General features: G+C 64.0%; 51 protein-coding genes and 1 pseudogene (2 of these 52 running past the window's edge). 25 read left to right on the top strand and 27 right to left on the bottom strand.

The window, feature by feature from the left end:
- The 3 genes in view from F8S13_21450 to F8S13_21440 are tightly spaced (at most 34 nt apart) and all read right to left on the bottom strand, a layout consistent with a single transcriptional unit that may run on beyond the window.
- A protein-coding gene (locus F8S13_21450) for an RHS repeat-associated core domain-containing protein (GenBank protein KAB8141084.1) crosses the window boundary here: on the bottom strand, nt 1-272 show its 5' portion. 919 nt of this gene lie to the left of the window's left edge; 272 of the gene's 1,191 nt are visible here — the first part of the coding sequence; the start codon lies at nt 270-272; its stop codon lies beyond the left edge, outside the window.
- A 34-nt stretch (nt 273-306) separates the two neighbouring features.
- Complete coding sequence (locus F8S13_21445; GenBank protein KAB8141083.1) at nt 307-651, bottom strand: hypothetical protein; 345 nt, start codon at nt 649-651, stop codon at nt 307-309.
- 12 nt (nt 652-663) lie between these two features.
- Complete coding sequence (locus F8S13_21440; GenBank protein ID KAB8141082.1) at nt 664-1,938, bottom strand: hypothetical protein; 1,275 nt, start codon at nt 1,936-1,938, stop codon at nt 664-666.
- On the opposite strand from F8S13_21440, the gene F8S13_21435 reads away from it, so the two are divergent.
- Nucleotides 1,938-2,093, top strand: coding sequence for a hypothetical protein (locus tag F8S13_21435; protein ID KAB8141096.1), 156 nt, complete (start codon nt 1,938-1,940; stop codon nt 2,091-2,093). The two genes, F8S13_21440 and F8S13_21435, sit on opposite strands and share 1 nt — an antisense overlap.
- Nucleotides 2,094-2,176: 83 nt before the next feature.
- On the opposite strand, the gene F8S13_21430 is transcribed toward F8S13_21435, so the two are convergent.
- From F8S13_21430 to F8S13_21415, 4 genes are all read right to left on the bottom strand, one after another.
- On the bottom strand, nt 2,177-2,725 hold the full coding sequence (locus F8S13_21430) for a hypothetical protein (protein KAB8141081.1): 549 nt from the start codon (nt 2,723-2,725) through the stop codon (nt 2,177-2,179).
- A gap of 30 nt (nt 2,726-2,755) precedes the next feature.
- A complete protein-coding gene (locus F8S13_21425; protein ID KAB8141080.1) occupies nt 2,756-5,113 on the bottom strand; it encodes a hypothetical protein in 2,358 nt (785 codons plus the stop codon).
- A 246-nt stretch (nt 5,114-5,359) separates the two neighbouring features.
- Nucleotides 5,360-5,590, bottom strand: a complete 231-nt coding sequence (locus tag F8S13_21420) for a hypothetical protein (GenBank protein KAB8141079.1) — start codon at nt 5,588-5,590, stop codon at nt 5,360-5,362.
- Nucleotides 5,591-6,112: 522 nt separating this feature from the next.
- Entirely contained in the window at nt 6,113-6,514 is a 402-nt protein-coding gene (locus tag F8S13_21415; protein KAB8141078.1) for a hypothetical protein, read from the bottom strand.
- Between the two features lie 335 nt (nt 6,515-6,849).
- Here F8S13_21415 and F8S13_21410 point away from each other — a divergent pair, with 335 nt between their 5' ends.
- Nucleotides 6,850-7,581 carry a class I SAM-dependent methyltransferase gene (locus tag F8S13_21410; GenBank protein ID KAB8141077.1) on the top strand — a complete coding sequence of 244 codons (732 nt, stop codon included), beginning with the start codon at nt 6,850-6,852 and terminating at the stop codon, nt 7,579-7,581.
- A gap of 59 nt (nt 7,582-7,640) precedes the next feature.
- Here the strand turns inward: F8S13_21410 and F8S13_21405 are convergent, their stop codons facing one another.
- Entirely contained in the window at nt 7,641-8,693 is a 1,053-nt protein-coding gene (locus F8S13_21405) for a hypothetical protein (protein ID KAB8141076.1), read from the bottom strand.
- Nucleotides 8,694-9,182: 489 nt separating this feature from the next.
- Here F8S13_21405 and F8S13_21400 point away from each other — a divergent pair, with 489 nt between their 5' ends.
- Entirely contained in the window at nt 9,183-11,831 is a 2,649-nt protein-coding gene (locus F8S13_21400; protein KAB8141095.1) for a discoidin domain-containing protein, read from the top strand.
- Between the two features lie 1,064 nt (nt 11,832-12,895).
- On the top strand, nt 12,896-13,921 hold the full coding sequence (locus tag F8S13_21395) for a LacI family transcriptional regulator (GenBank protein KAB8141075.1): 1,026 nt from the start codon (nt 12,896-12,898) through the stop codon (nt 13,919-13,921).
- Nucleotides 13,922-14,149: 228 nt separating this feature from the next.
- On the opposite strand, the gene F8S13_21390 is transcribed toward F8S13_21395, so the two are convergent.
- Both F8S13_21390 and F8S13_21385 read right to left on the bottom strand, forming a co-directional pair.
- Entirely contained in the window at nt 14,150-15,328 is a 1,179-nt protein-coding gene (locus F8S13_21390; protein KAB8141074.1) for a S8 family peptidase, read from the bottom strand.
- A 539-nt stretch (nt 15,329-15,867) separates the two neighbouring features.
- Nucleotides 15,868-16,788 carry an alpha/beta hydrolase gene (locus F8S13_21385; protein KAB8141073.1) on the bottom strand — a complete coding sequence of 307 codons (921 nt, stop codon included), beginning with the start codon at nt 16,786-16,788 and terminating at the stop codon, nt 15,868-15,870.
- A gap of 352 nt (nt 16,789-17,140) precedes the next feature.
- Between F8S13_21385 and F8S13_21380 the strand changes: the two genes are divergently transcribed.
- Nucleotides 17,141-18,184, top strand: coding sequence for a D-2-hydroxyacid dehydrogenase (locus tag F8S13_21380; protein KAB8141072.1), 1,044 nt, complete (start codon nt 17,141-17,143; stop codon nt 18,182-18,184).
- 127 nt (nt 18,185-18,311) lie between these two features.
- Here the strand turns inward: F8S13_21380 and F8S13_21375 are convergent, their stop codons facing one another.
- The gene (locus tag F8S13_21375; GenBank protein ID KAB8141071.1) at nt 18,312-18,983 is read right to left on the bottom strand and encodes a hypothetical protein; all 672 of its coding nucleotides are present in this window, start codon (nt 18,981-18,983) and stop codon (nt 18,312-18,314) included.
- A gap of 223 nt (nt 18,984-19,206) precedes the next feature.
- Between F8S13_21375 and F8S13_21370 the strand changes: the two are divergent.
- A pseudogene (locus F8S13_21370) lies at nt 19,207-19,443 on the top strand (hypothetical protein).
- Between the two features lie 287 nt (nt 19,444-19,730).
- On the opposite strand, the gene F8S13_21365 reads toward F8S13_21370, so the two are convergent.
- From F8S13_21365 to F8S13_21350, 4 genes are all read right to left on the bottom strand, one after another.
- Entirely contained in the window at nt 19,731-21,251 is a 1,521-nt protein-coding gene (locus F8S13_21365; GenBank protein KAB8141070.1) for a hypothetical protein, read from the bottom strand.
- A 129-nt stretch (nt 21,252-21,380) separates the two neighbouring features.
- Nucleotides 21,381-23,990, bottom strand: coding sequence for an XRE family transcriptional regulator (locus F8S13_21360; GenBank protein KAB8141069.1), 2,610 nt, complete (start codon nt 23,988-23,990; stop codon nt 21,381-21,383).
- A gap of 93 nt (nt 23,991-24,083) precedes the next feature.
- Complete coding sequence (locus tag F8S13_21355) at nt 24,084-24,284, bottom strand: hypothetical protein (protein KAB8141068.1); 201 nt, start codon at nt 24,282-24,284, stop codon at nt 24,084-24,086.
- Between the two features lie 379 nt (nt 24,285-24,663).
- Complete coding sequence (locus F8S13_21350; protein ID KAB8141067.1) at nt 24,664-25,179, bottom strand: hypothetical protein; 516 nt, start codon at nt 25,177-25,179, stop codon at nt 24,664-24,666.
- Nucleotides 25,180-25,330: 151 nt separating this feature from the next.
- Here F8S13_21350 and F8S13_21345 point away from each other — a divergent pair, with 151 nt between their 5' ends.
- A complete protein-coding gene (locus F8S13_21345; protein KAB8141066.1) occupies nt 25,331-25,723 on the top strand; it encodes a RidA family protein in 393 nt (130 codons plus the stop codon).
- Here the strand turns inward: F8S13_21345 and F8S13_21340 are convergent.
- The 6 genes from F8S13_21340 to F8S13_21315 all read right to left on the bottom strand — a co-directional run bounded on the left by F8S13_21340 (nt 25,720) and on the right by F8S13_21315 (nt 35,271).
- Nucleotides 25,720-26,667, bottom strand: a complete 948-nt coding sequence (locus F8S13_21340) for an ABC transporter ATP-binding protein (GenBank protein KAB8141065.1) — start codon at nt 26,665-26,667, stop codon at nt 25,720-25,722. The two genes, F8S13_21345 and F8S13_21340, sit on opposite strands and share 4 nt — an antisense overlap.
- The gene (locus tag F8S13_21335) at nt 26,664-27,638 is read right to left on the bottom strand and encodes an ABC transporter ATP-binding protein (protein KAB8141064.1); all 975 of its coding nucleotides are present in this window, start codon (nt 27,636-27,638) and stop codon (nt 26,664-26,666) included. Before F8S13_21335 ends, F8S13_21340 begins: the two co-directional genes overlap by 4 nt.
- A 27-nt stretch (nt 27,639-27,665) precedes the next feature.
- A complete protein-coding gene (locus tag F8S13_21330; GenBank protein ID KAB8141063.1) occupies nt 27,666-28,817 on the bottom strand; it encodes an ABC transporter permease in 1,152 nt (383 codons plus the stop codon).
- A 13-nt stretch (nt 28,818-28,830) separates the two neighbouring features.
- Nucleotides 28,831-29,982 carry an ABC transporter permease gene (locus F8S13_21325; GenBank protein KAB8141062.1) on the bottom strand — a complete coding sequence of 384 codons (1,152 nt, stop codon included), beginning with the start codon at nt 29,980-29,982 and terminating at the stop codon, nt 28,831-28,833.
- Between the two features lie 516 nt (nt 29,983-30,498).
- Nucleotides 30,499-32,103, bottom strand: coding sequence for an HlyD family efflux transporter periplasmic adaptor subunit (locus F8S13_21320; protein KAB8141061.1), 1,605 nt, complete (start codon nt 32,101-32,103; stop codon nt 30,499-30,501).
- A gap of 180 nt (nt 32,104-32,283) precedes the next feature.
- Nucleotides 32,284-35,271, bottom strand: coding sequence for a hypothetical protein (locus F8S13_21315; protein ID KAB8141060.1), 2,988 nt, complete (start codon nt 35,269-35,271; stop codon nt 32,284-32,286).
- A gap of 223 nt (nt 35,272-35,494) precedes the next feature.
- Here F8S13_21315 and F8S13_21310 point away from each other — a divergent pair, with 223 nt between their 5' ends.
- The 8 genes from F8S13_21310 (at nt 35,495) to F8S13_21275 (ending at nt 43,240) form a co-directional block, all read left to right on the top strand.
- On the top strand, nt 35,495-36,139 hold the full coding sequence (locus tag F8S13_21310; protein KAB8141059.1) for a hypothetical protein: 645 nt from the start codon (nt 35,495-35,497) through the stop codon (nt 36,137-36,139).
- A 546-nt stretch (nt 36,140-36,685) separates the two neighbouring features.
- Nucleotides 36,686-37,594 (top strand): ribokinase, encoded by a 909-nt coding sequence (rbsK, locus tag F8S13_21305; GenBank protein ID KAB8141058.1) that lies wholly within the window; start codon nt 36,686-36,688, stop codon nt 37,592-37,594.
- A gap of 418 nt (nt 37,595-38,012) precedes the next feature.
- The gene (locus F8S13_21300; GenBank protein KAB8141094.1) at nt 38,013-38,972 is read left to right on the top strand and encodes an ABC transporter substrate-binding protein; all 960 of its coding nucleotides are present in this window, start codon (nt 38,013-38,015) and stop codon (nt 38,970-38,972) included.
- A gap of 324 nt (nt 38,973-39,296) precedes the next feature.
- A complete protein-coding gene (locus F8S13_21295) occupies nt 39,297-40,277 on the top strand; it encodes a methionine ABC transporter ATP-binding protein (protein ID KAB8141057.1) in 981 nt (326 codons plus the stop codon).
- Entirely contained in the window at nt 40,274-40,927 is a 654-nt protein-coding gene (locus tag F8S13_21290) for an ABC transporter permease (GenBank protein KAB8141056.1), read from the top strand. The genes F8S13_21295 and F8S13_21290 overlap by 4 nt, the downstream gene beginning before the upstream one ends.
- A gap of 55 nt (nt 40,928-40,982) precedes the next feature.
- Entirely contained in the window at nt 40,983-41,693 is a 711-nt protein-coding gene (locus tag F8S13_21285; protein KAB8141055.1) for a hypothetical protein, read from the top strand.
- Nucleotides 41,694-41,708: 15 nt separating this feature from the next.
- The gene (locus F8S13_21280) at nt 41,709-42,632 is read left to right on the top strand and encodes a carbohydrate kinase family protein (GenBank protein ID KAB8141054.1); all 924 of its coding nucleotides are present in this window, start codon (nt 41,709-41,711) and stop codon (nt 42,630-42,632) included.
- A gap of 221 nt (nt 42,633-42,853) precedes the next feature.
- Nucleotides 42,854-43,240 (top strand): response regulator, encoded by a 387-nt coding sequence (locus F8S13_21275; protein KAB8141053.1) that lies wholly within the window; start codon nt 42,854-42,856, stop codon nt 43,238-43,240.
- A gap of 53 nt (nt 43,241-43,293) precedes the next feature.
- On the opposite strand, the gene tuf is transcribed toward F8S13_21275, so the two are convergent.
- A complete protein-coding gene (gene tuf, locus F8S13_21270; protein KAB8141052.1) occupies nt 43,294-44,499 on the bottom strand; it encodes an elongation factor Tu in 1,206 nt (401 codons plus the stop codon).
- A gap of 77 nt (nt 44,500-44,576) precedes the next feature.
- Nucleotides 44,577-46,097: a DUF2087 domain-containing protein gene (locus F8S13_21265; protein KAB8141051.1), complete on the bottom strand. Its 1,521-nt coding sequence runs from the start codon at nt 46,095-46,097 to the stop codon at nt 44,577-44,579.
- 328 nt (nt 46,098-46,425) lie between these two features.
- Here F8S13_21265 and F8S13_21260 point away from each other — a divergent pair, with 328 nt between their 5' ends.
- The 5 genes from F8S13_21260 to F8S13_21240 all read left to right on the top strand — a co-directional run bounded on the left by F8S13_21260 (nt 46,426) and on the right by F8S13_21240 (nt 51,732).
- A complete protein-coding gene (locus tag F8S13_21260; protein KAB8141050.1) occupies nt 46,426-48,363 on the top strand; it encodes an ATPase in 1,938 nt (645 codons plus the stop codon).
- A 407-nt stretch (nt 48,364-48,770) separates the two neighbouring features.
- Entirely contained in the window at nt 48,771-49,295 is a 525-nt protein-coding gene (locus F8S13_21255) for a hypothetical protein (GenBank protein ID KAB8141049.1), read from the top strand.
- 167 nt (nt 49,296-49,462) lie between these two features.
- Nucleotides 49,463-49,906 carry a GNAT family N-acetyltransferase gene (locus tag F8S13_21250; protein KAB8141048.1) on the top strand — a complete coding sequence of 148 codons (444 nt, stop codon included), beginning with the start codon at nt 49,463-49,465 and terminating at the stop codon, nt 49,904-49,906.
- 455 nt (nt 49,907-50,361) lie between these two features.
- A complete protein-coding gene (locus tag F8S13_21245; GenBank protein ID KAB8141047.1) occupies nt 50,362-51,186 on the top strand; it encodes an NADPH-dependent oxidoreductase in 825 nt (274 codons plus the stop codon).
- Between the two features lie 54 nt (nt 51,187-51,240).
- Complete coding sequence (locus F8S13_21240) at nt 51,241-51,732, top strand: GNAT family N-acetyltransferase (protein KAB8141046.1); 492 nt, start codon at nt 51,241-51,243, stop codon at nt 51,730-51,732.
- 38 nt (nt 51,733-51,770) lie between these two features.
- Here F8S13_21240 and F8S13_21235 read toward each other — a convergent pair whose 3' ends face one another.
- Both F8S13_21235 and F8S13_21230 read right to left on the bottom strand, forming a co-directional pair.
- Entirely contained in the window at nt 51,771-52,526 is a 756-nt protein-coding gene (locus F8S13_21235; GenBank protein ID KAB8141045.1) for a hypothetical protein, read from the bottom strand.
- A gap of 54 nt (nt 52,527-52,580) precedes the next feature.
- Nucleotides 52,581-52,901 carry a multidrug efflux SMR transporter gene (locus F8S13_21230; GenBank protein ID KAB8141044.1) on the bottom strand — a complete coding sequence of 107 codons (321 nt, stop codon included), beginning with the start codon at nt 52,899-52,901 and terminating at the stop codon, nt 52,581-52,583.
- Nucleotides 52,902-53,167: 266 nt separating this feature from the next.
- Between F8S13_21230 and F8S13_21225 the strand changes: the two genes are divergently transcribed.
- A complete protein-coding gene (locus F8S13_21225; protein KAB8141043.1) occupies nt 53,168-53,755 on the top strand; it encodes a GNAT family N-acetyltransferase in 588 nt (195 codons plus the stop codon).
- Nucleotides 53,756-53,763: 8 nt separating this feature from the next.
- Here F8S13_21225 and F8S13_21220 read toward each other — a convergent pair whose 3' ends face one another.
- Nucleotides 53,764-54,759 (bottom strand): hypothetical protein, encoded by a 996-nt coding sequence (locus F8S13_21220; GenBank protein KAB8141042.1) that lies wholly within the window; start codon nt 54,757-54,759, stop codon nt 53,764-53,766.
- 121 nt (nt 54,760-54,880) lie between these two features.
- Here F8S13_21220 and F8S13_21215 point away from each other — a divergent pair, with 121 nt between their 5' ends.
- Genes F8S13_21215 through F8S13_21205 form a run of 3 tightly spaced genes read left to right on the top strand, consistent with a single transcriptional unit; the run spans nt 54,881 to nt 57,068 of the window.
- Nucleotides 54,881-55,603, top strand: a complete 723-nt coding sequence (locus F8S13_21215) for a hypothetical protein (protein KAB8141041.1) — start codon at nt 54,881-54,883, stop codon at nt 55,601-55,603.
- Between the two features lie 18 nt (nt 55,604-55,621).
- The gene (locus tag F8S13_21210) at nt 55,622-55,894 is read left to right on the top strand and encodes a DUF2934 domain-containing protein (protein ID KAB8141040.1); all 273 of its coding nucleotides are present in this window, start codon (nt 55,622-55,624) and stop codon (nt 55,892-55,894) included.
- Complete coding sequence (locus F8S13_21205; GenBank protein ID KAB8141039.1) at nt 55,776-57,068, top strand: hypothetical protein; 1,293 nt, start codon at nt 55,776-55,778, stop codon at nt 57,066-57,068. Before F8S13_21210 ends, F8S13_21205 begins: the two co-directional genes overlap by 119 nt.
- Here F8S13_21205 and F8S13_21200 read toward each other — a convergent pair.
- The gene (locus tag F8S13_21200) at nt 57,065-57,571 is read right to left on the bottom strand and encodes an HIT family protein (GenBank protein ID KAB8141038.1); all 507 of its coding nucleotides are present in this window, start codon (nt 57,569-57,571) and stop codon (nt 57,065-57,067) included. The two genes, F8S13_21205 and F8S13_21200, sit on opposite strands and share 4 nt — an antisense overlap.
- Before the next feature lie 18 nt (nt 57,572-57,589).
- On the opposite strand from F8S13_21200, the gene F8S13_21195 reads away from it, so the two are divergent.
- Nucleotides 57,590-57,671, top strand: partial view of an endonuclease/exonuclease/phosphatase family protein gene (locus F8S13_21195; protein KAB8141037.1) — the beginning only. It continues 839 nt past the right edge of the window; only the first 82 of its 921 coding nucleotides appear in the window; its start codon is at nt 57,590-57,592; its stop codon lies off the right edge, out of view.

Genomic DNA, 57,671 nt, shown 5'->3' with positions numbered 1-57,671 from the left:
TCCGTCAGGTTTATGGGGCTATTACCAACATAGCTGTATGGATTGAGTGTTTGAGATCGGCTTGGATCTCCTCCCCAACTATCCCTGCTTATGAAGCTGCCGCTGGCGGTATTGTACCACCGCGCGCGCAGGTGCACGCTGCTGCCCTGCTGGAGCTCGCCCGTGAAGCCGAAGCGGGCGACCACGCCGCGCTCCACCGCGCCCCACGGGTCGTAGTCAATGCTGCTCAGCGCCGCGCCGGTGTCGCTCGTGGTCAGGCGCACGCTGCCCAGCGCGTCGGTCGCGTACCGAACCTCTTTGGATTACCTACAAACTTTGGGAGTCATGGCATGGATGCTGAGACGGATCTGTGTATACTATAGCGCCGTCTTGATAGAACACAATGTAAGTATGAACAAGCTCTTGACGCAAAATCAACCAAAGTTGATACCCTTCATTTTCGAATGCTTCATAGGTTTCCTTGTTTGGCCAAGCTGAAGAAGCTGGATCATCCCGATTGAGACTAGCATCAAATGTATCTGACCAGTATATTAACCGTTCGACTGTTTCTGATGTAAGCGGGAGCGTGTGCGGGTCAATATCGCCATCACCATTCATCCACCAGAGTGGCCAACATCCATAGTCTGGCATCAACCGAATGGTTTGCTTCATGTACTTTATTCCTTATGGCATAGATCTTGGATTGGCTCCAATAATGTAACCATTTAATGCGAATTGAACAGCAATCCTTAAAGGATTCCCTTTATACATTACTTCGTAAATTACTCGCTCAGTACCCTTGCCTTGATAGCCCACTTCACGGCCTTTGGTAAGAGCATCCATTATCACATCAGGAATATCTTCTGCCGCAACGCCTTTCCGTACAAAATCCATTTCGTGTTCTTCAAGAATGTGTGCAAAACCGGATGATCTGCGCCCCAATGCTGCTGCTTCTGCCTTTGTTTTACCAACTTCTAAGAAGACAACTTTACCCTTAGGCGTTCGTCCAATACGTATGATATCATTTGCTGTAAACTGAATATTGGCTGCTTCAAGTTCAGCAATGAGTGATGTTCGAGCGGATATACCTGCTGCTGTGTTGGTTACTACTGCCGCCCCCCCTGCCCTTGCGGCTAAAAGCGCCCGCACTCCTGCACCAACGCCAAGGACCATCGATGCCTCATCGCCCAGCCCACGCGCCCCTTTGCCCAGGCGATACATGTCATTGCACATGAACCCTTCGCGAAAATCAGTCCAGGGTTGGGTAATCCACCCGCCCACCGCACCCGGCCACGCCGAGACGTTGCTGATCTTGCTCCATGTGGCCTGGTCGTTCTTCCAAGCAGCGGCGCGGGCATCTTCATCGATGGCAAGCCGCCCCAACGTGCCAATGGCCTGCACCGCATTGATCGGTGCACTGAGCGCAGGATTGCTATTGAGCATATAGCCCAGAACATCGTAGTTCCCATCCTCATCGCGCTGGACACCAGCGGCACCGGCGGCATAGGTCAGCCCATCCCCATAGTTCCACTGCCCATTTTTTGCGGCATCATTCCCAATGTACTGGCAACTTGGATCAGGGTTCCACGGCCCCAGGAGCCAGGAGATACACCGCCCGCTCGGGTCGGTGAACCCGGTCGGCTGGTTATAGGCGTACATGTACGGCGCAAGGCTGGCGGGGCTGGCCGGGTCGCCCGCGTAGGGGTCAACGCTGGCGAAGCTGCCGCTGGACGCATTGTACCACCTGGCGCGCAGGTGCACGCTGCTGCCCTGCTGGAGCTCGCCCGTGAAGCCGAAGCGGGCGACCGTGCCGCGCTCCACCGCGCCCCACGGGTCGTAATCGATGCTGCTCAGCGCCGCGCCGGTGTCGCCCATCGTCAGGCGCACGCTGCCCAGCGCGTCGGTCGCGTACCACGTGCGGGCGGGATTGGGATGGAGCAGGCCGCTCGCCGCACTCACTGCGCCACAGCTTCGTCACGCTGGCCATCCGGGGCGGGGCCAGCGTCACCCAGGCCCAGGCGGCGGCGCGGTACAAGGACCCGCGCACCACGATGCGCTACGCGCACAATTTGCAGAACTTGGATGATAACGCCGTGGATGATGTGAAGTTTTGAGGGGAGGCAAGGGAGCGCGGTGGGGCAGTGCGCCGCCGCGCTGGTGGCATGCAGCCAAGAAATGGCGGCGGTGCAGTTTGCGCTCAATCATGCCATAGTTCCTCAAATATTAATCCCTTTAAGTTGTTTTTTGAAATACAATCAAGAAGTTCTTCTTCATCCCCTTTTTCTAGGTCAACCACTAATACTTCGGCTCCACGGGTCTCTGGAATTTTGAAGATGCGAGATTTAGCAAATAACTTTGGGTTAAACACATATTTTCTAGGATATAACCGTAGCCCGTTACTCATTGTTGACCACTCTGTTTCTTCTGCGTCTAAACAACTTATACACTGTGTAACATTTAGCAATGTATATACTTCACCTTTGTAAGGAAGGGGAAGGAGTTCTCCTGCTTCACTTAAGAAGGAAGATAAGACTTTGGTAGCTTGAGGATTTAAAATAAGAGAGTCTCCATGAAAACCAAGAAAGTTTCCGGGAATAAGTTTATCTTTGTATATATATACTGAAGGTGGTGACCATGAGTCTTTTCTAGATGTACCATCAGTCAAAAGAGCTATCTCATCTTCGTCTTTCTCTCCGAGAAAGTATTGATAGTGATTTACATCGGTATATATTCTCGATACTTTCATAATATATCCTTTATTTGTACATATAATTGTTTAGTGTGGAAATACACCCCTAGATATTTCATAGGCAATATCTATTAGAACTTGTTGAACAGCTCCTGTTGATATAGGATTTAAGTTAGGCGCAACGATTAGCAGTCTTGATTCAACAGCTTTATAATAGATACCTGTGTGTATTGGAGCATGCCATACATTGCCAACTGTATAGAACCCCCTTTTTTCAGATCGTGGAAGATATACACCATTATATGCACTATTAATATCAATATTAGCCCGCTGTAATATGATTCGTGATATAGCAGCTGGTTTGTCTTTCCAAGCAACAATATGATGTGCTGCTGTGCCTGGCGGGCGAAGTATTCCTGCTGCTTGCATGTTTTTATCAAGAATATCTGACATCTTTGCTTCAAGGACTGTAGGCCCATGCACCTGTGGGCCTGGGTCCATCGGCGGGGTGCGGAACGAGGACCAATCGAATGGCCCATTGAGGCTGAAGCCCTCCTGATCCGGGCAGGATAGCCCAGGCAGCGGGAAGCCCGAGACGATATCCTCCATTGACGGATTGCGCTGCGTTGGGCCAGTGGGCGGCTCATACTGGATAGGTAGCTGGGGATTCCCAGTATGGGGAAGTCCGGTCGGCACTTGTTGTGAGAACTGATTGTTGTCTGTCCACACATACCCCTGGCCACCTCGGAACAAAAAGTTTGCGCCTCTGGCAACTTGTGCACGCCGTGCAGGAGCCTCCGGTGCAATAGTGTATAAATACGCCATATCGACCGCAGCAACGCCAACGGCGGCAGCAGCCACAAGTGGTGCGGCAGCAGTGGCAGCGGCGGCTCCTACCCCAATCACTGCGGGTCCCGCAAGTGGGTTTGAGTTCACCGTCGTTGCGATGGTGCTGCCAAACTGACAGACAACCTCCATTGACGGGTCCCAGCATGTGCGCCCGCTCGGGTCGGTAAACCCGGTCGGCTGGTTGTAGGCGTACATGTACGGCGCGAGGCTGGCGGGGCTGGCCGGGTCGCCCGCGTAGGGGTCGACGCTGGTAAAGCTGCCGCTGGCGGTATTGTACCACCTGGCGCGCAGATGCACGCTGCTGCCCTGCTGGAGCTCGCCCGTGAAGCCGAAGCGGGCGGGTGCACCGCGCTCCACCTGGCCCCACGGGTCGTAGTCGATGCTGCTCAGCGCCGCGCCGGTGTCGCTCGTGGTCAGGCGTACGCTGCCGAGGGCGTCGGTTGCGTACCACGTGCGGGCCGTCTTGCTCACCTCCGCCAGGCGGTCCGCGCCATACACGTAGTCCGTCCCCAACGTCTGTATGACCTGCGGCAGCGCCAGCGCCACGTCCTGCGTGTACGTGATCGTCCCGCTCTGCATCAGCACCCCGTCGCCGTTGTACTTCTGCGTCACGCCGTTCAGCGCGATCACGCGGTCGAGGTTGTCGTAGCCGTAGGTGGTGGTGCCGTCGCTCGTCAGGCGGCCCTTCAGGTCATAGGTCCAGCCATCGACCTGGTTGGCCGCGTTGTAGGTCTTGCCGCCGTCGGTGCGGTTGCCCACCACGTCGTAGCGGTAGGTGTAGTCGGTCCCGGTGCTGGCGTCGGCTGTTTCCAGACGCCCCAGGCCGTCGTAGGCGTAGTCGATCGTGCGGCTATGGTCGGGCAGCGTCTCGCGCACCTGGGTGCGCTGGCCCAGGGCATTGACCGTGTAGCCGAAGCTGGCCAGCGTCACGTTGGTGCTGGTCTGCGTGGTCGTCAGCGTGCGCAGCCGGTCGGCACCATCGAAGCCGTAGGTGGTCTGCGTGCCGTTGGCGCGCTGCACCGTGTCGGGCCGCCCCACCGCGTCGTAGGTGTAGCTGGCCAGCGGGGTCGGTGCCTGGCCCTCGCTCACCGTCTTGAGCTGGCCATCGGCATAGTAGATGTAGCTCACCGCCCGCTTGCTGGGGTAGATCAGCGTCTGCCGCGCGCCATCCTTGTTGTAGTCATACTCGATGGTGCCCTGCTTGTTGGGCATGGTAACAGTCTTCAGGTGGCCAACCGCGTCGTAGGTGTAGCTGGTCGAGCCCGTCGAGCCCGTCCCATCCGTCATCACCGTCCGGCGGCCTAGCAGGTCGTAGGTGTAGTTGATGCTCAGGCCGGGACTCTTCAGCCGCAACAGGGTGTCGGAGATCGGGCTAATCGTGGTCGCATCCGGGTAGACGATTTTTGTTGGCTGGCCGTTGCCGTTATAGCTCCAGACGGTCTTCCTCCCGAGCGCGTCGGTGGCGGTGAGGTAGAACATGCGCGGATCGAACGTGTAGGTGGTGCGGTTGGCGCACGGGCCATTCGCCTGCGGGCCTGGAGCGCAGCTCGTCGCCACGCTCCAGGCCCACGCCCTGGCCGAGGACGAGGTGCGCATCCCCGCGCCGCACGCGCACCGCTACCACGCCGACTTCGACGCCGACGAGGCGCGGCTGCTTGGCGCGCTGGACTGGCACCGCACCCCACTGACCCCGAGGACGAGCAGTAGGCGCGGCGCAGCGGCGGGCTGGCGGCCTCGTGGGCAGGCGGGGCCGCACGCGCGTGGGCGGCGCGTAGATAAAAGGTGGAGGTAATCATGGCAGCGGAGGAGTGGCAAAATGTGGAAGCTATGGCTAGCGCACAATCATACTTGGATCGGCTTGTAACTTAATGCCTTATCGACAATTTCTTCGGCGCTTGGGTTGTCGCCAAGACCATAGTGATTAGGCCAATAAATCAACCCCTGGATGCCAGGATCTGGGACATTTGCTTTCACCAACTCTAGCCAATCTCCCATCTCTGATGCGGTACCTTCTGCCTTGAGTAGTTTATCCACCAAAAACACTATCTGCGCTCTATCAAGTTTCTGTTTCATCTTAACCTTTTACTATCATAGATATAACTAATAAATCAAATCCCAATCTATATCAATCATAAAAACGCCTTTTTCATAGACCGCTACCTATGCTTCCACGAAAGTACACCATTGATTAAGATTAGCAGTTCCTCATCCAATTAATCCTCATACTTGTCTGGCAAACGGTAAAATATCGCTGAGTTACTAAAATTGGAATTAATCTTATCATTCTTTGGAGGAAATTAGCCATAGCTTAAACATATCAACTTATAGCAAATGGCGCGAATTTTATTATAATCATCTTTATGCGCAAATGATTATAGCCAAATAACCAAATCAGAAAAAGCTATCAAGTTCTTATCAGATTTTCTTATCCGAATATACTCAAAACCATTCTTCCTAACCATAACAAGAATATCATCAACCATATTATTATCCGATCTATCAATATTATTCAGTAGTAGTTTCTTTTTCATAAAATCCTCCTATCATACGTGAGTACACCCACCATCCATCCAGCGCAGGAAGTGCACACACTCACTAAAGATGTAAGCCTTCAAGTCTCTTTCCAAGACGCCGGTCAAAGCTCTCTATCGCCCCATTTATAATCAGCTTCAGATCATCGCGCATCTCATCATCAACCTCATATATGATATAAAAATATATATACTTAATACTATTTAAACCACCCATCAAACGCGGTTCTCTTTTAGCGGGCATGTCATATATAACGCATAAAAATCTCTCATTTACACTTTCTATTACAGATGACATATGAGCTAGCTCATACTTACAAACCAAAATAACAAGATCCGATCTATCATATACGGTAGAAAGGTCGTAGTGCTCCTCTACTGTATAGTGGATATTGATTTCTTCTAAGATACTTAGCAGCTCTTCCCTGTAGACACTATCGGCATCTAATAGCGTGACATGGCGCATTGATTACCTCAATTCAACATCTCCAGGATAAGCATTCACCCTATAGGGGCAAATAGCACATGTTAGCGTGCGCAAGATGTCGCCCCCGGCGATTGTAGCACAGCCCTCGCCCAGCCACCAGCGCGCCCGCCTGCGCATGTGCTGCTATACTAGCCCTGCACATCCCAACCACAAATAGGCGGACATGATTAGGGCGAGGGCTTTGCCTGAGTTGGGGTACGGCGCAGGCGCTCGGCGCGACCGCCGCACGGGCGACATGCCAAATACCGCTCGATAGCCAGCAGTACGACATGTGGATTCGCAGAGCTCTTTTGAGCGAACAGGAGCAACCACCAATGGCCCAGAACATCTACGATGACCCGACCTTCTTCGCAGGGTACAGCCAGCTTGAGCGCTCGGTGCATGGCCTGGCCGGGGCGCCCGAGTGGCCGACCATCCAGGCCATGCTGCCCGATGTGCGCGGCATGGCCGTGGCCGACCTAGGCTGCGGCTTTGGGTGGTTCTGCCGCTGGGCCAGGGCGCAGGGCGCGGCCAGCGTGCTGGGCGTCGACCTCTCGCACAACATGCTGGCGCGGGCGCAGGCCGAGACCAACGACCCCGCCATCACCTACCAGCAGGCCGACCTGGAGGCGCTGGAGCTGCCCGAGGCCTCGTTCGATCTGGTCTACAGCTCGCTGGCCATGCACTACATCGTGGATGTGGCGCGGCTGTTCGGCAGCATCCAGCGCGCCCTGGTGCCGGGCGGGCGCTTTGTGTTCACCACCGAGCACCCGATCTACATGGCCCCGCGCAACCCCAACTGGGTGAGGGATGCGCAGGGCAGCGCAGCGTGGCCGCTCAACCAGTACGGCGCGGAGGGCCCGCGCGTCACCAACTGGCTGGCCGAGGGCGTGGTCAAGCAGCACCGCACGCTGGCCACCACGATCAACCGCCTGATCGAGAGCGGCCTCGCCATCGCCCATGTCGAGGAGTGGATGCCGACCAGGGAGATCATCGCCGCCGCCGGAGCGCCGCCCGAGGAGTGCGAACGGCCCCTGTTCCTGCTGGTGGCGACCCAGAAGCGCTAGGCATGAGGAAATAAAAACAGCCCCTGCGTTTTACGCAGGGGCTGGGCGGCATCCGGCAGCTACACCAGCGGCTGGATGCGGTCGAGCGCCACCCACTCGTTCCACTCCGGCCCAAAGCCATCGTACTGCAGGTAGTGGATGCCCTCGCGCACCTGCTTCACGGTGGCCAGGTACCACTTCTTCTTCCACTTGGCCTGCACCGCCGTGCCCACCGGGTAGCTGGGGCGGGCGATCTCGCGCACCGCATCGGCATCCACCCACTCGTCGTCGCTCTCCTCATAGCCGTAGAAGTGCACTTTCAGCCGGTCGCCATCCACGCCCACGATCTGGGCGCGGTACCACTCCTTCCCGCTGCGCGCCGCCACATTGTTGCCGATGCGCGCGTGGCTGCGCGGGCGGGCCGGGGCCATCACCAGGCCCTGGTCGAAGCCGCCGGTGGTGGCGAAAGTGCAGATCTGCTCCTCGGCGAAGGCCAGCGCGGCGGCGATCTGCTCGGCCAGCTCGGCCAGGGTGATCGTGCCGCTGCCGTCGGCATCCACAAAGGCGTCGCCCTTCAGCCCTTGCAGCAGCGCCTCGGTGTAGGTCCAGTTGCCCGTCGAGGTCTCGCTGGAGAGCGAGGAGGCCAGGCAGGCGTAGCCGATGCGCGACTTCTGCGGCAGCAGATCGGCCATCGCGCCGGAGTAGCAGCAGTCGAGCATGATCATAGCCTGCGCGCCCTGGAAGTGCGCCTCGATCCGGGCGGGCACATCTTCCATGGGCCAGCCGTAGATCGCATCGCAGTCAGCGTCGTAGCTGGCAAAGTAGGCCGCGCCGTCATCATCCTTGTAGCCGTGCCCGCAGTAGTACAGCAGAAACAGCGAGTCTTTCCCGGCGGCGGCCAGGTGGCGATCCAGCTCCTGCTGGATGCGCTCTAGGCTGGCCTGCCGATCCTGGATGTAGATCAGCTGCCCCTGCGGCACCCCGATCTCGCGCAGACACTCCACCAGAGCAGCATCGCGCCGGTTCTCCTGGGGGAAGGGGTCGAACATATCCGCGTGCTTCCACTCCAGCGTCCCGACCACAAAGACCCAGGTCTGTGCGGGATTCCAGCCCCGCGTGCTGCTGCTTGTCACGATGATGCTCCGGTGCTTGTTAGAATGCGTTCACCAGCATAAACGAGCGGGGGCGGGGAAATGGGGAAGCTGAGCGCTCGACGAAGCCAGCTGAGCGCTCGACGAAGCCAGCTGAGCGCTCGACAAAACATGCAGAAAAAATCGCGCCGCCTCGTGCGCAGCCGCCTCATCGCTACGGTCTCGATTATGGCCAGAAGCACCCACTATGCACCTTCGCCGCATGGGCCAGGTGGGATGGAGACTCCTATTCCCTTCGCGCCTTCGCATTCCTTGGCATCTTTCTCCCCGCCCGGCAGGTAGCCGCTTTTGTAGGCGCTTTTGTAGCCGCAGAGCGCTAGTCGCCCAGCGCAAAATATGGTGCAATACATCGCGGTAGCACGACCGGACGAACCACCGTTCAAAGGAGAAACCATGGGTTCACTAGGTATCGGATCACTTCTCGGCCAGCGCGGCATCCGCCGCGGTGCGCCCATTGTGGTGTGCTGCGCCATGGCCGGGCAGCTGCTGGCCCTCGCGCCCAGCGCGGCGGCGCAGAGCACCAACCTCGCGCTGAACCGGCCCGTCACCGTCTCATCGAGCGAGAACGCGGGCGCGTTTCCGGCCTCGGCGGCGGTGGATGGCAACACCGGCACCCGCTGGTCGAGCGCATTCAGCGACCCGCAGTGGCTGCAGATCGACCTGGGCAGCACCCAGAACATCGGGCGCGTGGTGCTGCGCTGGGAGGCCGCCTACGCCAGCGCCTACCAAGTGCAGGTCTCGAACGACGCGGCCTCGTGGTCGACGATCGCCAGCGTGAGCGGCGGCGACGGCGGCGTGGACGACCTGGCGATCACCGGCATAGGCCGCTACGTGCGGGTCTACACCACATCCCGCGCCACGGCCTACGGCGCATCGCTGTGGGAGGTGGAGATCTACGGCGCGGCGACGCCCACCGCCACGCCCACCGCCACGCCGCCGCCCACCGCCACGCCCGCGCCCACATGCGGCAGCGCCAACCTGGCCCAGGGCCATGCCGCACAGGCCTCCTCTAGCGAGGCGGGCACCTACCCAGCCTCGGCGGCCTTCGACGGCAGCGCTACCACACGCTGGTCGAGCACGTTTAGCGACCCGCAGTGGCTGCAGGTCGACCTGGGCAGCGCCCAGCCGATCTGCCGTGTGCGCCTGAGCTGGGAGGCCGCCTACGGCAAGGCCTACCAGATCCAGACCTCGAACGACGCCGCGACATGGACCACCATCGCCAGCGTGAGCGGCGGCGACGGCGGCGTGGACGACCTGGCCATCACCGGCACAGGCCGCTATGTGCGCATGTACGGCACCCAGCGCACCACCATCGATGGCGCGCAGTACGGCTACTCGCTCTGGGAGTTTGAGGTCTACGGAAGCAGCTCGACGAACCCCACCCCTATGCCAACATCCACCGTGCCGCCCACCGCCACGGCCACGCCCACCGGGGTGCCGCCCACCGCCACGCCTGCGCCCACAACTGTGCCTGGGCCGGTGGACTTTGGCCCCAACGTGACGGTGTTCGACCCCAGCATGTCCAGCGCCGACATCCAGGCCAAGCTGAACGCTGTGTTCGCCGTGCAGGAGAGCAACCAGTTCGGCTCCGAGCGCAATGCGCTGCTGTTCAAGCCCGGCAGCTACAGCGTGGATGCCAACATTGGCTTCAATACCCAGATCGCCGGGCTGGGCTTCTCGCCCGACGACGTGACAATCAACGGCTACGTGCGCGCCGAGGCCGACTGGTTCGGCGACAACGGCACCCAGAACTTCTGGCGCTTCGCCGAGAACATGGCCGTGAACCCGCCCGACGGCAACAACCGCTGGGCCGTGTCGCAGGCCGCGCCCTTCCGCCGCATGCACGTGCGCGGCCAGCTGCAGCTCGACCCGCGCAACCACGGCTGGTCCAGCGGCGGATTCATCGCCGACAGCAAGATCGAGGGCCAGGTCTTCTCCGGCTCGCAGCAGCAGTACTTCACCCGCAGCTCGCAGATCGGCAGCTGGTCGAACGGCGTGTGGAACATGGTGTTCGTGGGCGTCAGCGGCGCTCCGGCCCAGAGCTTCCCCGAACCGCCCTACACCGTGATCGGCCAGGTGCCGGTCATCCGCGAGAAGCCCTTCCTCTACATCAACGCGGCGGGCAGCTACCAGGTGTTCGTGCCCGCGCTGCGCACCAACACCAGCGGCAACACCTGGGATGGCAAGACCCCGGCGGGCAGCTCGCTGCCGATCAGCCAGTTCTACATCGTCAAGCCCGGCGCGACCGCCGCCGACATCAACGCAGCGCTGGCCCAGGGCAAGGATCTGCTGGTCACCCCCGGCGTCTACCACCTGAACCAGAGCATCAACGTCACCCGCGCCAACACGGTGGTGCTGGGCCTCGGCCTTGCCACCTTCATCCCCGACGGGGGGGTGGTGGCCATGCGGGTGGCCGATGTGGATGGCGTGAAGATCGCCGGCATCCTGTTCGACGCGGGCACCACCAACTCGCCCATCCTGCTGGAGGTCGGCCCCAGCGGCTCGACGGCCAGCCACGCCGCCAACCCCACCTCGCTGCACGACGTGTTCGCCCGCATCGGCGGCGCGGTGGCGGGCAAGGCCACGGTGAGCGTGGTGGTGAACAGCAGCGACGTGATCATCGACCACACATGGCTGTGGCGCGGCGACCACGGCAGCGGCATCGGCTGGAACACCAACACCGCCGACAACGGCCTAGTGGTGAACGGTAGCAACGTCACGGCCTACGGCCTGTTTGTCGAGCACTACCAGAAGTACAACGTGGTGTGGAACGGCAACGGCGGGCGCACCTACTTCTTCCAGAACGAGCTGCCCTACGACCCGCCGAACCAGGCCAGCTGGATGAACGGCTCGACGCGCGGCTACGCGGCCTACAAGGTCGCCGACAGCGTCACCACCCACGAGGCCTGGGGCCTGGGCAGCTACTGCTACTTCAATGTCGACCCCAGCATCGTGGCCGAGCGCGGATTCGAGGTGCCCAACACCCCCGGCGTGAGGTTCCACGACCTGCTCACCGTCTCGCTGGGCGGCAATGGCACCATCGCCCACGTTATCAACTCCACCGGCGACGCCGCGCAGGGCACGGCCACCGTGCCGGTGAAGATCGTCAGCTACCCCTAGGCGCGGCCCACACGCCGCAGCCGCACGGGCCTGGGTGGGGTATACCCACCCAGGCCCGCCTCTGTCTATCGCACCGCAACCTTGCAGCCCATGCGGCGAAGGTGCCGCCGGTGTTTTGATGGCCCTATGCACGAACGCTAGTTGCCAGGAAACGGCAGAGGAATGCTCAACATTGGGGATTCCAAGGGGGCGATGCCCCTCACGTGGTGCCATGTTTCTGCGCGGGGCATTAGAAAACAACAAAGCACACTATCTTGCGTGCCAGGCCATGCACCGCATGTAAGATTCTCGATCTCACCCACCCGGCCCATGCGGCGAAGGTGCCGCTCAGGCCAACTGGCCATATGCACGAACACCAGCTGCCCGATTTCGGCATAGGAATGCTACAAATTGGGGATTCCAAGGGGGCGATGCCCCCTGGTGGGGTTCCTAGGGGCTAGCCCCTAGGCGCCGCCCGCGCAGGGCATCCACCCACCAACCATTGACCAATGCCATCGCTCATGGAACAAAGCCCAGCGCCGACGGGAAAATGACACCATGTGAGGGCGATGCCCCCTGGTGGGGTTCCTAGGGGCTAGCCCCTAGGCGCCGCCCGCGCAGGGCATCCACCCACCAAACAGGCACTACCGCCATCGGTGATGGGAAACACATCGAAAACGTAATACCATGTGAGCGGCAACGCCCCCTCACCACCGCCCGCGCAGGGCATCCACCCACCAAACAGGCACCACCGCCATCGGTGATGGGAAACACATCGAAAACCTAATACCATATGAGCGGCAACGCCCCCTCACCACCGCCCGCGCAGGGCATCCACCTACCAAACGACCACCTATCACCATCCTCGATGAAGCCACCCAGCGACGCGCCCTGGTATCGCTACCATCCGCACGGCCATGCCCGCCACCGCACAGCAACCCTGCGTAGCCATGCTAGCGCTTGACGCCATCCCCACTTGCGCGATAATGAGGCCACGCATACCGCAGCCACCTGCGCCATACCGCGACCGCCCAGCTCAGGCGCGCGGCGCAGCGCCCCTGGCCGAGCAGAAGAAGTGTGAGACTATGGACAAACCAACCACCATCGAGGACATCGCCCAGCAGGCCGGTGTCTCGGTGAGCACTGTCTCGCGGGTGCTCAACGGCAGCACCCGCGTCTCGGCCAGCAAGCGCGCCCTGGTGCTTGCCGTGATCGAGCGGCTGCAGTATCGCCCCAGCGCCGTGGCGCAGGGCCTCGCGCGCGGGCGCTCGATGACGGTGGGCGTGCTGGTGCAGAACATCACTAGCTCCTTCTTCGGCCTGATGCTCTGGGGCTGCGAGGAGGCGCTAGAGCAGCACGCCTACCGCCCCATGTTCGCCAGCACCCACTGGCGCGAGAACAGCAGCAGCGACGAGCAGCACGCGCTCGACCTGCTGCTCTCGCGCCGGGTGGATGGCCTGATCATCCTGGGCGGGCGGATCGGCCAGAGCCAGCTGCAGCCGATCGTCGAGCAGCTGCCCGTGATCGTGGTGGGGCGGCAGGTGCCGGGCTTCGAGTCCAGCTGCCTCACGGTGGACAACCACGAGGGGGCCTACCGCGCCACCCGCTACCTGATCGGCCTTGGCCACACCCGCATCGCCCACATCACCGGCACGCCCACCCACGGCGACGCCATCGAGCGCGTCCAGGGCTACCGCCGCGCCCTTGAGGAGTCCAGCATCCCGCTCGACCCCGAGCTAATCGTCGAGGGCCAGTTCACCGAGGACTCTGGCCGCAGCGCCGTCGAGCAGCTGCTGGGGCGCGGGGCGCACTTCACCGCCCTGTTCGCATCCAACGACCAGATGGCCTACGGCGCGATGCTCACGCTCTTCACCCACGGCTTCCACATCCCCGACGACATCTCGGTGGTGGGCTTCGACGACCAGCTGCACTCGGCCTACACGCTGCCCCCGCTCACCACCGTGCGCGTGCCGATCACCGAGATCGGCAGGGCGGCGGCGCACACGCTCATCCGCCGCATCGAGGGCGAGGATGCGGCGCTGCCCCAGTTCCACACCGAGCTGACCATCCGCGCCTCGGCCCGCAGGCTGCGCACTGATGTGACGCACTAGCCGCTTTTCAGCAGCCATGTGAGGGTGCGAAGCCCAGTTGCTCGCTTTGTGATTCACATATTTGAAAATCACAGAGCTTCTGTCAAAATAGGCTCTCTCAGCAGATAAAAACGGCATATTCTCTTATTAGACCATACATTCTATCATTTCAATCTATCACCCAACAATAAATACGCCCGCAGCAATGTGCTGCGGGCGTATCCTGTCTCACCTATCGGTGTGCTGAGCTTACAGGCCGGCGGTGTAGATCAGCCGGTTGGGCGTGCCGCTGGGGTTGTTGATGATCACGCCCGTGGTCGAGTTGCTGATGATCCAGCTTGAGACCGTCGCAGCCGAGGCGTCGCCGTAGGTGGCCTTGTACAGGGCGCCCAGGCCAGCCACGTGCGGCGAGGCCATCGAGGTGCCGCTGATGGTGTTGGTGCCGCCGCTCAGCCATGTCGACTTGATGTTCACGCCAGGGGCGTAGGCGTCGACGCAGCTGCCGTAGTTGCTGAACGATGCGATCTTGTCGGTCTTGTCCGACGCGGCCACGGTGAAGGCGCTGGGCGCGCTGGCCGGCGACTTGTTGCAGGCCAGCGTGGTCTCGTTGCCCGCGGCCACCGCCACGAACACGCCCGAGCCAGTCAGCGTCGCGATCGCGCTGTTCACCGCCGACGAGTACGCGCCGCCCAGCGACATGTTGGCCACCGCGTTGGGCTTGTGGTTCTTGGCCACCCAGTTGATGCCCGCGATCACGCCCGAGTTGGTGCCCGAGCCGCTGCAGTTCAGCACGCGCACGGCGTACAGGCTGACCTTCTTGGCCACGCCGTAGGTCTTGCTGCCGATCGTGCCCGCCACGTGGGTGCCGTGGCCCTGGCAGTCGATGCCATTGCCGCCCAGCGCGTCGTAGGCCACCGAGGCGCGGCCCTCGAACTCGGCGTGCGAGATGTAGATGCCGGTGTCGATCACGTAGGCGTTCACGCCAGCGCCCGTGGCGTTGTAGGTGTAGCTGCCCGACAGCGGCAGGTTCTTCTGGTCGATCCGATCCAGACCCCACGAGTCGCTGCTGCCGATTGTCTGTGTGGTGTCGAGCGTGACAACCTGGTCTTCCTCGATCGCGAGGACTTCGCTAAAGCGCTGCAGGCGGCTAAGCTGTTCGGCGCTCAGGTCGGCCACAAAGCCGTTGACGGCCTTGTCAAACACATAGCGCGTGGTCAGACCGCGGTTGCGAACCACGTTCGCAGGCTTCTGGCCCGCCTTCAGGGTGATGATGTAGCGGCCTGCGACGGCCTTGCCCTCGGCGGCCTTCGCCACCGGAACAAGCGTCGAGGCTGCCTCCGCCGAGGTGCCAAAACCCATCTGGAAGGCGACCAGCGCGATCGCAGCGAACAGCTGAAGTGGACGCTTCATGGAAATGACTCTCCTCATGTTAGAACACAACACCGTACCAACGGCGCGAACAGACCTCGGTTTGCAGCATGCCGTCCGCTAGGCATAAAGAACCCGCTGTATCAATCGATACAGCCCGTGTGGTGCAGCCGGGCACCAGCCGAGGGTGAAGCTATGAATATTCAGTACCGACGAGTGAGACAGCGCCATTATAGTTAAGCGTTTGGCTTTTGTCAATATCCGTTTTATTTCTCCCCTTTAAAAAGAGTAATTTCAGCACATTTGCCTAACAGTTGAGTAAAACGGTCTTCCCGATTAAAAATCGTCCTCTCTCACGTGATCCTCATAAAACCGGTTTACGATGCGAAAAAGCCCCAGCCAGCCGCTAGGCAAGCGCCCACCGCGCCGCGCAGGCTTCACCCAAACGGCCAGGGTGCTTTCCGCCGCAAAGCACTGTATGCATTCGATAACTGGCCCGCCCGTACGCTTGTCTAACTCGTACAAACCTGCCTTCAGCCGCCCCTCGGCGATTTTCAACCATTTCGGGATTCTCCTCCCAAGGTATGCGCAGCCCTCCATCACCCCGGCCATGCCTCCCCGCGCAAGAACGCCAGCCGCCGCGCCCACACCGCCTGGCTCTGCGGCCCCGCCCAGATCAGGTGGGTGTCGGCCTGCACCTCGTAGAGCGTGGCGCGCGGGGCCTCGCGTGCCACCCGCTGCGCGTGGGCGGGCGGCACGCTCCCATCGTGCGGGGTATACATGGCCAGCACTGGGCACACCAGCCCCCCCAGGCCATCCACCCGATGCCGCACATCGCACATGAAGCCCCGCCCCGAGCGCATGCTGGCAATCATGCCGTGCACAAAGGCCCGCTCTTCCGGCCCCATGCGGGCCAGCACATCCCCCGCATCCAGCGTTGTCAGCCCGCCCAGCATCATACGCATCACCGGCAGCGGCCAGCGGCGCAGCCCCGCATGCAGCAGCCCCCACGTGAGCCGCTCTAGCCGACCAAAGGGTATGGCCGCCATCCGCTGCGTCGCCGCATCCCACGGCAGGCTCACCGCCGACTCCAGCACCACGTGCGAGACCAGCTGGGGGTGGCGCAGCGCCAGCGCTAGCGCGGTCGGCCCCGCCGCCGAGATGCCGATCACCGCCGTGGTAGCGATTCCAAGCTGCCCCAGCAGCCCCGCAAGCGCGTCGGCGGCGGCCTGGGCGGTGCGCCCCACCGAGGCGGGCGTGGCATCGTACCCAGGCCGCGAGGGCATGACCACCGTGAACCCGGCGGAGGCCAGCCGCTCGTGGCCGAGCCTAGTTGCCCGGGTGCAGTGCCCGCCCTTCAGCACCAGCACCGCCGGACCGCTGCCATCCACCTCGTACTCCATCGGCCCGCTAGGGGTCTGCACGATCTGCACGCTCATCGTCGTCCCTTTCACCATCGCAGAATCTCGCCCGCATGTACGCACGACCACCGCCAAGAGTCGCAGCCATGCAGAAGCCATCCTTTCTGAGTCATAGGAATGCGCGGCAATTCAGATCGACGTAGGGGCGGGTCTCGTGCCCGCCCGCGATGCGTGCATTGCGTTCATCGCAGGTAGCCGTGGCTTCGTGACACATAAAGTCTTTTTGTTCCTTGGAGTCGTGGAGCCTTAGTGGTAAAACATCCTGCTGAACGAGAACGTGTAGCCCTGCGCAGCCCCTGCGCACCACATGGCAGATCGCGCAGGGTTGTGTACAATAGGCCCGATCAGCGCCGACCCACCCGGCCAGGCCAATGGCGCACTGGCGATCTGTGGAGCAGGTGCCGCACGCAGCCGCGGCGGCGATTCTTTTGCGTGAAACGAGATGGAGCCCATGAGCGAAGCGACCTACAACCTCCTGATCACCAGCTACATCGAGCCAGAGTTTGTCGAGCAGATCCGCGCCGTCAGCCCGCGCCTGCACGTCATCTACGAGCCGGACATGCTGCCCAAGCCGCGCTACGCATCCGACCACACCAACACCATGCAGCGCACCCCCGAGCAGCAGCAGCGCTGGGACACGCTGGTCGGCCAAGCCGACATCCTGTTCGATTTCGACTACACCCATATCGACACGCTGCCCGAGCGCGCCACCAAAGCCCGCTGGGTGCAGGCCAGCAGCGCCGGGATCGGCCAGCTGGTGCGGCGGCGCGGCCTGGCCGAGCGTATGCCCAACACCATTTTTACCACCGCCAGCGGCATCCACGCCCAGCCCCTAGCCGAGTTCTGCCTGCTGGCTATGCTTATGTCCAGCCGCGACCTGCGCACCATCCAACAGGGCCAGGCCGCCCACCGCTGGCAGCGCTTCGGCGCGACCGACCTAGAGGGCCGCACGCTGGGCATTATCGGCGTGGGCAACATTGGCAAGCAGGTGGCGCGCATGGCGCGGGCCGTGGGCATGCGCGTGATTGGCAACAAGCGCACCACCCAGGGCGTGGACCCCGCGTCGCTACACCTGGATGCGCTCTACAGCGCCCAGCAGCTACCCGAGCTGCTGGGCCAGAGCGAGTACCTCATCCTGATCGCCCCGCACACCGACGAGACCGAGAAGTTCATTGGGGAAAAAGAGCTGGCGCTGCTGCCCAGGGGCGCGTATCTAATCAACATCGGGCGCGGGCAGACAGTAGATGAGCCAGCCCTGATCGCGGCGCTCCAGCGCGGTCAGCTCTCCGGCGCGGCGCTGGATGTGACCGCCGTGGAACCGCTACCAGCCGACAGCCCGCTGTGGGACATGCCCAACGTCCTGATCTCGCCCCACTCCGCCGCCACCACCGACCGCGAGAACGCCCGCCTCGTACGGCTGTTCTGCGAGAACCTGCGCCGCTTCTTGGCCGGGGAGCCGCTGGAAAACGTGCTCGATATCGAGCTGCTCTACTAGGCCGCCCGCACGCGTGGGGATGTGCGCCCCCCCCACGCAGCCGCCAACCCAACTAGCGCACAAACACGCCCAAGGGGAGGAGCAAGCTGCTCCTCCCCTTGGGCACACATCCCCGCCGATAGATCGGCTAGCGGCTTGGCCGGATGCCCAGCGCCTTCAGCTCCTCGGGCATATCTTTTAGCGCAACGGCAACCACCGCGACAAACCGCTGCAGCCACACATCCAGCGCCTTAAACGCCTCATTCTGCTCGCGCGAGGCCGTCAGAGCATCGGCCTTAGCGCTCTCCTGGGCGATATCAGCCTGCTCGACTTGGGCAATCAGATCGCGCTCGGCGGTCAGCCGCTCAAAGGTGTAGCCTACAGCAGCAATCGTGGCCAGCAGCTCGGGGTGGGTCAGCAGGCCATCGTAGAGCTTGCGGGCACGCTCGACAATCACCGACTGCCTGCGCGACTGCTTGCCGCGCGGGTTGTTCATGGTGCCCAGCTGTAATCCCAGCGCCTCCAGGGCAGAGCGATTACCCGCAAAGATGGCCTTTGCTATCTTGCCAAGGTCATGAATAGAGGCCTTCAGCCGCTGGTAGAGCTGGCGCGCACGCTCGGTCATATTCACCTTCACCAGATGCGCAGCTTGCTGCCGCAGGCGTAGCTCTAGGGCCGAGGCATACAGCGACTTTCCAGCAGCCAGCACAGGATCGTCGTAGCCGACCGTGGCCAGCCGTTCCTGCAGCGAGCGGCGGGTATCGATCACGCCAAAAATCGTGCGCGCACGCTCAAATCGGGTTGGGATAGAGAAAGACATGCTCGTACTCCTTGAGGTTGATCCGATTAACGGCGGTTCAAGGGTAGATGATGGGCTGGGATAACCTCCTTTTAGCATTAAGACATCATCTATATGTTAGGAACATCCTACTATAACTCGTTGCAGCGGTACAAGCAGGTTTTATGTTCAAAACAATAATAAAATAGGATCGAGAAGAGTCGCACTCTAGTTCCAAGCCTGGAGTATAGGATCATCCCGCTTTATCGGCAGGCTCTCCAGCTCATGGCGCACGGCTCGCATATGCTTCTGCCAGCCGTGCACTGGTCTTCGCCAGCCGTGCACTGGTCTTCGCCAGCCGTGCACTGGCCTTCGCCAGCCGTGCACTGGCCTTCGCCAGCCGTGCACTGCCTTCCGCCAGCCGTGCACTGGCCTTCGCCAGCCGTGCACTGGCCTTCGCCAGCCGTGCACTGGCCTTCGCCAGCCGTGCACTGGCCTTCGCCAGCTGTGCATCGAGATCCCGCACGATGCTCACATCATACGATTAGCGGTTGGGGAACCACCGTTGTACCGCTCCAGAGGCAGATCTGAAGCACAACTACGATGCCTACCACATGCACATCGCCCGCATCGTATCGGGCTTTGATGCGGGCAATGACTCCCCATTCTTTCCACACCTGCACCCATTGTCGTGCATCGTGGGCATCACCGCCTACCCAGCGCGAATGATGCACCACGATGCTCGTACTTTTGGTCTTGTGCGCGCCGCGATACAGATTAAAACCGGGCCTAGGGCTGCGGCACAAAGACCGTGCGCGCCGAGTGCCAGACCTCGATGAAGCGGTTCTCAACCTCGCCGGGCCGGTCGGGGTCTTCAAACTGACAGTAGGCCTGGTAGCTGGCATCGTAGGCCATACGCGGGTTGCCTTCGGCGTCGAGCGCCAGCGAGGGCGAGTAGCTGTCCCATACGCCCGACGAGCAGGTGTAGGGCAGCGGCACCGGGTAGCTATCGCTCATCAGATCGTCGTTATCGGCATAGCCATGCTTCCAGCCGCCTGCAGCGGTGCAGCCGCCGTCGCACCATGCGTAGCCAAGATCTGCGCTGGTCAGATAGGCGATTCGTGGCTTGCCAGCGCTATCTAGCTCGATATCAGCCCCGATCCCCTCGCCCTTGGGCAGGTTCAGGTTTAGCGTGTGCCAGCCAGCGGTGCTGAGGCAGCTGCCATCGCACCAGAGGTAGTAGAGCGTATCGCCGCTGCCGTCGTCAGCATCGTATTTGAAGAAGGAGGCGCGCGGGCGGTTTTGCGCATCAAGCGCCAGATCCCAGGCCGGGTAGGGGCCATTGCCGCGCGCCGTCACCAGCGTGCGCTGCCAGCTGGCATCATCCTGGCAGTCGCTGTCGCAGGCGAAGTAGTAGAGGCCGCTCTCGCCCGTCCCATCCAGCGGGTAGAGCATCGCAAACACACGCGGCTTGCCATCCGAGGTAAACTGCAGCACCGGCTGATCCACCAACTCATCATAATACCCCGCCCGATGCGTGAAGCGCGCCTCGGTCCAGCTCGCGGCGTCCGAGCACTTGGCCTGGCAAGAGTAGTAGTAGCCGCCCGTGTGATCTGGCTCGGGGGTAGTGTCCCGATCATAGTACACAAAGGCCGGACGCCCCTGCGCATCCAGCGCAAAGCCGCGCTTGGGCAGGTAGTACGAGCCGACGCTCCAGTAGCCGACAGCGCGCGAGGCCACCGTGGCAAACCGCCAGGCACCCGCATCGGCGCTGCAGCGCGCGTCGCACTCGGCATAGACATAGCTCTTGCTCAGGCCCGAGGTATCGTGCACGCTAAACAGCATGCGCGGGTGGCCTGTGGGCGTCAGCTGCAGCTGAACCTCATCCACCTGATCGCTAAAGCTGACGGAGGCCCACTTCGAGCCATCGGCACACTGCGCGGCGGGCGGCGGGCAGTAGGCGTAGGTGGCCTGCGGGTGTTCGGCCAGCGTTATCGCGTCGTAAAAGGCCACGTGCATGCCCCCCTGGGCATCCACCTGTATCGCAGGGCCGCCTACCTTCTTGGTGGGCTGCAGAAACAGCGCGCCATCCGCCCCGCCCGGATCAGGGGTGGGCGTCTCGGGCGTAGGTGTCTCGGGCGTGGGCGTCTGCGCTTGGCCACGAGAGACCAGGGGCAGGTAGACTGTCCCCCCATCGCCATCGGCGGCAGACACTATCAGCGCGCGCGCCGGAAGCAGCAGCGCGAGGCAGGCAAGCGTAAGGGCAAGCAGAGCAGCGCGGGAAAGACGCCGCTGAGAGGGGCGAACCATGAGCAAGATCCTCCAAGTGATATGAGCATACGGACTGTGCGTCTATCAAACCATGGAGGAGGGGTGGGCGAACAGCGCCCAAGCGCGACAAAAACCGTGACAGCCAGCGTGACAGCCGCAGCGCCGCAGCTACGCGCTGAACAGCGCCAGCAATGCGGCGGGCTGATCGGGGGAGAAGGTATCGGCCAGGGCGAGCGCGGCGGGGCTAGGCGGGGCCGCATCGGTGTGCACCATGGCCCGCCTGCGGGCCTGGGGCCGCACGCGCGGGTGGCGCTGCGCATACCAGAGGGCCGCCAGCGCCGCAGCTGGCTGCGCCGCCAGCTCGAACTCGGCCAGCGCCACCAGCAGATCGAGCGCGATCGGCAGCGGAGCCGCCGCCGACACCGCAAGGGCGGCGCGATAGTGCTGGCGGGCCTGGCGGGGGTTGCCCTGCGCCTCGGCCAGATCGGCCATATGCCCCAGGGCCTGCGCCTCCAGCCAGCGGTCGCCGATCTCTCGGGCGATGGAGAGGCTCTCGCCAAGCAGCCAGGCGCTCTCGGAAAGCTCGCCGCGCTGCCGCGCCACGCGTCCCAGCGTCTGCAGGGCCAAGCACATCTGGAAGCGATCGTGGTGGGCGGCGGCCAGGGTCAGGCACTCGCGGCAGGCCCGCTCGGCCTCATCGCACTGGCCCAGGCCGAACGCGCTCAGGCCCAGGTAGTTGAGCGTCAGCGTCACGTGGCGCGGGTCGCCCACGGCCCGCGCCGCCGCAAGGGCCGCCTGCAGGTGCGGGCGGGCCGTGGCCGCATCGGTGCGCAGCGTCTCTAGCACGCCGCGCACCACCAGCGCCACCGATGCGGCCCAGGCGTCGCCAGCCTGACGGGCCAGCAGCAGCGCCTCAGCCAGCAGCACCTCGGCATCGGCGTAGTCGCCAGCGAAGATCTGCAGGTAGGCCAGCCCCTTGATAATATGCATCAGCCCCCGCAGGGGGTCGAGACCGCGCATGGCGGCGGCGGCCTGGCGCATCTGGCGCTCGGCGTAGGCTGGATCGCGGCGGAGCGCATGCCAGCCCTCGCGGGCCACCAGCAGCCAGTAGCAGATCTGTGTGCTCTCGCTGGCGACGCCCGCAAGCACAGGGCCGTGCAGGTGGGCGCTGGCCCGCGCAAAGGCGGCCTCGCCCTCGGCATTCCAGCCGCGCAGCTCGTAGAGCCAGTCGAGGGGAAAGAACATCTGGCGCAGGGCATGTGCGTCGCCGTGCTGGCAGGCCCAGGCCCACGCAGCGCGGATATTCTCCATCTCGATGATGATGACCTGGGCCGCGCGCTGCTGCTCGCCGCTCTTCAGGGCCGCATCCTGCCCGGCCAACCAGCCAGCGTAGAAGCGCGCGTGGCGCTCGGCGGCGGCGGCGGCCACATCCGGCTGTCCAGCCAGCCGCGCGGATGCGTACTGGGCCACCAGCTCGTGCAGATCGTAGCGGGTCGCCCCGGTGGCATCGCTCTGGCGGCGCAGCAGCGACTTATCGACCAGCGCCGCCAGCAGCGGCAGCAGGGCGCGCTGGGGGCGCTCGCCCCCGCCTGGCTCGGGGCCGAGCACCGCCGCGATCGCATCGCGGCCCGCGCCGCCGCGAAACAGCGACAGCGACAGCAGCACCAGCTGCTCATCGGGGCCGAGCAGCTGCCACGAGTGGTCGATCACCGCGTGGAGCGAGCGGTGGCGATCGGGCAGGCTCCGGTCCGAGATCGACTCCATATCTGCGCCGTGCCGGATCTCGGCGGCGATCTCATCGCACGAGAGCACGTGCGCCCAGCTCGCGGCCAGCTCGACCCCCAGCGGCGCACCGCCCAGCATGCGGCAGATCTGGGCCACCGCACGGCGGTTCGCGGGGGAGAGCTTGAAGTCGGACTTGATCTGGCGGGCGCGCTCGACAAACAGTGCCACCGCCGCCGAGCGCTCGATCGAGCGGGCGCGCTCATCGGCGGGCAGCGCCAGGCCAGTCAGCTCGATCACCCACTCGTCGCGCTGGCGCAGGCGCTCGCGCGAGGTGATCAGCAGCTGCGCCAGCGGGGCCTCGCGCAGGATCGCGGCGAGCAGGGCCAGCACGGCGGTGCTCTGGCTCTGCACCAGCAGGTGCTCAAGATTGTCAAGCACCAGCAGGGTGGCGCGTTCGCGCAGGAAGGCCAGCAGCGCCTGCTCGGGGTTCTGCGCAGGGGCGATCACGCAGCCGACCGCCTCGGCGATGGTGGTGACCAGCATGCTGGCGTGCGCCACGGGGGCCAGCGCGACAAACGCCACCATGTCGAAGGCCGACGGTGGCAGGCTGGCCACCGCGTGCAGCGCCAGCCGCGTCTTCCCAATGCCGCCCGGGCCAAGCAGCGTGACCAGCCGCCGCCGCTCGTGCAGCAGCGCCGACTCTAGGCGGGCCAGGTCTTCGCCGCGACCGATCAGGGCGTCGGCGGGGGCGGCGGGGCGGGCGGCAGCAGGATCGGGCAGGGCCAGCGCGGGGAGGGGCGCGCCGGCATCGGCCAGGGCTAGGGGCGCGCGGGCGCGGGCCAGCTGCACAAACTCGCCGCGCTCGGCCTGGGGAAGCTCCAGCGCAGCCGCAAGCCGCGTCGCCATCTCGCGCGAGGGGCGACGCCGCCCGCTCTCAAACGCGCGCAGGGTCTGCGGCGAGCATCCGACCAGCTCGGAGAGCGACTCCTGGGTAAGATCGCGCGCGGCGCGACACTGGCGCAGCAGTGTGCCAAAAGACCGCATCTCAAGCATAGGTTCCAGGCCGATCACATGAATATCCCCGTTTAAATATTGTAGCACCTCTGGCTATAATAGCTGTACCCGGCATCACAGCGTGCCATCGTGCTAAACGTGTGGGCGCGCCCATTTTCTCGCAGCCGCAGCCCCAAAGCCAGCCCCGACGCCCAGCACCACCGCGCCCCAGCGCACCATATTGCCCAGCGAGAGCGTGCGTGTAATCTCGGCCCAGTCGGCCCAGCCGCGCGGCGCGATGTGGCCCAGCGCATACCCGAGTGATAGCGGCGGCTCGCCGTCGAAGACCAGCAAGAAGCCGTAGAACAGATACTAGACGGCGATAGCGCGCACCCACACCAGCGCGCCCGCCGCGAAGCCCGCAGCTCAGCGGCGGCCACCGCCAGCGCTAGCAGCAGCCACACACCCCACATCGCGGCAAACCCCACGACCAGGCCAAAGACACCGAGCGGCGGGAATACCTCTTTCAGCATCTCCCTCGCATACCAGTCGGCAACCCCGAAGCACAGGCCAAGCAGCGCATAGCCCAGCCAGCGGCGCAGAGAAATCACGAGTAAGCTCTTTGGATATTCGATAGGCTGGCAAGAGGATGTTTGCAGGCGTGGCCTAGCAGCTGTGGTTGCCGCAGCTGCTAGGTCGGCCCAAGATGGCAGCGGCCAGCCAGCGCCGCTTGCTAGCCAGCCCGATTCAGCAGCAGCGTGATGCCCACCGCAATCAGGAAATAGAAGATCACCGCAGCAAGCGAGATCAGGCCCGTGAGCACAAACTTGAGCGCGCCGCTCAGATCGCTGCGGAAGACATAGCCGTTGATATAGGCCGCCCCCGCGCCAAACAGCCCGCCCAGCAGCCCGCCAACTACGATCAGCGCGAACGGCAGCACGCCCCACACCCACTCGTACCACTTGAGCGGCGGCGCAGGCTGGATGGTCTGGCCATCGATCACCACCTGCGGAACCGGATCGATCACGTTGGTCACGCGGAACAGGGCCACTGCATCTTGCCCGTCGTTGCGGCGCAGCAGCATCTGGTTGCGCTTCGGCCCCTTGGGCGCTGGCTGGCCATCCAGCAGCAGCTTGGGCCCAGCCAGAAACCCACGGCTGCGCACCTTGAGATCGCGGCCCTCGAACCCCGGCGCGGTGATGGCGTACTCCACGGTCTGCTCCTTCTTGGTGTGGCGCGGCTGCGCCATGCACCGTCAATCTGCGATATATGCGCACCGATTGTAGCGCATCTTGCACAGGGCTGGGTGGGCTGGTGCACGGGCAGCGGCGGCACACGCCCGGCTCGCCGCGCCGCGTGCTATACTTCCGCCGGAACCCTCATACCCAAGGAAGGAACCCATGGCCAACTTTTACAACCCGGCTGGGCTGCCCAAGCCAATGGGCTACAGCCACGCGGTCGAGGCGCGCGGCGGGCGCACGGTCTATGTCTCAGGGCAGATCCCGCTAGATGCCGAGGGCAACCTGATCGGGCCGGATGACATGGCCGCCCAGGCCGAGCAGGTGTTCCACAACATCGCGCAGGCGCTGGCCGCCGCCGGGGCCGACTTCTCGCACGTGGTCAAGCTCACCTTCTTCCTCACCGACATTGGTCAGATCGCCGCGGTGCGCGCGGTCCGCGACCGCTACATCAACACCCAGCAGCCTCCGGCCAGCTCGGCGGTGGAGGTGCGCAGGCTGGCCCGCGACGGGCTGCTGGTCGAGGTCGAGGCGATCGCCGTCATCCCCGACTAGGGCGGTGGCGCGCGCACCGAAGAGATGAACACATCCTCCAGGGTGGGCGCGATCGGCACCAGGCCGCGCACCGCGATGCCCTGGGACTCCAGCAGCTGCCGGATGCTGGCCTGCGCCGCCGCCGCATCCGGCGTGATAGCGTGGATCTGCGCCCCGTAGAGCGCAACCTCTTCCAGCGGGATGCGCCCATCCCGCTGGGCCTCCCTCAGCAGCCGCATACCGCGCTCGGGGTCGGCGGGGGTGATCTCCAGCACCTGCCCGCGCATCTGGCGCTTGAGCGCGGCGGGCGAGTCGAGCGCCACCAGCCGCCCCTGGGAGATCAGGCCGATCCGTTGGCACAGCTCGGCCTCCTCCATATAGTGCGTCGTCACCAGCACGGTCACACCATCCTTCGCCATAGCGTAGATCAGCTCCCAGAACTGCCGTCGGCTGGTCGGGTCGACACCTGCGGTCGGCTCATCCAGGAACAGCAGCTGCGGGCGATGCACGATGGCGCAGCCCAGGGCCAGCCGCTGCTTCCAGCCGCCCGAGAGCGTGGCCGTAAGGCTCTGCTCGCGCCCCTCCAGACCCGCCATGGCGATGATCTCAGCGCTGCGCTGGCGCAGCGCGGCGGGGCGCAGGCCCTGCACGCCCCCGTAGAAGCGGATATTTTCAATCGCCGTCAGGTCGTTAAACAGCGTGAACTGCTGGGTCATATAGCCCACGCGGGCGTGTATCTGCTTGGCCTGCGTCGCGGTGTCGAATCCCAGCACCAAGGCCCTGCCGGATGTCGGCCGCAGAAGGCCCAGCAGCATGCGGATCGTGGTGGTCTTGCCCGCGCCATTGGGGCCAAGCCAGCCGAACACCTCGCCCTCACCCACGTGAAAGCTCACATCATCCACAGCGGTGAACTGGCCAAACCGCTTCGCCAAGTGCTCTACCACAATCGGGTGCGGCTCGCTCATGATACCCTCCCCGGCTGCTCGGAATCGGCCTGCCTGCGCACTAGGCTGATAAAGGCCTCCTCCATCCGCGTCTCGATCTGGCGGATCTCGTCGTGGGCGATACCATGGGCCGCCAGCGCCGCAGCGATCTGCCCCGCGCGCCGCGCCGGATCATCCACAAACACATGCAGCTTCTCGCCGTAGGTCTGGGTCTCAAGCACGCCCTCCAGGGTAGCGCACAGCTGCTGCGCGGGTGCGAGCGGGGCGGGGGCAAACTCGATCAGGTGCCCCTCGACCATCGCCTTAATCTGCTGGGGCGATCCGCTGGCGATCATGCGGCCCCGGTAGAGCAGCCCGATATCGGTGCAGCGCTCAGCCTCATCCATATAGGGCGTACAGACAAAGATCGTCAGGCCCTGGGCCGCGCGCAGGTCGCCCAGCAGGCCCCAGAACTCGCGGCGGCTCAGCGGGTCGACGCCCAGGGTTGGCTCATCCAGCACCACCACCTTGGGTGCGTGCACCAGGCAGCAGGCCAGCGCCAGCTTCTTCTTCATGCCGCCGGAGAGCCGCCCGGCCAGGCGGTCGGTAAAGCTGCCCAGCCCGGCGAAGTCGAGCAGCTCGGGGATGCGCTGCCGCTGCTGCTGAGCGTCGACGCACTGCACGCGGGCAAAGAAGCGCATGTTCTCCATCACGGTCAGATCGGCGGGCAGCACATTCTGCTGGGCGATATAGCCCACCTGCTCGCGGATGCGGTAGGTGTCGCGCATCGAGTCGAAGCCCAGGATGCGGCTCTCGCCGGATGTGCGGCTGAGCAGCCCAAGCAGCAGCCGCACAGCGGTAGTCTTGCCCGCGCCATCGGGGCCGATCAGGCCGTAGGTGCCGCCCGCGCGCACCTGGAGCGAGAGCTGCGCGAGCGCCTCGGTCTCGGCCCTGCCGTTCTTGAAGCGCTTGCCCAGCTCGCGAGCCTCGATCGCATAATCATAGGAAGGCATCGAAGATCTCCTCTTGCTGCGCTGCGGCTAGTCGAGGCGCGGCAGAAACGTGCGGCTAGCCAGTAAAATGGTGATGACCGCGTAGATCAGCAGCGCGATGGTGTCGCCCGCCAGAAACTCCATGCCCACACCCTTGGTGATAATGCCGCGCGAGATCCGCACAAAGTAGGTGAGCGGAAAGATATCGCTGAGGATCTGCGCGCCTATCGGCATCGCCTCGCGCGGGTAGAGCACGCCGCCCATAAACGTGCCCAGCGACATCGGCATTGCGCTCATCTGGTAGGCCTGCCACTGTGTCTTGGCGCGCGCCGAAAGCAGCAGCCCCAGCCCCAGGCTAGCCACAATAAATAGGGTCGAGAGCAGCAGATAGATCAGCAGGCTGCCGCGAAACGGCACACGGAACCAGAAGACCCCGACGGCCAGCGCCACCAAAGTGGTGAGCACGCACAGCACCAGCAGCGGGATGAGCTTGCTCAGCACGATCTCGGCGGGACGCGCAGGTGTGGCCAGAATCTGCTCGATCGCGCCAGTCTCTCGATCGCGCACAATCATCAGGGCCACCTGCTGCACCGCCAATGTCTGAAGGATCAGGCCGATCAGCCCAGGCACGATAAACCATTTATCGATCTGGTCAGGGTTATAGAGCATCCGCGTCTGGGTGGTGATCGGCAGCGCCGAAGAGCCTACCGAGGCGCTCAGGCCGCCACCGCGCCGCGCCACGGTGATGGCGGTGAGGTCGGCGGCATAGCGCTGCGCGATCTGCGCGGCCCCGGCGTAGCCAGTGCGCACGCTGAACGAGTCCGAGCCATCCAGCAGGATCATCACATTGGCGCTGCCGCGCTGGGTGCGCGCGGCGAAGTCGGGCGGGATGATCACGCCCACCTTGGCCTGGCCTCGGTCCAAGGCCTGGAGCACCTGCTCCTCGCTCTGCAGGCGGATGGTCCAGTCGAAGACCTGCGAAGATGTGAGCGACTGGATAAAGGCGCGGCTGGACTGATCGTCGCTCTGATCGACAATCGCGGTGGGCAGATGATCAACCGTCATCGATACGGCGTAGGCAAACAGGAAGAGCTGCACCAGCGGCAGCGAGAGCAGCAGCACCAGCGAGCGGCGGTCACGCAGCATCTGTGTCACCTCTTTCTCCACCAGGGCAAAAAGACGACGTAGCGCATTTCTCATCACATTCCTCCCATCAGTCCAGGCTCTGGCGAAAGAGCTTGGCGCTGGCAAACAGGATGGCGGCAAGCAGCCCAAGCAGCGCCAGCACCGGCCCCCATAGCTCGGGGATGCCCACACCCTTGAGAAAGATGCCCCGCGAGATCGGGATGAAGTAGGTGAGCGGGAAAACATACCCCAGGGCCTTCAGCAGCGGCGGCAGCGCGTAGGATGGGAACAAAAACCCCGAGAGGAACATGGCCACAAAGGTGATCAGCACGGTAAACTGCATCGCCTGGGTCTGGCTCTGGGCCACAGTGGAGATCACCAGCCCCAGCCCTAGCCCACAGACCGCGTAGATACAGCAGAGCACAATAAATAGGCCGAGGTTGCCTGCAAAAGGCACGCCAAACAGCGTGGTGCTTAGGACCAGCACCGTGATGATATTGCACGCGACGATGGCCAGATTAGGGATGGTCTTTGCCAGCATCAGCTCGATAGGCCGGATGGGCGTGACCAGCAGCGCCTCGATCGTGCCGCGCTCGCGCTCGCGCACCACAGCCATGGCGGTCAAGCCCAGGGTCTGGGCCTGCAGCGTGTTGGCGATCAATCCAGGGATCATGAACCACAGATCTTTTAGCGCCGGGTTGTAGAGAATAGTGATATGGGCAGTGAGCGGCGGGGCGATCTGGCGCTGGGTAGTGCCAATGGCATACTGCTGCGCGATGGCGGCGGCGGCGCTAGCTGCCGACTGCGCCGAGAAGGCGTTTGAGCCATCCATCACCAGCAGCACCTGCGCCGTACCGCGCTCGACCCGCGCCGCAAAGTCCGGCGGGATGACCAGCCCAATAGTTGCCTGCCCCGCATCGATCATGCGGATGATCTCATCCTCGCTAGCTGCATGCGCGGCTATATCAAACGAGCCAGAGCTAACCATGGCGTCCAGATAGGCCCGGCTGCGAGCGTCATTACTCTGATCGGCCACAATCAGCGGTATGTGCGTGATGTCCATATGAATAGAGCTTGCGATGATCACAAGCTGGAGAAACGGCGCGATCAGCAGCATGATCAGCGTAGCTTTCTCGCGCCCCACCTGAATAAACTCTTTTTGGATCAGCGACCAGATCCGTTGGAACATAGCTTTTCTCGCTTTCTTTTCCCCCTCCAGGCGGTTGTAGATCTTGCCCATTGAAAAAGCAGGCGTATCTTTTTTGTGGCCAGCATCTGCCGATTGCCTGCTCTATGCTTCGCACGTTGGTCGCAGCTGCCAAAAGACAAGCTATGGGTTACCCGAAGCATAAAAAGGCTGCTACAAACCGCGCACGCGACCCGCCGCAACACGATTCAGTATGAAAACTCTGCGCACGCGACCCGCCGCAACACGATTCAGTGTGAAAAATCTGCGCACGCGACCCGCCGCAACGCGTTTCCGTGTGAAAAATCTGCGCACACGACCTGCCGCAGGCTGCAACGATACGCATGCACGCCGCACGAATAGATTCGTAGGAGAATCAGGTACTCACGCCTTTTGCAATGATACTCACGCACAGCACCATTGACAGCGCATCCACAAAAGAAGCCGCTCATACGATCCAATCGATTGCCGTGCCACGCTGGCGGCAGGCAGCGGCGGTGAGACAGCGCACGCGCTCTACAGCAAAGCAGCAGAGCTGCCTCACCCAACCCTCCACCTACCTCCACACCGCTACTCGATGATCACGCCATCGGCGGGCATACCCGGCTTGAGCGCGTGATCTTGGTTGGGGATCGTCACCTTGACCGCAAAGACCGTGGTGGTGCGCTGATCTTTTGTCTGCACATTGCGCGGGGTAAACTGAGCCTCCTGGGCGATGTAGGTGACAGTGCCATCGAACACGCGGCCAGGGAAACTATCTACTGTCACCTGGGCGCGCTGGCCCTGGCGCACCTGCCCGATCTCGGTCTCGGCAATGTAGAGCGTCAAGTGGACCGTGTCGAGCGTGCCGATGGTGAGCAGGGTTGCCCCAGCGGATGCCAGCTCGCCCGCGTGCAGCACGCGGCTGAGCACCACCCCGCCGCTTGGGGCCACAACCGTGGCCTTGGCGATCTGGACCTCGATCTGGCGCTGGGCGGCCTGGGCCTGCTGCACCGCCGCCTCGGCGGCCTGGATCTGCTCGGGGCGCGACCCGCTCTTGGCCTGCTCAAGCTGGGCCTTGGCCTGGGCCAGCGTCGCATCGGCGGCCTCAAGCTGGGCCTTGGCCGCGTCGGCTGCCGCCTGGAGCTGCAGCGGGTTTGCCCGCATCTGCCTGGCCACATCCAGCGCCTTCTGGGCATTTGCCAGCGCGGTCTCGGCCAGCGCCAGCGCCTCTTTGGTCGCGCCGTTGCGCAGCTTGGCCAGCGCCGCATCGGCCTGCTGCACCTGCGTGTCGGCCTGCTGCACCCCCGTGACCTCGGCCTGGCGCGCGGCCTCGGCGGCGACCTGGGCCTGCTGCACCGCCGCCTCGGCGCTGCGCAGCCGGGCCTCGGCCTGGGCATAGGCGGCATAGTAGCCCGCGCGCTGGCCGTCGCTCACCTTGTTATCTTTTTCCTTACCGCTGCTGTCGGTCACGCGTGGGTCGATCGGGTCTTTGCCGGTCTCCTGCACATAGTCCCAGTTGCTCTTGGCCTGCGCATAGCTGGCCTGGGCTTGGGTCAGCGCCAAGGCGGCCTGCTGCACCTGGGCCTCAGCATCGGTTTTTGCCGCCGAGAGCCTGTCGCGGGCGGCCTGCGCGCTGGCCTGGGACTGAGACAGGCTGGCCTGGGCCGCGCTCAGATCCTCGGGGCGGGCGCTGGCGCGTAGCTGGGCCAGATTGCGCTGGGCCGTATCGCGCTGGGATTGGGCCTGCACCACCTGGGCATCCAGATCCTGCGGGTCCTTGAGGATGGTGAGGGCATGTTCATAGGCCTTGGCCGCGCCATCGCGCTGGGCCTGGGCGTGATCGACCTGGGCCTGGGCCGTGGCTATATCCTCGGGGCGCGCGCCAGCCCTGGCCAGCGCCAGATTTGCCTTGGCCACGCTCACGGCGGCCTGGGCCTGGCCAAGCTGGGCATCCAGCAGCGCCGTATCCAGCACGGCCAGGGTCTGGCCAATTTCGACATCCTGCCCCTCATCCACCGCCAGCGATCGGATCTGCCCTGACACCTCGGAGGTGATCGCAATAGTGTCGGCCTCGACCGTCCCCGAGCCGGTGATCCTAAGGCCCTGGGTCGAGGCATTGGCGTTCTGCGCCCACCACCACCAGCCAGCCCCAACAGCAAGCAGCAGGATCACTGCGATAATACGTGCTCTCATCTATCACCCCCCTATCTCCCCAGCGCCCGCGCAAGCCGTTGCGCGATAGACGCCCCAAGGGCTAGACTCTCGCTCATCACTGGCGAAAGTCTAGCCCTTGGTGGAAAAGCCGCCTATCTCCAAAAAGCGGTTTGTAGCGGGGAATGGCGCAAGGCGAGCGCCGCTGTTGGGGAACTGGCGCTAGAGCAGACCAAGCCTGCGCGCCGCCGCGACGGCCTGTGTGCGGCTATGGACACCCAGCTTACTGTAGATATTCTTGAGGTGCATCTTCACGGTGCTGGGCGCGATCACCAGCGAGCCAGCGATGGCGCGATTGGGCTGACCAATCGCCACCAGCTGCAGCACCTCGCGCTCACGCTCGCTCAGCAGCGCGGGCGGGGCCGCAGCGGCAGCTGCCGGGCGTGGCGGTAGCGCTGCAACATCCAGCAGGCGGGCCACAAAGGCAGGTGCGATACCGCAGGAGCGGGCGCGGCGCAGCAGATCAAGCATCGGATCGCCGAGATCGAGGAACGTGCGCATGATGCTATCACGCTCGGCCTGCGCCAGGGCCAGGGCCAGCACGTCCAGAGCCTGCTCCTGCTCGCCCACAGCAGCATAGGCCAGGGCCAGCAAAGCCCGCACATCGATCAGCTCGCCAAAGCGCCCATCCTGAATAGCCAGGGCCTGCTGCTCAACGAGCAGCGGGATCGCGCGCGCCGCATCGGTGGCCAGATACACCCGCGCAATCGTGAGCGGCTCGGAACCCCACACGTACTGCACCAAGAGGGGGTGCTGAAGCGCTTCGCTCAGCCAGGCAAGCGACGCTTCAAGATTGCCCTGCTGCAGCCACAGCCGGGCCTGAAATGACTGGGCCACGCGATACTCGATCGGCTGAGTCGCCACATACTGCACCGCCTGCGCCATACACGCGCGCGCCTCGGCGGCATCGCCAAAAGCCTGGTACACCCGCGCGATCACCACGCTGTTAAAGGCCTGCTGCTCGGTGCTACCGATCTGCTGACCCAGCGCAAAGCCGCGCTGCGCCAGCAGTAGCGCCTCGTAAAAATTGCATTGCTCATAGTAGATCTCAGCAAGCTGCGCCGCCGCCAAGCCAGCGCTGATCGGCACCGGCAAGCTCGGATCATCAAGCGGGGCCAGAATCTGGCGGGCTTTCTGTATGGCGCTGGCTATCTTCCCCTGCGAGCGAAACACATAGATCATCAGCATATCTACCCAGGCATAGACGATCTCGCCGCCATACGATGCCGCATCGACCATCCGATCCTCTAAAAAAGCAACCGTCTGCTGCATCTTGCCGCGCATCCACAGCATGCTGCCCATGATCATGGTTGCGCCAAGCCGCAGAATGCTGCGCTGGGGCGGCAGCAGATCGAGCGCCCGGCCAGCATAGTCGATAGCGCTCTCCATATTGCCCTGGGTCGAAGCCACAATAGACTGCAGCGCCTCCAGCTCGCCGGGGCGCATGGCCAAGCTCGGATCGCTATCGGCATAGGCGGTGGCCTGCCGCGCGTGTTCCATAGCGGCGCTGGCATCCTCCAGCCGCCCCAGGATAGCTAGCGCCGCAGCATAGTAGATATTCAGGCGGTAGCGCCGCTTGAGCTGCTGCGGCGGCAGCAGCTCGGCCCAGCGGATGATGATAGCCAGCTCGCCGCGCATCATCAGATCCTCAACCAGATGCTCCACCCACCGCACCATCTGGCCCCAGTCCTCGGCGCGCTGGCAGTGCTGCAGCGCCTCCTCGTACAGGCGCTGGCCCCACAGCCAGGCGGCAGCGCTTCGATGGATACTGCGCGGCAGTTCAGGGCTGGTCTGGGCTAGGCGCAGACGCAGCACCTGGGCAAAGAGATGGTGGTAGCGATACCAGCGGCGCTCGCGGTCGAGCGGCACGATAAAAAGGTTGAAGCGCTCGACCTGATCAAGCGTGGACTGAGATGCAGGCGCACCCTCGGGAAGCAGCACATCGCACAGCGGGGCGCAGAAGCGGTCGAGCAGGGCAGTGCGCAGGAGAAACTGCTGGATGTGAGCGGGCTGCTGGGCCAGCACCTCGTCGATCAGGTAGTCCCAGATATAGCGATCTTCGCCGCCGATCTGCACAGGGCGCTGATCCGGATCGAGCTGACCCTGGATGGAGATAGCCGCAAGCTGAAGGCCCGCCACCCAGCCCTCGGTGCGCTCGACCAAGTGGTGGATAGACTCGGGGGGAAGCTCGCGCCCCAGCAGCAGGCGCAGCAGCGCGGCGGCCTCGTCGCCAGTGCAGCGCAGATCATCGGCGCGGATCTCGCCGAGCAGGCTGCGGGCACGCAGGCGGGCCAGCGGCAAGCCAAGATCGGTGCGGCTCGTGATCACCAGGTGAAAACGCGCGGGGAGGTAGGTGATAAAGCTGGCGAGCTGCTGCTGGATCGACTCGGACACGATCCCATGAAAGTCATCAAGCACCAGCGCCAGCTCATCCGGGCAGGCCGCCAGCGCGTTGATCAGGGCCGTCACCGCCGGATCGACCATGCCAGGGCGGGCGACCCGCAGCAGCGCGGTGGCCTCGGATCCCACGCCGGGCCGCACCTGCTGTAGCGCCGCCACTAAGTAGGTCCAGAAGCGCACCGGCTCGTTGTCGGCCTCGTCCAAGGTCAGCCAGGCCGTGCGCACATCGCGACCCAGCGTGCGCAGCCACGAGGCCACCAGCGTGGTTTTGCCAAAGCCCGCTGGCGCCACCACCAGCGTGAGCGGGCGGTCGAGCGCCAAGCGCATGCGGTCGAGCAGGCGGCTGCGGGGCAGCATGCCCGCACGAGCGGGCGGGGGCATGAGCTTGGTAGAGATCAGGCCGGGGGAGGCCAAGCTGGGTGCAGGGGGCGGCGCGGCAGCCGCGGGCGGCACGCCAGCCAAGGCCGCCGCCGCCGAGGCTAGGCGCTCGGCGCTCAGATCGGGGGCCTTGCCCAGGTAGGCGCGGCGCAGCTTGCCATCGCGCCTGCGGTAGGCCTTCCAGTACCATCCGCCACGCTGGCGCGGCTCCCTGCGCGCGGTAAAGCTGCCGCGCTCACCCTGGTAGGTGAATCCGCTGGCTTCATCAAGCCACGCGAACCACGCGGGCGAGCCGACCACAATCGCGGTCGGCTCGCCGCCATCGTCAAGAATCAAGACATCGCCCGCAACCTTTGGCGTGGCTGTGGCCATAGTTCCCCCCAGTTCCCCAACACGCGCAGCAAGTATACCCACTGCCAAAAGAGCACGCAAGATCGCAAAAGACGCCGGGGTAAATAGGGCCGAAGCCGCCCAGATTTCAACCTATGCTGAGCAGGCAGGGCGGGAATACGCCGAGATAGCGACCGCACCGCCACAAAATGCGGCGGCATCTCACCCAAACACGACGCCACGTTAGCAGAAAGCGACCGCACCCATGGAGAAAACCAACTACACCAAAACACTCGCGCAGCTCTACCAGCCCAGCGCCACCGCCTTCAGCGTGGTGGATGTACCGCCCATGGCATTTCTGATGATCGACGGCCACGGCGACCCGAACCACACCCCAGCGCACACCCAGGCCGTAGAGGCGCTCTACGCCGTGGCCTACCGCGTCAAGTTCATGTGCAAGGCCCAGACGGGCCACGACTATGTGGTGCCGCCGCTAGAGGGCCTGTGGTGGGCCGATGATATGGCCGCCTTCACCAGCGGGCTAGATAAGAGCGCGTGGGACTGGACGATGATGATCATGCTGCCGGAGCAGGCCGCAGGCGCAATAGCCCAGCAGGCCATCGCCGAGGTCGCGCGGGCCAAGCAGCTGCCCGCGCTGGCCAAGATTCGGCAGCAGATCTACCATGAGGGCTGCTCGGCGCAGATCATGCACATCGGCCCCTACAGCGAGGAGGGGCCGACACTGGCGCGGCTGCACGATCAGTGGATGCCGCAGAACGGCTACACCTTCGGCGGGAAACACCACGAGATCTATCTGAGCGATGTGCGACGCACCGCGCCCGCCAAACTCAAGACGGTGCTACGCCAGCCCATCCGCAGGGCTGGCGTGGCAATGGATGCCAGCGCGTGAGGTCGCCGCGCCGTGCCCGCACCGCACGCGCGCATTGCCCAGATCGTGTGCCCACACGATGCCTGCGATATAGTTCATCGAGTGCAGGGGCGGGCCTGGTGCTCGCCCACGCCGCATATCATCGTCGTCATCGAACACACATCCGATGCGGGCGATGCATGCGGCGTGAACCGCATCGCCATGCGCCGCGTTCATCGCAACTTTACCCGATGCATGCGGCGCATGGCGATGGGGCGGACACACGATCCGCCCCTACACCCGTTGCGTCGCATTGCGATCATCGGATTGGGGGCGATGACCACAATGTAGGTCATCGGCCATCGAGCACGAATGGTTGCCAAAAAAGTGATATTGGCTTGAATCGTTGCTTGCGTAGGGTTCATTGATCGGTATCGTGTTCCTACCATTACCCGCGCGGCAAGCGCACACCTCCGATGCTCCGCATAGCGTTGTGCTGCGGGCAGCCGTACAATAGCAGTGCCGCAGCTATGGCGGTGAGCAGATTGAGGCATAGGCCCTGCGGCCCCAAACAGATGAGGAGCACCCATGAGCATCGTGGTCTTTGGCAGCATCAATATGGATCTGGTCGCCAGCGTGGCCCGCCTGCCGCAGGCGGGCGAGACGCTGAGCGGCAGCGGCTTCGCCAGCGTGCCGGGCGGCAAGGGCGCAAACCAGGCGGTGGCATGCGCGCGCCTGGGCGTGCCCACCGCGTTTGTGGGAAAACTCGGGGCCGACAGCTTTGGCCACGAGCTGCGGCGCGGGCTTGAGCGCGAGGGCGTGGGGGTGACTGGGCTAGGCACAGCGGCAGATCTGCCCAGCGGCATCGCCGTGATCACCGTGGACGCGCGGGGCGAGAACACCATCGTGGTGGTGCCGGGGGCCAACGGGGCCGTGGGCGAGGCCGAGCTAGATGCGCTGGAGCGCCAGCTCGCCGGTGCGAAGGTGCTGCTGCTGCAGCTGGAGGTGCCGCTGGCGGCGGTGGAGGCCGCAGCGGCGGCGGCGCGCGAGCGCGGGGTGCTGGTGGTGCTCGACCCGGCCCCAGCCCAGCCGCTGCCAGCCGCGCTGCTGCGCCAGGTGGACATCATCACCCCCAACGAGACCGAGGCAGCGGCGCTGGTGGGCTTCGCGCTAGCCGACGATGCGGCGATCGCCCGCGCCGCCGAGCTGCTGTGCGAGCGCGGGGCAGGCGGCGCGATCATCAAGCTGGGCGGCAGGGGCGCGTATGTGCTCGCGGGCGGGCGAGGGGTATGGCTGCCCGCCTTCGCAGTAGAGGCGGTGGACACGGTGGCGGCGGGCGACGCCTTCAACGGCGCGCTGGCCGCCGCGCTGAGCCTGGGGATGCCGCTTGAGGAGGCGGCGCGCTGGGGCGCGGCAGGCGGCGCGCTGGCCACTACACGGCGCGGGGCCCAGGCGGCCATGCCCACCCGCGCCGAGCTGGCCGCGCTGCTGGGCTAGGGCAGGCGGGCCGCAAGGCCATGATCTCCGTCACGCTCGCCACCTGCGGCAAGGGCACCGCAAGCGCCATGATCAGCGCCTCGCCCCCGCCGCATGCGCTGCGAAGAAAAGCCCTCGCCGTACTTCCGCAGCTGGCAGCGGCGACACGCCACGGGGATGACCTACACCTCGAACGCTCGCCAAAAACACCCACCAAACACCTGCGCTCAAGGGCAACAGGGCAAAATTTCAGTCTTACGATGTATTCTTTCGTTTCCATACAATGTTTATCAACAATCATTTCTATGCTATAATCGCCCCGTGGCGTCAACAGCGAATTTCGGACAGCCTCCAGGCGAGGCGACCGAGCAGGCATCGTATTCAATCGCGCCACCGGTTTGGAAAGAGGGAACAAATGCTCAAACAGACTCTCCGTGTCATGCCCGCGCTTATCGCGCTTGGGGTTGTACTCTCGGGCTGCGGCGCAAGCGCCAGCGCGCCCGCCGCCACCAGCGCGCCCGCCGCCACCAGCGCCGCCACGGCTGAGGCCGCCGTAACTGAGGTTGCCGCCACCGCCGAGGCAACCGTAACTGAGGTCGCCGCCACCGCCGAGGCCGCCACGGCTGAGGCCACCGCCGAGGCCGCCACCACCGCCGAAGCTGCCACGGGCGAGCTGATCACGGTGCGCGTGGGCGCATCGCCAGTGCCGCACACCGAGATCCTGAACTTCATCAAGGAGAACCTGGCCGCAAAAGAGGGCCTGAACCTTGAGATTACCGAGTTCACTGACTACGTGCTGCCGAACACGGCCCTAGCCGAGGGCCAGCTAGACGCCAACTTCTTCCAGCACGTGCCCTACATGGAGACCTTCGCCAAGGAGAACAACATCCCGCTAGTGGCTGTGACCAACGTCCACATCGAGCCGCTGGGCATCTACTCCAAGAAGCTGAAGGCCCTGGCCGACGTGGCCGACGGCGCGACCGTGGCCATCCCCAACGACGCCACTAATGGCGGGCGCGCGCTGCAGCTGCTGGCCGCAAACGGCCTGCTGACGCTGAAGGACGGCGTGAGCACCAACGCCACCAAAGACGACATCACCGCCAACCCCAAGAACCTGAACATCACCGAGCTTGAGGCCGCCCAGCTGCCGCGCTCGCTGGATGATGTGGATCTGGCCGTGATCAACGGCAACTACGCCATCGAGGCGGGCTTCACGCCCAGCAAGGATGCGCTAGCGCTGGAGTCGGGCCAGAACAACCCCTACGCCAATGTGCTGGCCACGCTGCAGGGCAAGGAGAACGACCCCGGCATCCAGAAGCTGGCCAAGCTGCTGAACAGCCCCGAGGTCAAGAAGTTCATCGAGGAGAAGTACCAGGGCTCCGTGCTCCCAGCCTTCTAGCCACAATCCTGTAGGCAACTCTCTCGGCTTTGCCGCTGCCACCACGCAGCGGCAAAGCTTTTTTCGCATCAAATAGGGCAGGGCCTATACGTTCTCGGCAGACTGAAGATTCTTTTACCACCAAGACTCCAAGACACCAAGGTCAATAGAGAATCAATACCACGAAGACGCGGAGGCACGAAGGAAAAACGATCCGCCCTCAAGATACCAAGATGCAAAAAAACATCGGACAGAACGCATAGACCCAAGTCAAATAGGGCGCGCATTTGTGCCAAAGCGCACTTTTCGAGTACACTACGGCATACTCAGACGAAACGAAGTGACATGATCCATATCGAACACCTACGTAAAACCTACGGCGCGGGCGAGCAGCGCGTGGCCGCACTGGATGACGTGAGCCTCGACGTGCAGGCGGGCGAGGTCTTCGGCGTGCTGGGCCAGAGCGGCGCGGGCAAGAGCACTCTCATCCGCTGCGTGAACATGCTGGAGCGCCCCACATCCGGCTCGGTGGTGGTGGATGGCCAGGAGATGACCGCGCTGGCCGGGGCCGAGCTGCGCCACGCCCGCCAGAAGATCGGCATGATCTTCCAGCACTTCAACCTGCTCTCCTCGCGCACCGTGGCCGAAAACATCGCGCTGCCGCTTGAGGTGATCGGCGTGGACCGGCAGGCCCGCGCCGCCCGCGTGGCCGAGCTGATCGACCTGGTGGGACTGACCGAGCGGGCCAAGGCCTACCCGGCCCAGCTCTCGGGCGGGCAGAAGCAGCGGGTGGGCATCGCCCGCGCCCTAGCTAGCCAGCCGCAGGTGCTGCTCTCCGACGAAGCCACATCGGCGCTCGACCCGCAGACCACGCGATCCATCCTGGAGCTGCTGCGCGACCTCAACCGCAGGCTGGGCCTCACCATCCTGCTGATCACCCACGAGATGAGCGTGGTGAAGCAGATCTGCGACCGCGTGGCGGTGCTGCGCGATGGCCGAATCGCCGAGCAGGGCACCGTGGCCGAGCTGGCGGCCCAGCCCGCCTCGCTGCTGGCCCGCGAGATCTTCCCGCAGCACGCCGAGCACACCCCGCAGCCCGGCGCAACCCTGGTGACCATCACCTACACCAGCGGCTCCGCCGACGAGCCGCTGCTCTCGAACCTCGTGCGCAACTTCGACATCGACATGAACATCCTGAGCGGCAGCATCGAGCTGGTCGGTGGCCAGCGGATCGGCCAGATGCAGATCGAGCTGAGCGGCACGCAGACCGCCGACGCGCTGGCCTACCTGCGCGGCCAGAACCTGCACGTGGAGGTGCGCGCGTGAGCCAGACCCTGATCAACAACCTGTGGAAGGCCACCGGCGAGACATTCTATATGGTGGGGATCTCGACGCTGATCGCGATCATCTTCGGGCTGCCGCTAGGCATCGCCCTGATCACCACCGACCGCAACGGGCTGTTTCCCAACCGCGCGGTCAACCAGATCCTGGCGGCAATCATCAACGTCGGGCGCTCGCTGCCTTTCATCATCCTGCTGATCGCGATCATCCCGTTCACGCGGCTGGTCGTGGGCACATCCATCGGCAGCACCGCCGCGATCGTGCCGCTGGCCGTGGCAGCCATCCCCTTCTACGCCCGCGTGGCCGAATCGGCGCTGCGCGAGGTGGACCGCGGGCTGATCGAGGCGGCCCAAGCTATGGGCTGCACCAACGCCCAGATCATCACCAAGGTGCTCATCCCCGAGGCCATCCCTGGGCTGGTCAGCGGCGCGACAATCACGATCATCAGCCTGATCGGCTACTCGGCCATGGCGGGCGCGGTGGGCGGCGGCGGCCTGGGCAACCTGGCGATCACCTACGGCTACCAGCGCTTCCAGGTGAACGTGATGGTGGCCACCGTGGTGGTGCTGGTGGTGCTGGTTCAGATCATCCAGTGGCTTGGCGATATCTTGGCCAAGCAGCTGCGGCACCGCTAGGCAGAAAACCTGCGCTGCTCACACTGAGAGCGCATAGCGATAGAAAGAAACCAAGATGTGGCAGCGAAGTAATGTTCAGGCGGCGGTCGATAACAACATCGTGTGGTGCGAGACAGTCTACCGCAGCCACGGCAGGCCCGGCCAGTGGAGCCACAGCCTGTGGTACAGCGAGCAGGAGGGCCTGCCGCTCTACCCCCGCGCCATCACGCGCGCGCCCGAGCAGGCCAAGGCCCAGCTGCAGGGCATCCGCCAGCTGCGCGACGCCGCGCCACATCTTGCGCTGGGCGTGAAGGACAGCTTCCACGCGCTCGACCTGAGCGCCGAGGGCTTCCGCAGCATCATCCAGGCCAGCTGGGTGTGGCGCAGCGCCGACACGCCCGCGCCCGCAAGCGCCGCAGCATGGTCGCGCATCACCACGCCGCAGCAGCTGGCCCACTGGGAGCAGGCCTGGCAGGCCGACCCGGCCAACGCCCCTGCCGAGTCGGCCCAGCTGTTCCAGCCCGCGCTGCTGCACGATGCGCGGATCGGCTTCTTCGCGGCCTACCGTGGCGAGCAGATCGTGGGTGGGGTGGTGGCGAACCGCAGCAGCGGCGTGGTGGGCATCAGCAACACCTTTGGCGACGACCTCGCGGGCGGCATCGCTGCGGTGATCGCGGCGTTCCCGCGCACCCCGCTGGCGGGCTACGAGTCCGGCGATGCGCTGGCGGCGGCGCTGGATCTAGGCTTCGAGCAGGCTGGCCCGCTGCAGATCTGGGTGCGCGCCTAGCAACAGGAGAAAAAGATGGCAGCGCCGTTTGAGGTTGTGGTGGTTGGCAACATCGGGATCGACACCAATATCTACCTGCCAGGGGCGGATATCGACTTCAGCGTCGAGGCCAACTTCACCGAGGATCTGGACTATGTGGGGCAGGCCGGCGGCTACAGCAGCCGGGGTTTCGCCCAGCTGGGCAGACACACCGCCTTCATCGGGGCGGTGGGCGACGACTACCACGCCGATCACATCCGCGCCACGCTGGCCGCCGATGGCGTGGATGCCAGCGCGCTGTTCATTGATCCGGCGGGCACATGCCGCAGCGTGAACATCATGTACCGCGACGGGCGGCGCAAAAACTTCTACGATGGCAAGGGCCACATGCAGCTCGCGCCCGACCTGGCCAGCGCCGCCCAGGTGCTGGCGGGCGCGCGGCTGGCGGTCTTCCACCTGCCCAACTGGGCGCGGCAGCTGCTGCCGATCGCCCGCCAGGGCGGCAGCGTGATCGCATGCGACCTGCAGGATGTGACCGACCCCAGCGACCCCTATCGCCAGGATTTTATCGCCAGCGCCGACATCCTGTTCTGCTCGGCGGCCAACTTCCCCGACCTGGCGGCGCTGGTGGGGCCGTGGCTGCGGGCAAGGCCCGAGCTGATCGTGGTGGTGGGGCGCGGCGCGCAGGGCTGCGCGGTGGCCAGCAGCGCCGGTGTGGCACACTACCCGCCGCCGCCGCTCGACCTGCCGATCGTGGATAGCAACGGCGCGGGCGACGCGCTGGCGGTCGGGTTCCTAACCAGCTATGTGCTGGAGGGGCGCAGCATCGAGGAGTCGGCGCTGCGCGGGCAGATCGCGGCCCGCCACACCTGCGCGCAGAAGGCCACATCCGACACGCTGATTGGGCGTGCTGCGCTAGATTCATATCACCGTGCGATCAGATCGCTCGCGAGCTGCTAGGATGAAATAGCGATGCTTGTGCTATAATGCCAGTACTTCTTCTACAGAGTTTGGCACCTGAGCAGCACGCCAGGCCAAGCGCCCCGCACGCCATGTCGCGCACGCAGCATCTCGGCATCTACGTCTCTCTCGCTTTGCCCTAACAAGAAAGGGCTGAGATTTACGCAGTACCCGCCGCGCTACCGTCAAAATGTGATACAGTCTTCCTAACTGTAACGCCTATGATGAGCACATCCATGACACCACCCTACCACATCCTAATCATCGACGACTCGGACCTTGTCCGCAACCTGATCAGCAGGATGGTTCAGCATGCCTACCCATCGGCGCGGATCTCGAAGGTTGCCAATGGCAAGGCCGCGCTCGACTGCTTTGCCAGCGATAGCGCCGATCTGATCATCACCGACGCCTATATGACGCCAATCGACGGGGTGGCGCTGACCACGATGCTGCGCAGCCAGGATGTGCGGGTGCCGATCGTCATCCTGTCGGGGGACAGCGGGGTCGAGCCGCTGGCGCGCAAGGCCGGGGCCAGCGCGTTCATCATGAAGCCATTCTCATCGGCCTCGCTGGCCAAAGAGCTGCACCAACTGCTGCCCCAGGCATAGCCGGTGCTCCCGACAGGGCACGGCGGCAGGGGCTACCTGCCGCCGTAGGAGCGCTAGCGCTGCACGCCAGTGACCACGCCCGAGCCGACGGTGCGCCCACCCTCGCGGATCGCGAAGCGCACCCCCTCCTCGATCGCCACCGGCACGATCAGCTCCACATCCATCTCGATGTTGTCGCCCGGCATCACCATCTCCATGCCCTCGGGCAGCATGATCGAACCGGTCACATCGGTGGTGCGCACGTAGAACTGCGGGCGGTAGCCAGCGAAGAACGGCGTGTGGCGGCCACCCTCCTCCTTCTTCAGCACATACACCTGGGCCTTGAACTTCTGCAGCGGCCTGATCGAGCTGGGGGCGCACAGCACCTGGCCACGCTGCACATCCGAGCGCTCGACGCCGCGCAGCAGCACGCCCACGTTGTCGCCCGCCTGGCCCTCATCCAACGTCTTCTGGAACATCTCCACGCCCGTCACCACCGTCTTCTGCGGCGCGCCGTCGTGCATGCCCACGATCTCTATCGTCTCGCCGATCTTGATCTTGCCGCGCTCGACACGACCCGTCACCACGGTGCCGCGCCCCTTGATCGCAAACACATCCTCCACCGGCATCAGGAATGGCTGGTCTACCGCGCGCTGGGGCGTGGGGATGGCCTCATCCACCGCCTGCATCAGGTCCAGGATCGACTGGTACTCCGACGCGCTGATATCCTGCGAGGTGCAGGCCAGCGCAGCCAGCGCCGAGCCACGGACGATCGGCACACGGTCGCCATCGAAGTGGTTCTGAGTCAGCAGGTCGCGCAGCTCTAGCTCCACTAGCTCCAGCAGCTCCTCATCATCCATCAGGTCAACCTTGTTCAGGAAGACGACCATTGCGGGCACCTGCACCTGGTAGGCCAGCAGCACGTGCTCCTTGGTCTGCGGCATAGGGCCATCGGGGGCCGAGACCACCAGGATGGCACCATCCATCTGGGCCGCGCCGGTGATCATGTTCTTGATGTAGTCGGCGTGGCCGGGGCAGTCCACATGCGCGTAGTGGCGCTTCTCTGTCTCGTACTCGACGTGGCGGATGGCGATGGTGATGCCGCGCGCGCGCTCCTCGGGGGCGTTGTCGATCTGGTCGTAGCTCGTGAACTTGGCCGCGCCGCGTAGGGCCAGCACCTTGGTGATAGCGGCGGTCAGCGTGGTCTTGCCATGGTCGACATGGCCGATGGTGCCAATATTGACATGTGGCTTGGTCCGCTCGAACTTCTGCTTTGCCATAAGAGACCTTTCAAAAAATGCTCGTGGGCTGCGCGCTCGGCTCCACACACACGCGGCCAGCGCGCCGCCCTAGGAAATTAGGAAGCGGATGTGCCCTCGGGGTCTTGGCCCCAGTACTGCCGGTAGGCCTCCTCGTCGGAAAGCTGGCGCGGGGCGACCCCGGCCTGCTCGGCGGTGCGCCAGTAGCGAGCGCCATCTGCCGAGCGCTGGAGAAAGCCGTCGTCGATCAGGTCGCGCCGCACGGTCACGTGGTCGCGCAGGTGCGCAGGCACATACTGGGCGATCTGGGCGTTGGCCGCCTTCTCGGCGTACTCCTCGCCAGGCGTGAAGGTATCGGCGAGGTAGCGCAGCAGCGCGCTGCGGGCGGCCCCGGCCTTCGGCCAGGCCAGCACCTGGCCATGGGCATTGAGATAGCGCGCGAGATCGGTCGTTTCCATGGTCTCCTCCTGCTGCGGGGCGGGCGCGGCGGGTGCCGCGATGGCTGTGCGCAGCGCATCAAAGGTTACGTCAATCTGACTAGGGACAAGGCGGTAGCGCTTGCGGCCATCCCTGCCGCGCTGCTCGGCCACATAGCCCGCCAGCGATTTAAGGTAGCGCGAAACATTCGGCTGGCTGGTCTGCATGTGCTCTATTAGATCCTGCATGGTCAGCTCGCCATGCTGCGCCAGCAGGGCCAGCACCCGCAGCCGCGCAGGCTCGGTCAGGGCGCTCAGCCGCCCGATCAGCTCCATGTCGCGCACAGGGGTATCGCGCAGCAGCACGTGGTAGTGAAGCTCGGCATCGAAAAACACATACTGCACCGCGCCCACGGTCAGCTGGGTGGTGAGGCCGCCCACGTGGGGCGAGGGCACAAACACCAGCTCGCGGATGCCCGCGCCCACCCCCAGCGGCCCGGCAATAAACTGCAGCAGGTTCTGGCGGATGCGCTCCGGGCTGACGCCCGAGCCAGGGGCCGATAGGCGCAGCAGCCGCACCTGGGCGTCGATCTTGCGCTGCGCCGCCGCCCACTCCGCCGCGAGCGAGCCATCCCACACGCCGCGCAGGTGGGCCACGATCAGGTCGTGCAGCTGGAACGGGTCGGCAAGCAGCGCGGCGACCTCGGGGGCGGCCAGCTCGGCAGCGCTGCGCTGCGCCAGCACGCGCTCGCGCAGCTCGCTGGGGTGCTGGGTGGCCAGCGCATCTAGGTAGTCGGGGAAGCTAGCCCAGGCCCCGGGGAAGAGCAACGCGGGGCCGAGCGCGGTGAAGATCAGCTGGTTGAGGGCCAGCTGGCTGGGGTTCAGCGCGCTGGCGGCCTCGCGCGCCCAGCGGGCGATGCTGCCCTGCGATGCGGCCTTGTGCAGCATCGCGATGCTGCAGAGCGCACTGTACGCTGGCTCGGCGCGGATATCGCTGGCTGGCTCGACCAGTCGGGTTTGAAAGAGTTCTGACATAGCCCGTCGCTTTCTTTTACATATATACACATATGTGCATAAATAGTACATCAACAAAACCAGCTTGTCAAGACCGAAAAAAGGGCTATTCGGGTTAGCCCAGGGTCGCTGCGTTCTGCCCGTGCACTGTGCTGGGGCGAACGGCAACGCTGGAAGCAGTGCCGACATTCGCCCAGCGCGGTATGCGCCCTAGGTGACCAGTGGCCTTCGTAGTATTCGTTCCCTTTTGTGCCCTTGGTGTTGGTGGTAAAGACGTTCTGCTGAACGACAATGCATAGCCCTAGGTTTAGCTATTAACCTCTTGACAACCTATCAGCGCCGTGCTATGCTCGGCTAAACCGATTTACTGAACTAGTTTTGAACACAGCGCCACACACACCACGAGGCGTTGCCTTGTATCGCGCGTAGCTCCGCCGACGATACCACACAACCAACATAGGGGGATGCCGAGCCTACCACGGCGGTGGCTCATTGACAATACTTCAAAGGAGGAAGTATGCGCCCAACGAACCGGCTATGCTCCCGGATCGCCCTCACCCTCTCCCTTATCCTCACCCTCGGCAGCGGCTTTGTGGCCCAGCGCAGCAGCGTGCAAGCCCAGAGTATCACCAGCCCGCGCACCGTGTTTGTCCAGCTTTTCGAGTGGAAATGGACCGATATCGCCAAAGAGTGCGAGACCTACCTTGGCCCCCAGGGCTTCTCTGCCGTGCAGATCTCGCCCCCCAACGAGCACGCCATCATCCAGAGCAACGGCACCTATCCCTGGTGGGAGCGCTACCAGCCGGTGAGCTACAGCCTAGCCAAGAGCCGCAGCGGCACCCTGGCCGAGTTCCAGGACATGGTGACGCGCTGCCATAACGTGGGCGTGGACATCTACGCCGACGCCGTGATCAACCACATGACCGCAGGCGGCGGCACCGGATTCGATGGCACCTACTACCACGGCAGCAACGGCTCGGCCTACAGCAAATACACCTACCCCGGCACCTACAGCGAGCAAGATTTCCACAGCTGCCACAGCAATATCAGCAACTACAACGATGCTGGCAACGTGCAGAACTGCGAGCTCAGCGGCCTCTCGGATCTGAACACCAGCAGCAGCTACGTGCGCAGCACCATCGCCAACTACATGATCGCGCTGGCCAACATGGGCGTGCGCGGCTTCCGGATCGACGCCGCCAAGCACATGAGCGCCGCCGATGTGGCCGCAATCGTATCCCAGGTGAATGCGGCGGTGGAGCCAGACCCCTACTTCTTCCTTGAGGTGATCGGCAGCACCGGCGAGGCCGTGCAGCCCAGCGACTACTACAGCGTGGGCGGCGGCAGCGCCGACATCACCGAGTTTCAGTACGAGTACAAGCTGAGCAACAAGTTCCTCAACACCAGCTACAGCGGCGGCTACGAGAAAATCTCGGAGCTGAAGACCTTTGGCGAGACATGGGGCTTCATGGCCAGCGATAAGGCCGTGGTATTCACCAGCAACCACGACACCCAGCGCAGCAGCAGCAACCCCGTGATCACCTACCACAACGGCTCGCTGAACGACCTGTCGAACATCTTCATGCTCGCGTGGCCGTTTGGCTACCCGGTGATCATGTCGAGCTACGCCTTCGACCGCAGCACCGGCGCCGGGACCGACGCTGGCCCGCCCTCGGACGCGAACGGCAACACGCTAAGCATCTACCCCAGCGGCAGCAGCACACCCAACTGCTTCAGCCAGACCGTGGGCAGCGGCTGGGTCTGCGAGCACCGCTGGCGCACAATCGGCAACATGGTGCCGTTCCGCAACTATACCAGCGGGGCCGCCGTGGCCAACTGGTGGGACAACGGCAATAACCAGATCGCGTTTAGCCGTGGCACACTCGGCTTCGTGGCGATCAACCGCGAGAGCACCCCACTGACGCGCACCTTCACCACCGGGCTACCAGCCGGAAGCTACTGCGATGTCATCCACTACGACTTTGCGACCAGCGCTGGCACCTGCACCGGCACGGGCATTACCGTCAGCGCCAGCGGCACGGCCAGCATCACCGTGCCCGCGATGAGCGCGGTGGCGCTCTACGGCGGAGCGAAGATCGGCGCGACGACCCCGACGGCCACGCCAGCGACGACCCCGACGGCCACGCCCACACCAGCCAGCGCGATCGCCACCAGCTTTGGGGTGAACGCCACCACAGTGTGGGGTCAGAACGTCTATGTGGTGGGCAACGTGGCGGCGCTTGGCGCGTGGAACACCAGCAGCGCCATCCTGCTCTCGTCGGCCAGCTACCCGGTGTGGACAGGCACCGTGAGCCTGCCGCCATCCACGGCCATCGAGTACAAGTACATCAAGAAGGATAGCGCGGGCAACGTGACATGGGAGAGCGGCGCGAACCGAGCCTTCACCACGCCCGCCAGCGGCACCGTGAGCCGCACCGCCGAGACCTGGAAGTAGCCGCATAGGCCCAAACCGAAAGCGCCACTGGCTGATGCCGGTGGCGCTTTTTTGCACAGCGCAGGGCTGGCGGGCAACGCTGCTCGCGCGCAGCACCTTCACCGCATGGGTGCGCTGAAAATGGCGCCGCGCCATTTCTCAGACACCTTTTCGCCCTTCATGCCCTCGGGCCTTCGTGGCATTCGTTCCCTTTTGTCCCCTTGATATCTTGGCCTCTTGGTGGTAAAAGCATGCTGCCGAACTGAGAGAACATCGGCCCTGGCCTACCGATTCTCAGCTCGGCAGCGTGGCAGAAGTTGTGGTACGATAGATTCACACGCAAAATTGTCATGAACCCTCACCTGCCAGCTACATTTGGATCATGGGCGCCCAGGCCATTCAGCCGACGGTGTTTGGAGGAGGTTGTGATGCTCGCACTCAAGCGCTGGTTTGCCTGGCAGCGTTGGCCATGGCTCCCCGCCCGCATCCGGTCTTGGCAGCACATGTTCCGCGTCGAAGAGGTGGTAGACCGCTTCTACCCGCAGATGCTGGAGCTCGAGCAGCAGTCGATGATGTACCTGTGGGCGTCGCCTGACGAGCCGACAACGGCCATCCTGCAGGGAATCGCCGATGAGTTTGGCTCCAGGCCGCGCGCGCAGATCTACGCCAGCGACTGCATCTCGATCAACGTGGTCGAGTGCTCCGAGCAGGAGGCCGACCGCCTCCAGGCGGGCGAGAGCTTTCACCTAGGCGACGATCGGCTGCGCGGGTCGTGGCTGGGCCACCGCGACCGCTGGTTCTGGGAGGGCCACGATGTCATCGAGCCGATGCTGGCGCCCAACCCCAGCGGGCTGATGCTACTGATCTCGCACGTGGGTCCGATCTTCGATCAGGTTATCGCGCAGCCAGCCGATCTGGAGGATGAGCCACAGGCACCGGCCATGCCTCGCTAGGCGATAGTGCAGCAGCGACCTTGACAGGATGGCGCGGATCGGCGCGGGATCGCCCACCATGGCCTCCGCACCGCCATCAAAATAGCCAACGGCATCCTGATCATGCTGGTGGCGCTGCTGCCGATCAGCCAGCGGGCGATGGCGCTTGACCGTGAGCCGGAGGCACTATGACGATCACCTACCAGCTTGTGCGCGCCGATGAGGCCCACATCCTCGACCATGTCGCGCCGGATGTGTTCGACCACGCCATCGACCCGCGCTGGAGCGCCGAGTTTTTGGCCGACCCGCGCCACCACCTGATCGTGGCGCTGGATGGCGTGTTGGTGGTGGGCTTCGTCTCGGCGCTGCATTACGTGCACCCCGACAAGGCCCCCGAGTGCTGGATCAACGAGCTGGGGGTGGCCCCCAGCCACCAACGGCGGGGCATAGGCCGCACCCTAATGCGCCAGATGTTTGCCCACGCCCACACGCTGGGCTGCGCCAGCGCCTGGCTGCTGGCCGAGCCAGAGAACACGCCTGCCCTGCGCCTATACGCCGCGCTGCTGGCCGAGCAGCACCCCACGGTGATGATGTCGTTTGACCTGAGCGATGAGCCATCACGAGAGGCATGAGACCTAGCACCAGCCGATGATCCTCTGCCCCCAGCCCCAACATGCCCGATCTCAGTATCGTAGTAGCGCTTGCCGAACAACCTGATGCTGCGCACCTAGCTATGGTGGCGCGCAGCAAGATGAGCTGGGTGGCCAAGCGCTGCTCATTCCGCGTTATATATGCTATCCACTGGCCATGAAAGTCGGTTGGTGCCGGCTGAGGTGCGCTGCCGATCGTGCAAGATGGGACGAAAGCAAGGCAAACCGCCAGAAGAAAAGTAGATCGACACATGTGGCATCATTCTACTATTATGTCATATAAACAGAGAGAAGGTCAGCCCGGTACGCTCAGCCACACTATCTTAGCGCAGCGTGCAAAAGAATGCAATAAAGCGCTATGATGCGCACAACATACCAGATATTCGCTACAATAGCATCATCGTATCAGAAACAGCACGCTGAGAGGAGAAAGCGGCATGAATCAACACCATAGCGACGCGCTGGCCCTGCGCTATGGCGAGGGCGGGCAGCCCGACCCCATACAGATCAACGACACCATCGACCTGCTGCTACACCACCGCTCGGTGCGCGACTACCGCCCCGACCCTCTGCCCGAGGGCGCGCTGGAGGCCATGGTGGCGGCGGCTCAGTCGGCATCCACATCCTCCAACCTGCAGGCATGGAGCGTAGTAGCCGTGGAGGAGCCAGACAAGAAGGGCCGTCTGGCCCGGCTGGCAGGCGACCAGCGCCACATCCACGCGTGCCCGGTCTTCCTGGTGTGGCTGGCCGATCTGGCGCGGCTGGAGCGCGCGGCACTGCTGCGCAACACCCCTTCCGAGGGCCTCGACTACTTCGAGCTGTTCCTCTTGGGCGCGATCGACGCCGCGCTGGCCGCGCAGAACGCCGTAGTGGCCGCCGAGTCGCTGGGGCTGGGCACCGTCTACATCGGCGGGATGCGCAACCGCCCGCAGGATGTGGCCAGCGAGCTTGGGCTGCCCGCGCGGGTGTTTCCGGTGTTCGGCATGTGCGTGGGCTGGCCCGACGAGGCCAAGCCCACCGAGATCAAGCCGCGCCTGGGCCAGGGGGCTGTGCTGCACCGCGAGCACTACCAGGCCAGCGCGCAAGACGCCGAGATTGAGCGCTACACGCAGGTGATGCGCGCGTTCTACGCCGCCCAGGGCATGCGTGGCAATTTTGACTGGGCGCAGCGCTCGGCGCTACGGGTGGCCGGGCCGCAGGCCCTGGATGGACGTGATGTGCTGCGCCAGATCGTGGAGCAGCTGGGGTTCCCGCTGCGCTAGGCGTGGCTTTGAAGCACCAGCAAGCCTTGGAGAAGCACGAGAGAAAGCAGGCATATGGAGATCAGCATCCGCCCCTTCGAGCAGCGCGACAGCGCCGCCGTCCTCCAGCTCAACGCCGAATCAGTCGCCGTGCTCAGCCCCATGGATGAGCGCAGGCTCCAGCAGCTGCACGCTATGGCCCGCCTGCACCTTGTCGCCGAGGGCGCGGCGGGGGTCGTCGGGTTCCTCATAGCCTTCGCCGACGGGGCGGCCTACGACAGCTCGAACTACCAGTGGTTTACCAGCCGCCTCAAGCGCTTTATCTACATCGACCGCGTGGTGATCAGCCCCGCACAGCGCGGCGGAGGCCTCGGGCGGGCCTTCTACCAGCAAGTCGAGGGCTACGCCAGGACGCACGAATTGGCGTGGATGGCCTGCGAGGTGGATGTGGAGCCGCCCAACCTCGCCTCGCTGGCCTTCCACCAGCGGCTGGGCTTCGCCGAGGTCGGGCGGCAGTCGGCGGGCGCGGGCAAGCAGGTGGCGATGCAGCTGCGCAGCGTGGGCTAGCCAGCGCCGGGGAGGGCGCGCTGCGTCTCGCCACGGCCCTACCCCCAGCGCACCACGCGCCCCGAAAGCCAAAACGAGCCGCGCACGAGGCCGCCCACCACCATAGGCTGGGCCAGCAGCGCCAGGTCGGCCACCACATCCACAGTGCCGCCGTAGGTCTGCACATGCGCCCAGGCGAATTGCTCGCCCGTCTGCGCGTTGGTCAGCACCTGGGTGGCCAGCACATGCCCAGAGAACACCGCCTCCGACTGCGGCGCGGCACCCGGCTTGCCGTCGATCGCGAACAGCCCCGATGGGATGAACGACTCCGCCGCCATCAGCGCCTCGCTGCCCTGGGATGCGCGGTAGGCCTCATCGTCGGCAAAGGTCGCGATGTCGTGGGCGAAGGCGCTGATCTGCACCGCGTGGGTTGCTGGCAGCGCCAGAGCGCCCCAGGCCAGCATGTCGGGCACATCGAAGACCAGCGGGTAGGCACCCCGCGCCTCCGCATCGTCGCTTGGCTCGGCCCAGCCGTAGAAGGCCCCATCCAGCGGGCTATCGCCGGGGCGCGCGACGGTGTGATCCAGCCGCACCTCCATGCGCCCCAGGCCACGGAAATGCGGGTTTAGGCCAATCAGACTGTTGTCGGCATCCACCTGCGCCCACAGCTCCACGCCCTCGCCCATATCCCAGACCGTATACGATCCGCCTGGCGCATCGAGCGTGCGGCCCTGCTCCACCGTGCGGATCGCATAGTCGGCAAACTCATCATTGCTGCGCACCGCCACGCCAATAGTAGAAAAGTGACTTGGCATCTGTACCTCGATTCATCCAAATGATGATACGGTAATAAAATAGGCAAGATAATGCTAGTGGCCACTGGTCATCTTTAGCCCAACGATACCGACCAGCAGCAGTAGCAGCGAGCCGAGCCGCAGCAGATCGCGCGGCTCGCCCAGCCACACCATGCCCAGGATGGCCGTACCAGCAGCGCCGATCCCCGTCCACACCGCGTAGGCCGTGCCCACCGGCAGGCTCTTCAGGGCATAGGAGAGCAGGCCCATGCTCAGCAGCATAGTGATAGCAAAGCCCAGCGTGGGCAGCGGGCGCGTGAAGCTCTCGGACTGCTTCAGCAGCAGCGCCCAGGCCACCTCAAGCAGGCCAGCGATAGCAAGAATAACCCATGGCATAGGGACACCTCGGCAAGGGGTCGTCCCCTTCACATGAAAAATCTGCGCTGGGTCGTCCCAGCGGAGCCTTGGCAGGCGACAGAGGCAGTCGCACCAGCGGGCGCGACTGAGGGCAGCACTATACCACAGCCCGGCGCTGGCGGGCAAATCGGGCCGCCCCATCGCAAGGATGAGCGCCAATCCATCGCGCACCCGATCCCGCGCCGCCACCGCCATGCTATGCTGCCCGCACACGCCAGAAGACCTGATAGAAAGCAGCAATACCGATGCCATACTACCGAAAGCTGGTTGGGCAGCAATGCTACCTCTCGCCCTGCAGCGAGGAGGATGCCGAGCACTGGGCGCGCTGGGACAACGACCTGGCGGCCAGCATCCCGCTGGGCAGCGAGGCCTACAGCCCGCAGGCGATCGAGCACGCCCGCGACGCGGTGCGCGCGGCCATGCGCGACCAGCACCATGTCTTCACCGTGGTCGATCTGGCCAGCGACCAGGCCATCGGGCGCACCATGCTGTTCAACATCGACCATATCAACCAGGCCGCCATGGTTGGCCTGCTAATCGGCGAGCGCAGCGCGTGGGGCAAAGGCTACGGCACCGAGGCGCTCCAGCTTGTGCTCGACTACGGGTTCAACCTACTGAACCTGCACAACATCATGCTGGGCGTCTACGCCTACAACACGCGGGCCATTGCGCTGTACGAGAAGGTCGGCTTCAAGCTGATCGGGCGCAGGCGCGGCGTGCGGCTGCTGGGCGGCGTGCGCCACGACGCGCTGACCATGGACATGCTGGCCGAGGAGTTCAGCTCGCCGTTTGTACGCGGCGTGGTCGAGCAGATCGGCACGCGGGCCGGGTAGCGCGGGCGCTAGGGAGCCGCTGGCTCCGGCACATGCTCGGGGAAGAGGTAGAGTACGCCCATCGGGATCAGCAGGAACGCAAGCGGCAGAAACAGCCGGATCTCGTTGATCAGGCCGCCAACAAAATGAAACGCGACAAAGATGGGCACAAGTAGGCCCGAACGCCGTAGAAAGATCGGTTTCTGGGCAAAGAAGAGAAATGCGTAGACCCAGATAAACCCAAAGAGAAAAAAGAAGTGGAGGAATTCGGCCCGCCAGTAATCAAACCAAGGAACAAACAGCTGGGCCGAAAGATAGTGCAGATTCGTATCGAGCTGCCAAAATTCGGCGAGGCGGGGTCGATCACGGGTTGCGTATCGTATCGTGCCAACGATCGCATATGCAGGGAGGCTGGTAAGAGCGGTGCGCAGCGCAAGATGCAAGAGGCTGCGCCACTGGAATCCCCGCCAGCTATAGCACACATACACAAAGGGCAGAATCAGCACCGTCTCATTATTCAGGGCACCCACAGCCAGCGCCAGCGTATAGAGGATGAGTCGATTCTCGCGGATCGCCCATAGCGACAGCAGAAAGGTCAGCAGCAGCAGCGGGGTGCTCTCCTGCAGATCGTTCATATAGGTGAGCGGCATGGTAGCCGCAAGAAAAAGTACACAGCCAAACGCCAGCTTGTCATCAAACCATGCGCGTAGGTAGAGGTGAAATCCAAGAAACATCAGAAAGGTAAACATCCAGCGCTGGATAATATAGGCATTGATAATAGAGATGTTCAACAAGCGATGCAATATCTCCGGCACAATAAATTGTAACAGGCGCGATTGTTCGTTGTTTGCATACTGAAATGCCATAAGCTGCTGATGAGTACTATCAAGCGTTCCATTTGTCCAGTTTGGCGTCAAATGTATTTTCAACGATAGCTGGATAAATGCCAGAAAAAAATAGATACTGGCAAAGATCGTATATGTACGGATATGTGGTGAAGGTCGCTGTAGTTTCAAGAAATCCATACCATGATCCTCTTCCACTTGCATTCGTACTGGTAGTATACAGCAGATCATTCTTTGTTAAAAACGCGCAGAGGGTGTATCATCACCTACGGATTCTATCAATAGAGCGGTGAGACTCTTTATGACAACCCCATCATCACCCTGGCACGCCAGCCGTATCTCATACGGGGGCAAACTAGGCATCACCACGGCCTTCCTGCTGCTCATCTGCCTTGCTGTCTCACTGGTTTTCATAGCCTTTGGTACCATCTACGAGCTGTTCAATCCCTCCGAGCTGAGCAGTACCAGCACATCCCTGATCGCTATCGGCGTATCGCTGGTGCTCCTGGCGGCGTGCTGCCTCGGCATCTACAAGCTCTTCCCCTCCACGCGCAAGCTCACCGATTTCAAGCCAAGCTACGGCAGCATCGCACCGGATGCGGAGGGGCAGCCCTTCGAGGTGCGCTTCCAGCGGGCCGATGGTGGGCGCAACATCATGGGCAAGGGCAAGGTGCAGTTCACCCCCGGCGGGCTGCTGGTAGAGGGCTGGCTCACACCTAGCGCCCTGCTGCAGATCGGCATCGTGCTGCTGGTCACGATCATCCCAATGGTGATCTGCGGCATGGCGCTGGGCATTATCCCTGCGCTACTGATCGCCTATTATGTGGGGCGCAAGAATCTGAGCCTGACTCTACCCTACAGCAGCCTGCTCGACCTGAAGCTTCATGATGGCAGCCTAAAATTCCGGCTCGCCACACCGCCGCCTAAAAAGGTCAGCTTCTATGTGGCGCTCGCCGATGCCGAGCGGCTCTACCGCGAGGTCGAGCGGCACCCCGCCGTGCCGGGGGCCAGCCCCTTCTTCTAACCCCACAGGAGCCACGCTATGCCGCTCTACTGCCCCGGGCATGGCTGCCCGCTGCGCGCCGACTGCTACCGCCACACCCAGCCCGCACCGGGCCGCGATCGGTTCGCCGCGCTGCCCTACAGCGCCGAGCGCGGCAGCTGCGACGAGTTTATCAGCAACATCCCGAGCGAGGATGCTGTACGACTGGCGGCCTACTACATCTGGCTGCGCACGGGCGGCGCGGGGCATGCCATCGAGCACTGGGACAAGGCATACCAGAGCCTCTGCCGCAGCACTGGGCGCAGCCCATAGCAACAACGAAAGCCACCCAATGCCAGAGCACAATATCGACCAGCCAGAGTGGGTGGGCGCTTGGTACGCCGCGCCCACCCCGGTTATCTCGGCCAACGTGGTGGGGCGCACCCTGCGGCAGATCGTGCGGGTCGCTGCAGGCGGGCAGCAGGTGCGGCTGCGCCTCTCGAACCGCTACGGCAGCGAGCCGGTCAGCATCCGCTCGGTCAGCGTGGGCAAGCTGCTGCGCGCCCCGGCGGTCTGGCCAGCGCCACAGCCGGTGCGGTTCCAGGGCAGCCACGCGCTGACCATCCTGCCTGGGCAGGATGCCATCAGCGACCCGATCGCGCTGGGCATCGCGGCCATGCGGTCGCTGGCCATCACCTTCTTTGTAGAGCGCGGCGAGATCACCAACGGGCACGGCGTGGGGCTGGAAACATCCTACATCTCACCGCTGGGCGACTACACCGCCGCGCCCGAGGATGCCGCGTGGATGCACTACCCGCTGCAGACCAGCGCGCGCTGGCTGCTCTGCGGCGTGGATGTGCTGCCAGCCGAGCCGCTGGGCGCGGTGGTGGCCATCGGCTCTTCCGTCACCGACGGCGTCGGCTCGACCCATGGCCAGCACGGCAGCTGGCCCGACCAGCTCGCGGCGCGGCTGGCCGTGGCCGGGGGCGACCGCCTGATGGCGGTGCTCAACGCGGGCATCTCGGGCAACCAGCTGATCGGGCAGGGCAGCCCCGGCGAGGGTATGCCGCCGCTGTGGGGCGAGCCGGGGCTTGCCCGGCTGGAGTGGGATGTGCTAGCCCAGCCGGGGGTGCGCGACCTGATCATCCACATCGGCTCGAACGACCTGCGGGCCGGGGCCAGCGCCGATCAGCTGATCGCCGCGCTCCAGCAGCTGGCCACGCGGGCGCGCGGCGTGTGTCGCAGGGTGCTGGGCACCACCATCCTGCCCGGCGGCTACACGCCCGAGCAGAACGCCCAGCGCGAGCGAGTGAACGCCTGGGTGCTTGAGCAGGGGCGCACCTGCTTCGACGCGGTGTTCGACTTCGCCACGCCGCTGTGCGACCCCGCCGACCACGCGCTGCTCGCGCCCATGTGCGACTCGGGCGATGGCGTGCACCCCAACGACGAGGGCTACCGGCGGATGGCCGAGGCGGTGGACATCCGCCAGCTGAGCGGCAGGGCCTAGCCGCGCCCGCCTGGGCGCATGCGGTGTGCGGTAAACAGATAGGCCCGCACCTGCTCGGCGATCCGGTTCATCGCATCCTCGGGCACGCGCTCGGCCTCGGGCACACCCAGGTAGCCAAACACCCTCGGGCCGCGCCGATCATCGGGGATGTCGGGCATGCGCGGGATGATGTGCACGTGCACGTGCGGGTGGCCCTGGGCCTCGGCGAACTGCACCACGTAGGTCTTCTGGCAGCCCACCGCCGCCTCCAGCGCCTGCGAGGCGGTGGCGATCAGCAGACCCAGCTCCACCGACTCGTCGCGGGTGAGCGCCGCGACCGAGGTGATGTGGCGGCGCACCACCAGCACCAGCCAGCCCGGCAGCGCGCTGTCGTAGGCGTGCGCCACATCCCAGTGCGATGTGCGGTAAATACTATCCCACAGCGGGCGCTCGCCCTGGTCGCGCTGCTCGATCAGCGCGCAGGTGATACAGCCAGAGTGCGGCGAGGAAGATGGTGTGCTCATTGCAGCGCTCCTTATGCTATGATTCAGCCCTCGGGTATATCGTACCACTATACCGACAGCATTATGACATCCCAACGACGGAGCATCGGAGGCAGCATGA

This window comes from Chloroflexia bacterium SDU3-3 (genome assembly GCA_009268125.1).
Taxonomy (GTDB): Bacteria; Chloroflexota; Chloroflexia; order Chloroflexales; family Roseiflexaceae; genus SDU3-3.
The sequence above is the reverse complement of the archived record's forward strand: the minus strand, read 5'-3'. Positions and strand labels throughout refer to the sequence as shown.

Bases quoted from the DNA above. Each gene is read 5' to 3' on its own strand.
- F8S13_21445 (KAB8141083.1), bottom strand. From the start codon at position 651: ATGAAGCAAACCATTCGGTTGATGCCAGACTATGGATGTTGGCCACTC.
- F8S13_21430 (KAB8141081.1), bottom strand. From the start codon at position 2,725: ATGAAAGTATCGAGAATATATACCGATGTAAATCACTATCAATACTTT.
- F8S13_21425 (KAB8141080.1), bottom strand. From the start codon at position 5,113: ATGCGCACCTCGTCCTCGGCCAGGGCGTGGGCCTGGAGCGTGGCGACG.
- F8S13_21420 (KAB8141079.1), bottom strand. From the start codon at position 5,590: ATGAAACAGAAACTTGATAGAGCGCAGATAGTGTTTTTGGTGGATAAA.
- F8S13_21415 (KAB8141078.1), bottom strand. From the start codon at position 6,514: ATGCGCCATGTCACGCTATTAGATGCCGATAGTGTCTACAGGGAAGAG.
- F8S13_21410 (KAB8141077.1), top strand. From the start codon at position 6,850: ATGGCCCAGAACATCTACGATGACCCGACCTTCTTCGCAGGGTACAGC.
- F8S13_21400 (KAB8141095.1), top strand. From the start codon at position 9,183: ATGGCCGGGCAGCTGCTGGCCCTCGCGCCCAGCGCGGCGGCGCAGAGC.
- F8S13_21395 (KAB8141075.1), top strand. From the start codon at position 12,896: ATGGACAAACCAACCACCATCGAGGACATCGCCCAGCAGGCCGGTGTC.
- F8S13_21390 (KAB8141074.1), bottom strand. From the start codon at position 15,328: ATGAGGAGAGTCATTTCCATGAAGCGTCCACTTCAGCTGTTCGCTGCG.
- F8S13_21385 (KAB8141073.1), bottom strand. From the start codon at position 16,788: ATGGCTTCTGCATGGCTGCGACTCTTGGCGGTGGTCGTGCGTACATGC.
- F8S13_21380 (KAB8141072.1), top strand. From the start codon at position 17,141: ATGAGCGAAGCGACCTACAACCTCCTGATCACCAGCTACATCGAGCCA.
- F8S13_21375 (KAB8141071.1), bottom strand. From the start codon at position 18,983: ATGTCTTTCTCTATCCCAACCCGATTTGAGCGTGCGCGCACGATTTTT.
- F8S13_21365 (KAB8141070.1), bottom strand. From the start codon at position 21,251: ATGGTTCGCCCCTCTCAGCGGCGTCTTTCCCGCGCTGCTCTGCTTGCC.
- F8S13_21360 (KAB8141069.1), bottom strand. From the start codon at position 23,990: ATGCTTGAGATGCGGTCTTTTGGCACACTGCTGCGCCAGTGTCGCGCC.
- F8S13_21350 (KAB8141067.1), bottom strand. From the start codon at position 25,179: ATGGCGCAGCCGCGCCACACCAAGAAGGAGCAGACCGTGGAGTACGCC.
- F8S13_21345 (KAB8141066.1), top strand. From the start codon at position 25,331: ATGGCCAACTTTTACAACCCGGCTGGGCTGCCCAAGCCAATGGGCTAC.
- F8S13_21340 (KAB8141065.1), bottom strand. From the start codon at position 26,667: ATGAGCGAGCCGCACCCGATTGTGGTAGAGCACTTGGCGAAGCGGTTT.
- F8S13_21335 (KAB8141064.1), bottom strand. From the start codon at position 27,638: ATGCCTTCCTATGATTATGCGATCGAGGCTCGCGAGCTGGGCAAGCGC.
- F8S13_21330 (KAB8141063.1), bottom strand. From the start codon at position 28,817: ATGAGAAATGCGCTACGTCGTCTTTTTGCCCTGGTGGAGAAAGAGGTG.
- F8S13_21325 (KAB8141062.1), bottom strand. From the start codon at position 29,982: ATGGGCAAGATCTACAACCGCCTGGAGGGGGAAAAGAAAGCGAGAAAA.
- F8S13_21320 (KAB8141061.1), bottom strand. From the start codon at position 32,103: ATGAGAGCACGTATTATCGCAGTGATCCTGCTGCTTGCTGTTGGGGCT.
- F8S13_21315 (KAB8141060.1), bottom strand. From the start codon at position 35,271: ATGGCCACAGCCACGCCAAAGGTTGCGGGCGATGTCTTGATTCTTGAC.
- F8S13_21310 (KAB8141059.1), top strand. From the start codon at position 35,495: ATGGAGAAAACCAACTACACCAAAACACTCGCGCAGCTCTACCAGCCC.
- rbsK (KAB8141058.1), top strand. From the start codon at position 36,686: ATGAGCATCGTGGTCTTTGGCAGCATCAATATGGATCTGGTCGCCAGC.
- F8S13_21300 (KAB8141094.1), top strand. From the start codon at position 38,013: ATGCCCGCGCTTATCGCGCTTGGGGTTGTACTCTCGGGCTGCGGCGCA.
- F8S13_21295 (KAB8141057.1), top strand. From the start codon at position 39,297: ATGATCCATATCGAACACCTACGTAAAACCTACGGCGCGGGCGAGCAG.
- F8S13_21285 (KAB8141055.1), top strand. From the start codon at position 40,983: ATGTGGCAGCGAAGTAATGTTCAGGCGGCGGTCGATAACAACATCGTG.
- F8S13_21280 (KAB8141054.1), top strand. From the start codon at position 41,709: ATGGCAGCGCCGTTTGAGGTTGTGGTGGTTGGCAACATCGGGATCGAC.
- F8S13_21275 (KAB8141053.1), top strand. From the start codon at position 42,854: ATGATGAGCACATCCATGACACCACCCTACCACATCCTAATCATCGAC.
- tuf (KAB8141052.1), bottom strand. From the start codon at position 44,499: ATGGCAAAGCAGAAGTTCGAGCGGACCAAGCCACATGTCAATATTGGC.
- F8S13_21265 (KAB8141051.1), bottom strand. From the start codon at position 46,097: ATGTCGGCACTGCTTCCAGCGTTGCCGTTCGCCCCAGCACAGTGCACG.
- F8S13_21260 (KAB8141050.1), top strand. From the start codon at position 46,426: ATGCGCCCAACGAACCGGCTATGCTCCCGGATCGCCCTCACCCTCTCC.
- F8S13_21255 (KAB8141049.1), top strand. From the start codon at position 48,771: ATGCTCGCACTCAAGCGCTGGTTTGCCTGGCAGCGTTGGCCATGGCTC.
- F8S13_21250 (KAB8141048.1), top strand. From the start codon at position 49,463: ATGACGATCACCTACCAGCTTGTGCGCGCCGATGAGGCCCACATCCTC.
- F8S13_21245 (KAB8141047.1), top strand. From the start codon at position 50,362: ATGAATCAACACCATAGCGACGCGCTGGCCCTGCGCTATGGCGAGGGC.
- F8S13_21240 (KAB8141046.1), top strand. From the start codon at position 51,241: ATGGAGATCAGCATCCGCCCCTTCGAGCAGCGCGACAGCGCCGCCGTC.
- F8S13_21235 (KAB8141045.1), bottom strand. From the start codon at position 52,526: ATGCCAAGTCACTTTTCTACTATTGGCGTGGCGGTGCGCAGCAATGAT.
- F8S13_21230 (KAB8141044.1), bottom strand. From the start codon at position 52,901: ATGCCATGGGTTATTCTTGCTATCGCTGGCCTGCTTGAGGTGGCCTGG.
- F8S13_21225 (KAB8141043.1), top strand. From the start codon at position 53,168: ATGCCATACTACCGAAAGCTGGTTGGGCAGCAATGCTACCTCTCGCCC.
- F8S13_21220 (KAB8141042.1), bottom strand. From the start codon at position 54,759: ATGGATTTCTTGAAACTACAGCGACCTTCACCACATATCCGTACATAT.
- F8S13_21215 (KAB8141041.1), top strand. From the start codon at position 54,881: ATGACAACCCCATCATCACCCTGGCACGCCAGCCGTATCTCATACGGG.
- F8S13_21210 (KAB8141040.1), top strand. From the start codon at position 55,622: ATGCCGCTCTACTGCCCCGGGCATGGCTGCCCGCTGCGCGCCGACTGC.
- F8S13_21205 (KAB8141039.1), top strand. From the start codon at position 55,776: ATGCTGTACGACTGGCGGCCTACTACATCTGGCTGCGCACGGGCGGCG.
- F8S13_21200 (KAB8141038.1), bottom strand. From the start codon at position 57,571: ATGAGCACACCATCTTCCTCGCCGCACTCTGGCTGTATCACCTGCGCG.